57 protein-coding genes and 5 pseudogenes (1 of these 62 only partly in view) are annotated in these 56,547 nt (G+C 52.3%); 13 read left to right on the top strand and 49 right to left on the bottom strand.

Features of this window, described 5'->3' with window-relative positions; genetic code table 11:
• From KGB28_RS01420 to KGB28_RS01405, 4 genes are all read right to left on the bottom strand, one after another.
• Positions 1-566, bottom strand: partial view of an AMP-binding protein gene (locus KGB28_RS01420; RefSeq protein ID WP_223441475.1) — the start only. The gene continues 1,087 nt to the left of window position 1, outside the view; the window shows 566 of its 1,653 coding nt (coding positions 1-566); its start codon is at positions 564-566; its stop codon lies beyond the left edge, outside the window.
• Entirely contained in the window at positions 563-1,309 is a 747-nt protein-coding gene (locus KGB28_RS01415; RefSeq protein ID WP_223441473.1) for a nitroreductase, read from the bottom strand. Before KGB28_RS01415 ends, KGB28_RS01420 begins: the two co-directional genes overlap by 4 nt.
• 45 nt (positions 1,310-1,354) lie before the next feature.
• The gene (locus KGB28_RS01410; RefSeq protein WP_223441472.1) at positions 1,355-2,698 is read right to left on the bottom strand and encodes an MFS transporter; all 1,344 of its coding nucleotides are present in this window, start codon (positions 2,696-2,698) and stop codon (positions 1,355-1,357) included.
• 339 nt (positions 2,699-3,037) lie between these two features.
• Positions 3,038-4,063, bottom strand: a complete 1,026-nt coding sequence (locus KGB28_RS01405; RefSeq protein ID WP_223441470.1) for an AraC family transcriptional regulator — start codon at positions 4,061-4,063, stop codon at positions 3,038-3,040.
• 390 nt (positions 4,064-4,453) lie between these two features.
• On the opposite strand from KGB28_RS01405, the gene KGB28_RS01400 reads away from it, so the two are divergent.
• From KGB28_RS01400 to KGB28_RS01385, 4 genes are all read left to right on the top strand, one after another.
• Entirely contained in the window at positions 4,454-5,221 is a 768-nt protein-coding gene (locus tag KGB28_RS01400; protein ID WP_223441468.1) for a 3-hydroxyacyl-CoA dehydrogenase, read from the top strand.
• Positions 5,222-5,280: 59 nt separating this feature from the next.
• Positions 5,281-6,471 (top strand): acetyl-CoA C-acyltransferase, encoded by a 1,191-nt coding sequence (locus KGB28_RS01395; RefSeq protein ID WP_223441467.1) that lies wholly within the window; start codon positions 5,281-5,283, stop codon positions 6,469-6,471.
• Between the two features lie 70 nt (positions 6,472-6,541).
• Positions 6,542-7,219 carry a MaoC/PaaZ C-terminal domain-containing protein gene (locus tag KGB28_RS01390; RefSeq protein ID WP_223441464.1) on the top strand — a complete coding sequence of 226 codons (678 nt, stop codon included), beginning with the start codon at positions 6,542-6,544 and terminating at the stop codon, positions 7,217-7,219.
• Positions 7,220-7,479: 260 nt separating this feature from the next.
• Positions 7,480-7,689 carry a hypothetical protein gene (locus tag KGB28_RS01385; RefSeq protein WP_075948110.1) on the top strand — a complete coding sequence of 70 codons (210 nt, stop codon included), beginning with the start codon at positions 7,480-7,482 and terminating at the stop codon, positions 7,687-7,689.
• Positions 7,690-7,907: 218 nt separating this feature from the next.
• Here the strand turns inward: KGB28_RS01385 and KGB28_RS01380 are convergent, their stop codons facing one another.
• A complete protein-coding gene (locus KGB28_RS01380) occupies positions 7,908-8,279 on the bottom strand; it encodes a PaaI family thioesterase (protein ID WP_223441665.1) in 372 nt (123 codons plus the stop codon).
• 82 nt (positions 8,280-8,361) lie between these two features.
• Here KGB28_RS01380 and KGB28_RS01375 point away from each other — a divergent pair.
• Both KGB28_RS01375 and KGB28_RS01370 read left to right on the top strand, forming a co-directional pair.
• Positions 8,362-8,703: pseudogene (locus KGB28_RS01375) on the top strand (LysR substrate-binding domain-containing protein); the annotation flags it as partial.
• Positions 8,704-8,855: 152 nt separating this feature from the next.
• Positions 8,856-9,644 carry an SDR family oxidoreductase gene (locus KGB28_RS01370; protein WP_223441461.1) on the top strand — a complete coding sequence of 263 codons (789 nt, stop codon included), beginning with the start codon at positions 8,856-8,858 and terminating at the stop codon, positions 9,642-9,644.
• Between the two features lie 62 nt (positions 9,645-9,706).
• Here KGB28_RS01370 and KGB28_RS01365 read toward each other — a convergent pair whose 3' ends face one another.
• Together KGB28_RS01365 and KGB28_RS01360 are read right to left on the bottom strand one after the other, a co-directional pair.
• Entirely contained in the window at positions 9,707-9,895 is a 189-nt protein-coding gene (locus tag KGB28_RS01365; RefSeq protein WP_223441458.1) for a hypothetical protein, read from the bottom strand.
• A gap of 109 nt (positions 9,896-10,004) precedes the next feature.
• The gene (locus KGB28_RS01360) at positions 10,005-10,574 is read right to left on the bottom strand and encodes a gamma carbonic anhydrase family protein (protein ID WP_223441455.1); all 570 of its coding nucleotides are present in this window, start codon (positions 10,572-10,574) and stop codon (positions 10,005-10,007) included.
• Between the two features lie 466 nt (positions 10,575-11,040).
• On the opposite strand from KGB28_RS01360, the gene KGB28_RS01355 reads away from it, so the two are divergent.
• Positions 11,041-12,024, top strand: a complete 984-nt coding sequence (locus tag KGB28_RS01355; RefSeq protein ID WP_223441452.1) for a GntR family transcriptional regulator — start codon at positions 11,041-11,043, stop codon at positions 12,022-12,024.
• 66 nt (positions 12,025-12,090) lie between these two features.
• Here the strand turns inward: KGB28_RS01355 and KGB28_RS01350 are convergent, their stop codons facing one another.
• From KGB28_RS01350 to KGB28_RS01315, 8 genes are all read right to left on the bottom strand, one after another.
• The gene (locus tag KGB28_RS01350; RefSeq protein ID WP_223441449.1) at positions 12,091-13,617 is read right to left on the bottom strand and encodes a UxaA family hydrolase; all 1,527 of its coding nucleotides are present in this window, start codon (positions 13,615-13,617) and stop codon (positions 12,091-12,093) included.
• On the bottom strand, positions 13,614-14,981 hold the full coding sequence (locus tag KGB28_RS01345; protein ID WP_223441446.1) for an MFS transporter: 1,368 nt from the start codon (positions 14,979-14,981) through the stop codon (positions 13,614-13,616). Before KGB28_RS01345 ends, KGB28_RS01350 begins: the two co-directional genes overlap by 4 nt.
• Positions 14,982-15,090: 109 nt before the next feature.
• The gene (locus KGB28_RS01340; RefSeq protein WP_223441443.1) at positions 15,091-16,017 is read right to left on the bottom strand and encodes a 3-keto-5-aminohexanoate cleavage protein; all 927 of its coding nucleotides are present in this window, start codon (positions 16,015-16,017) and stop codon (positions 15,091-15,093) included.
• Between the two features lie 50 nt (positions 16,018-16,067).
• Positions 16,068-17,030, bottom strand: a complete 963-nt coding sequence (locus tag KGB28_RS01335; protein ID WP_223441440.1) for a 3-hydroxyacyl-CoA dehydrogenase — start codon at positions 17,028-17,030, stop codon at positions 16,068-16,070.
• A 392-nt stretch (positions 17,031-17,422) separates the two neighbouring features.
• A complete protein-coding gene (locus tag KGB28_RS01330) occupies positions 17,423-18,643 on the bottom strand; it encodes an alpha/beta fold hydrolase (RefSeq protein WP_223441439.1) in 1,221 nt (406 codons plus the stop codon).
• A gap of 65 nt (positions 18,644-18,708) precedes the next feature.
• Positions 18,709-20,097, bottom strand: a complete 1,389-nt coding sequence (locus KGB28_RS01325) for an MFS transporter (RefSeq protein WP_223441436.1) — start codon at positions 20,095-20,097, stop codon at positions 18,709-18,711.
• Between the two features lie 393 nt (positions 20,098-20,490).
• Positions 20,491-21,417, bottom strand: a complete 927-nt coding sequence (locus KGB28_RS01320; protein ID WP_223441433.1) for a LysR family transcriptional regulator — start codon at positions 21,415-21,417, stop codon at positions 20,491-20,493.
• Between the two features lie 83 nt (positions 21,418-21,500).
• Entirely contained in the window at positions 21,501-22,037 is a 537-nt protein-coding gene (locus tag KGB28_RS01315; protein WP_095054741.1) for a 2,4'-dihydroxyacetophenone dioxygenase family protein, read from the bottom strand.
• Between the two features lie 354 nt (positions 22,038-22,391).
• Between KGB28_RS01315 and KGB28_RS01310 the strand changes: the two genes are divergently transcribed.
• Positions 22,392-23,396 (top strand): LLM class oxidoreductase, encoded by a 1,005-nt coding sequence (locus KGB28_RS01310; protein WP_223441430.1) that lies wholly within the window; start codon positions 22,392-22,394, stop codon positions 23,394-23,396.
• A gap of 125 nt (positions 23,397-23,521) precedes the next feature.
• Positions 23,522-24,340, top strand: coding sequence for a nuclear transport factor 2 family protein (locus tag KGB28_RS01305; protein ID WP_223441428.1), 819 nt, complete (start codon positions 23,522-23,524; stop codon positions 24,338-24,340).
• Between the two features lie 33 nt (positions 24,341-24,373).
• Here KGB28_RS01305 and KGB28_RS01300 read toward each other — a convergent pair whose 3' ends face one another.
• From KGB28_RS01300 to KGB28_RS01280, 5 genes are all read right to left on the bottom strand, one after another.
• Entirely contained in the window at positions 24,374-25,390 is a 1,017-nt protein-coding gene (locus KGB28_RS01300; protein ID WP_223441425.1) for a substrate-binding domain-containing protein, read from the bottom strand.
• 163 nt (positions 25,391-25,553) lie between these two features.
• Positions 25,554-26,516: a cyclase family protein gene (locus tag KGB28_RS01295; RefSeq protein WP_223441408.1), complete on the bottom strand. Its 963-nt coding sequence runs from the start codon at positions 26,514-26,516 to the stop codon at positions 25,554-25,556.
• A 60-nt stretch (positions 26,517-26,576) separates the two neighbouring features.
• Positions 26,577-27,668, bottom strand: a complete 1,092-nt coding sequence (locus KGB28_RS01290) for a glycerol dehydrogenase (protein ID WP_223441405.1) — start codon at positions 27,666-27,668, stop codon at positions 26,577-26,579.
• Positions 27,669-27,744: 76 nt separating this feature from the next.
• On the bottom strand, positions 27,745-28,515 hold the full coding sequence (locus tag KGB28_RS01285; protein ID WP_223441402.1) for an SDR family oxidoreductase: 771 nt from the start codon (positions 28,513-28,515) through the stop codon (positions 27,745-27,747).
• A 676-nt stretch (positions 28,516-29,191) separates the two neighbouring features.
• Positions 29,192-30,130 carry a LysR family transcriptional regulator gene (locus KGB28_RS01280; protein WP_223441400.1) on the bottom strand — a complete coding sequence of 313 codons (939 nt, stop codon included), beginning with the start codon at positions 30,128-30,130 and terminating at the stop codon, positions 29,192-29,194.
• Between the two features lie 122 nt (positions 30,131-30,252).
• Here KGB28_RS01280 and KGB28_RS01275 point away from each other — a divergent pair, with 122 nt between their 5' ends.
• Entirely contained in the window at positions 30,253-31,179 is a 927-nt protein-coding gene (locus tag KGB28_RS01275) for an alpha/beta hydrolase (RefSeq protein ID WP_033698818.1), read from the top strand.
• Between the two features lie 169 nt (positions 31,180-31,348).
• Here the strand turns inward: KGB28_RS01275 and KGB28_RS01270 are convergent.
• From KGB28_RS01270 to KGB28_RS01225, 10 genes and pseudogenes are all read right to left on the bottom strand, one after another.
• A pseudogene (locus KGB28_RS01270) lies at positions 31,349-31,441 on the bottom strand (transcriptional regulator); the annotation flags it as partial.
• 171 nt (positions 31,442-31,612) lie between these two features.
• Complete coding sequence (locus tag KGB28_RS01265) at positions 31,613-32,353, bottom strand: NADPH-dependent F420 reductase (protein WP_223441664.1); 741 nt, start codon at positions 32,351-32,353, stop codon at positions 31,613-31,615.
• A gap of 127 nt (positions 32,354-32,480) precedes the next feature.
• Positions 32,481-33,278 (bottom strand): nitroreductase, encoded by a 798-nt coding sequence (locus tag KGB28_RS01260; RefSeq protein ID WP_223441398.1) that lies wholly within the window; start codon positions 33,276-33,278, stop codon positions 32,481-32,483.
• The gene (locus KGB28_RS01255) at positions 33,229-33,660 is read right to left on the bottom strand and encodes a MarR family winged helix-turn-helix transcriptional regulator (protein WP_223441396.1); all 432 of its coding nucleotides are present in this window, start codon (positions 33,658-33,660) and stop codon (positions 33,229-33,231) included. Before KGB28_RS01255 ends, KGB28_RS01260 begins: the two co-directional genes overlap by 50 nt.
• Before the next feature lie 400 nt (positions 33,661-34,060).
• Positions 34,061-34,462: pseudogene (locus KGB28_RS01250) on the bottom strand (SDR family NAD(P)-dependent oxidoreductase); the annotation flags it as partial.
• Positions 34,463-34,480: 18 nt separating this feature from the next.
• A complete protein-coding gene (locus KGB28_RS01245) occupies positions 34,481-34,666 on the bottom strand; it encodes a tautomerase family protein (RefSeq protein WP_223441393.1) in 186 nt (61 codons plus the stop codon).
• A gap of 70 nt (positions 34,667-34,736) precedes the next feature.
• On the bottom strand, positions 34,737-35,711 hold the full coding sequence (locus KGB28_RS01240) for a 2-hydroxyacid dehydrogenase (RefSeq protein ID WP_223441391.1): 975 nt from the start codon (positions 35,709-35,711) through the stop codon (positions 34,737-34,739).
• A 26-nt stretch (positions 35,712-35,737) separates the two neighbouring features.
• Positions 35,738-36,610 carry an oxaloacetate decarboxylase gene (locus KGB28_RS01235; protein WP_223441388.1) on the bottom strand — a complete coding sequence of 291 codons (873 nt, stop codon included), beginning with the start codon at positions 36,608-36,610 and terminating at the stop codon, positions 35,738-35,740.
• Between the two features lie 123 nt (positions 36,611-36,733).
• Positions 36,734-38,041: a C4-dicarboxylate transporter DctA gene (gene dctA, locus KGB28_RS01230; RefSeq protein WP_223441385.1), complete on the bottom strand. Its 1,308-nt coding sequence runs from the start codon at positions 38,039-38,041 to the stop codon at positions 36,734-36,736.
• Positions 38,042-38,143: 102 nt separating this feature from the next.
• Positions 38,144-39,313 (bottom strand): mandelate racemase/muconate lactonizing enzyme family protein, encoded by a 1,170-nt coding sequence (locus tag KGB28_RS01225; RefSeq protein WP_223441382.1) that lies wholly within the window; start codon positions 39,311-39,313, stop codon positions 38,144-38,146.
• Positions 39,314-39,412: 99 nt separating this feature from the next.
• Between KGB28_RS01225 and KGB28_RS01220 the strand changes: the two genes are divergently transcribed.
• Positions 39,413-40,291 (top strand): LysR family transcriptional regulator, encoded by an 879-nt coding sequence (locus KGB28_RS01220; RefSeq protein WP_223441379.1) that lies wholly within the window; start codon positions 39,413-39,415, stop codon positions 40,289-40,291.
• Positions 40,292-40,343: 52 nt separating this feature from the next.
• Here the strand turns inward: KGB28_RS01220 and KGB28_RS01215 are convergent, their stop codons facing one another.
• The 4 genes from KGB28_RS01215 to KGB28_RS01200 form a co-directional block, all read right to left on the bottom strand.
• Positions 40,344-40,709 carry a histone-like nucleoid-structuring protein, MvaT/MvaU family gene (locus KGB28_RS01215; protein WP_223441377.1) on the bottom strand — a complete coding sequence of 122 codons (366 nt, stop codon included), beginning with the start codon at positions 40,707-40,709 and terminating at the stop codon, positions 40,344-40,346.
• Positions 40,710-40,990: 281 nt separating this feature from the next.
• On the bottom strand, positions 40,991-41,236 hold the full coding sequence (locus KGB28_RS01210) for a type II toxin-antitoxin system PrlF family antitoxin (protein ID WP_223441374.1): 246 nt from the start codon (positions 41,234-41,236) through the stop codon (positions 40,991-40,993).
• A 246-nt stretch (positions 41,237-41,482) separates the two neighbouring features.
• A complete protein-coding gene (locus tag KGB28_RS01205) occupies positions 41,483-41,980 on the bottom strand; it encodes a 3'-5' exoribonuclease (protein WP_223441372.1) in 498 nt (165 codons plus the stop codon).
• A gap of 152 nt (positions 41,981-42,132) precedes the next feature.
• Entirely contained in the window at positions 42,133-42,432 is a 300-nt protein-coding gene (locus KGB28_RS01200) for a hypothetical protein (RefSeq protein ID WP_223441369.1), read from the bottom strand.
• 198 nt (positions 42,433-42,630) lie between these two features.
• Between KGB28_RS01200 and KGB28_RS01195 the strand changes: the two genes are divergently transcribed.
• The gene (locus KGB28_RS01195; RefSeq protein ID WP_223441366.1) at positions 42,631-42,930 is read left to right on the top strand and encodes a hypothetical protein; all 300 of its coding nucleotides are present in this window, start codon (positions 42,631-42,633) and stop codon (positions 42,928-42,930) included.
• Positions 42,931-43,291: 361 nt separating this feature from the next.
• Here KGB28_RS01195 and KGB28_RS01190 read toward each other — a convergent pair whose 3' ends face one another.
• The 5 genes and pseudogenes from KGB28_RS01190 to gvpC form a co-directional block, all read right to left on the bottom strand.
• A complete protein-coding gene (locus KGB28_RS01190) occupies positions 43,292-43,648 on the bottom strand; it encodes a hypothetical protein (protein ID WP_223441363.1) in 357 nt (118 codons plus the stop codon).
• A 49-nt stretch (positions 43,649-43,697) separates the two neighbouring features.
• Entirely contained in the window at positions 43,698-44,099 is a 402-nt protein-coding gene (locus tag KGB28_RS01185) for a DUF6957 family protein (RefSeq protein ID WP_223441361.1), read from the bottom strand.
• A 112-nt stretch (positions 44,100-44,211) separates the two neighbouring features.
• Positions 44,212-44,940 carry a metallophosphoesterase gene (locus KGB28_RS01180; RefSeq protein ID WP_223441359.1) on the bottom strand — a complete coding sequence of 243 codons (729 nt, stop codon included), beginning with the start codon at positions 44,938-44,940 and terminating at the stop codon, positions 44,212-44,214.
• Between the two features lie 17 nt (positions 44,941-44,957).
• Entirely contained in the window at positions 44,958-45,446 is a 489-nt protein-coding gene (locus KGB28_RS01175) for a hypothetical protein (protein ID WP_223441357.1), read from the bottom strand.
• Positions 45,447-45,517: 71 nt separating this feature from the next.
• A pseudogene (gvpC, locus tag KGB28_RS31755) lies at positions 45,518-45,574 on the bottom strand (gas vesicle protein GvpC); the annotation flags it as partial.
• A gap of 190 nt (positions 45,575-45,764) precedes the next feature.
• Between gvpC and KGB28_RS01170 the strand changes: the two are divergent.
• A complete protein-coding gene (locus tag KGB28_RS01170) occupies positions 45,765-46,232 on the top strand; it encodes a helix-turn-helix domain-containing protein (RefSeq protein WP_223441355.1) in 468 nt (155 codons plus the stop codon).
• 411 nt (positions 46,233-46,643) lie between these two features.
• Here KGB28_RS01170 and KGB28_RS01165 read toward each other — a convergent pair whose 3' ends face one another.
• The 10 genes and pseudogenes from KGB28_RS01165 to ctlX all read right to left on the bottom strand — a co-directional run bounded on the left by KGB28_RS01165 (position 46,644) and on the right by ctlX (position 56,354).
• Positions 46,644-46,883, bottom strand: a complete 240-nt coding sequence (locus tag KGB28_RS01165; protein WP_223441352.1) for a hypothetical protein — start codon at positions 46,881-46,883, stop codon at positions 46,644-46,646.
• A gap of 30 nt (positions 46,884-46,913) precedes the next feature.
• Positions 46,914-47,510, bottom strand: a complete 597-nt coding sequence (locus KGB28_RS01160; RefSeq protein WP_223441349.1) for a hypothetical protein — start codon at positions 47,508-47,510, stop codon at positions 46,914-46,916.
• Positions 47,504-48,571, bottom strand: a complete 1,068-nt coding sequence (locus KGB28_RS01155; RefSeq protein ID WP_223441347.1) for a hypothetical protein — start codon at positions 48,569-48,571, stop codon at positions 47,504-47,506. Before KGB28_RS01155 ends, KGB28_RS01160 begins: the two co-directional genes overlap by 7 nt.
• Entirely contained in the window at positions 48,543-49,361 is an 819-nt protein-coding gene (locus tag KGB28_RS01150) for a hypothetical protein (protein WP_223441345.1), read from the bottom strand. The genes KGB28_RS01155 and KGB28_RS01150 overlap by 29 nt, the downstream gene beginning before the upstream one ends.
• Positions 49,352-50,302 carry a TniB family NTP-binding protein gene (locus tag KGB28_RS01145; RefSeq protein WP_223441343.1) on the bottom strand — a complete coding sequence of 317 codons (951 nt, stop codon included), beginning with the start codon at positions 50,300-50,302 and terminating at the stop codon, positions 49,352-49,354. The genes KGB28_RS01150 and KGB28_RS01145 overlap by 10 nt, the downstream gene beginning before the upstream one ends.
• Before the next feature lie 197 nt (positions 50,303-50,499).
• On the bottom strand, positions 50,500-52,347 hold the full coding sequence (locus tag KGB28_RS31595; RefSeq protein ID WP_223441342.1) for a Mu transposase C-terminal domain-containing protein: 1,848 nt from the start codon (positions 52,345-52,347) through the stop codon (positions 50,500-50,502).
• Between the two features lie 683 nt (positions 52,348-53,030).
• On the bottom strand, positions 53,031-53,648 hold the full coding sequence (locus tag KGB28_RS01135) for a dTMP kinase (protein WP_151213488.1): 618 nt from the start codon (positions 53,646-53,648) through the stop codon (positions 53,031-53,033).
• A gap of 157 nt (positions 53,649-53,805) precedes the next feature.
• A pseudogene (locus KGB28_RS01130) lies at positions 53,806-54,186 on the bottom strand (FAD-dependent monooxygenase); the annotation flags it as partial.
• Between the two features lie 198 nt (positions 54,187-54,384).
• A complete protein-coding gene (gene astA, locus KGB28_RS01125) occupies positions 54,385-55,419 on the bottom strand; it encodes an arginine N-succinyltransferase (RefSeq protein WP_223441339.1) in 1,035 nt (344 codons plus the stop codon).
• Positions 55,416-56,354: a citrulline utilization hydrolase CtlX gene (gene ctlX / locus KGB28_RS01120; protein WP_223441338.1), complete on the bottom strand. Its 939-nt coding sequence runs from the start codon at positions 56,352-56,354 to the stop codon at positions 55,416-55,418. Before ctlX ends, astA begins: the two co-directional genes overlap by 4 nt.
• Positions 56,355-56,547 lie beyond the last annotated feature (193 nt).

Below are 56,547 nucleotides of genomic sequence, written 5' to 3'. Positions count from 1 at the left end.
TTGAGCGCTATCGGCTGCCACTCGTCACTGGGCCATACGCCCTCGAAATCAGGACTACCGCTGCCAATGAAGGTTTCGTAATCGATGTCTCCAATGCTTTTGCAAATGGGCGCCAGGTGATCATTGATGTCGATGACCATAGGGCGGTGCTCAAGGAGTCCAAGAGCGGCATCAGCCAGTGCAGCAAACTCTCGATCCACCAAGAGGAGCTTGCATTCCCCATGACGAAGTATGAATGCCACTCCTTCAGCATCCAGGCGGTAGTTAACTGTATTCAGTACCGCGCCGCAGAGGGGTATCCCAAAATGCGCCTCGAGCATGGCAGGGGTATTGGGGGACAGAATTGAAACGGTGTCTCCCGAACCCATGCCTTTTTCGGAAAGTGCTGAGGCTAGGCGATAGCACCGTTCGCGAGTTTCACTCCAGGTTCTGTGTAGTTCACCATGAACTACAGCTATCCGATCCGGGTGCACAAGTGCTGCGCGATCTAGAAAACCAAGTGGAGTCAGGGGCAAATAGTTTGCCTTGCAGTGATCAAGCCCATTCTCATAAGCACCAGGTTTCATGGTGTTGTCTCCTTATTATTGTGATGAAAAGTGGAAAACGCGCTCACCGGCTCCCGATCAGTAACCAAGGTGTTCTCAATACTGGTCTCGTCGGCGTATCCAAGACTCATTCCGCAAACCAGCATTTGATCAGAGGGGATCGCAAGGGCTTCCGAAATAACGTGGTGATATTTTAAAAAGGCTGCTTGTGGGCAGGTGTGCAACTTCCTCCCGCGCGCGGCCACCATCACGGCCTGCAGAAACATCCCGTAGTCGAGGAGACTCCCCTCCTTAAGCACTCGATCAATGGTAAAAATCAAGCCGACCGGAGCATCAAAGAAATGGTAATTGCGACCGTGTTGCGCATGCATCCGCTGCTTGTCACCCTTTGCAATTCCCAGCAGTCCATAGAGTTCCCAACCTACTTTCCTTCTCCGATCCACGTATGGCGAAGTCCATTCGCGTGGGTAATATTCGTATGCGTCTTCAAGGTTGTTGCTTAGTGACGGATTGTTGTCAATTTCCGCGATGGCGCATGAAAGATGAGTCTTTGCTTCTCCAGTGACAACATGGACGCGCCAAGGCTGCATGTTCACTCCCGTTGCGCAGAATCGAGCGATATCAAGGATCGATTCAATTTCTTCGCGTGGCACAGGAGTGGGCAAAAAAGCCCGAATGCTGCGTCGTGAAGCTATCGCCCAATCAACCGTTTGGCTAAGCAGTTCAGACGATACTGGCGGTTGGGATAAGCGATTCATTTTCATGCGTTAGAGTCCACGGATTCAGTTACAGGCGGATGCATCATGGTATTAGCTAGACAGGGCTGGGGCCTTTCTGACTTGAGTAGAGTCTGCGTGCGACTGATTGATCATGGTGACCGCGACAGCGCCAATAAGGCCAGCAAGGCTGATGGCCATGAAGTTTTTCTCAAGCGGAAGGTTTAATGACACCAACCAGCCGATGAGAACAGGTGCGACGATAGCGCCAATTCTTCCCACACCAGATGCGAAGCCCACGCCGGTTGAACGAATCGATGACGGGTAGAAATCCCCAGCGTACGCATATGCCAACAGCTGGGTACCAAGAGTCGATGCCCCGACAATGAACACCACTGGAAAAAGCAAAGTCGTTGAGCGCGTATAACCCAAAATTGTTAGAGCAATTGCTCCTACGATGTAGAAGCAGACCAGTACGTGTTTGATGTTTAGCTTGTCACTCAACCATCCACCGCCAATTGCACCGGCGATGGCCCCCACATTGAAAACAATCACAAAGTTCAACGCGGAGCCAAGACTGAATCCAGCCATCGCCATAAGCTTGGTCAACCAGGAATTAAGGGCGTACACCATGAAGAGGCCGGTCATGAACGCAGCCCAAATCATTACGGTGCTAAAGCCTCGACCATCCTTGAACAAGTTACGAACTGGCGCTTCCTGTTTATCCAATACTGTGGCGTTTCCGGTCATCACAGTGTTTTCGTCGATTTTGAGAGTAGGATCTATCTTGCGAGCAATAGCCCGTAGTTCATCTTGACGTCCGGTTTTAAGCAGGTAGCCTATGGACTCAGGCATGGTCTTTAGGATCATAGGGATCAGAAGCACTGGCAGCAGCGCCACATAAAACACCCACTGCCATCCATGACTCTCAATGAGTTGCTTGCCAGTTAGCGCAACCAAAATACCGCCCACGGAGTACCCCGCGAAAACGAGGGTCACCAGGCGAGTACGGAGTTTCAGTGGTGAAAACTCACCCATCTGAGCAGTGCAAATCGGCAGTACGCCGCCGATGCCAAGGCCCGCGATGAAGCGAGAAATGCTGAAGCTAATCGGGTCACTGGTGAGACCAGCCCCAGCAGTGAAAATACTGAACAAGGCCACACAGATTGCGATCATCTTGGGACGCCCAATACGGTCAGCTAGCGTTCCAAGAAAAATCGCTCCGAGCATCGTTCCGAAGAGCGCAGAACCAGCCATGATGCCGGCGCTGGTTGGATCAATGTTCATGTCTTTCATGATCGCCGGAAGGGCTGCACCGACTACAGCGAGGTCATAGCCATCGATTATCAGAATGAGGACACACCAAAATAAAATGAGCCCATGGAAGCGGTTGAACTTCGATTCAACCGCGAGTGCATAAAGGTTTACCGGCTGCATATCGCGTCTCCTTCGATCTTGTTTTTGTTTGTGAAGTGCTAGGCACCCGGTCTTGGAGGCATATCGAGGGGGAGAACGCACCGGTTGAAGACTCGGTGGTCTGCTTGAGATGCGACACTTGGGCTACCTGCGTCGCATCGTAGGAGTTGGGCTTGCTGCGGCCTATGCCCTACGACATCGTTCTGCTTGACCGATTTGGACACCCATAGCTGGCCAGAAACGACCAATGTGATTTTGGGGAGGAGATGTCCATCGGCATTTTGGCGGGTGAAACGAGTTGCAGATCTCAGTACGTAATCTGGCGGGGGAAGTAGTTCTCTTGTTCCGGAAGACAGGCTTTTAACTTTCGCCTGGTTCTTCAGCATTGGAGCGGCGATAAGCGCCAGGGCTCACTCCCGTCCACTTCTTGAAGGCACGGTGAAATGCACTGCTTTCTTGGAAGCCTGTGAGAGCAGCTACTTCGGTTACTGTCATATTTGGCTGGCACAGCAGGTTGATCGCCATGTCGCGGCGCAGATTGTCTTTCAAACGTTGATAGCTAACCCCCTCGGCTTGGAGCCTTCGCTGAAGCGTCGAATATGACATGCGGAGCACTTTTGCCACCTTATCTAGCTCTGGCCATTCCTCCGGATTCAGGCATCTCAATCTCATTCGGATCTGGGCGCTGATGCTGTCCTCGTTACGATATTTTACCAGCAGATTAGCAGGCGACTCTTTCAAAAACGTCGATAGGCTGGCCTTGTTTTGCACGACCTTGAGGCTTAGAAAAATACGGTCAAAACGAATCATCGTAACTGGAGCGCCAAACTGAATTTCTTCGCAAAAGCGCATGCGATAGTCGCTATCGTCGAGCGGTCGATTCGATCTAAAGCAGAGTTCTTTTATCGGAATGCGTCTGTTACCCAGCCAGCAGAGCAATCCATGTACCAAGATCAGCCATGTTCCGTAGCTAAAGAGGCGGCGCTCAATTCCTTTGTCATGGATAACGATGACGGCGGAGTCGTCTTCAAGCCTCAGCTCACCGTGAATGTCGTCCAATACGAGGCGTAGAAATTTCAGAATCCGCCGCAACGCTTGCTCTAACGACTCGCAGTCAATCGAAGACTGGCACATTAATCGGAAGCTACCTCGTCGCATTGGATGGCTATCGATTCCGAAAAACTCATCGTCGAGTAGATCTGAAAGAGCGACCCACAGGCGAGAAAATGCAGCAGCCGAAACCCTGGCTTGGGGAGAAGTGAGGAGCTCCGGATCTATACGTGCTTGCTGCAATGCGATGGATGTGTCCAGTTGGCGTCGCAATGCGCCATCGAGGGCTTCATGCACCAATCCAATTGAAGTAGTTCCCTTGTCCTGGATGAGCACGCTTATTCCTCTCCACAGTTGGTTTCTGACTTGATGTTGATCTTCAAATCTCTTCGGCAGTTCTGCTTTGAGCAACCTGAGAGCCTCAACTGTTTATCTATGTTCCAGCTTCCCAGCATTGCATGTTAACCCGAAGGTTTTGTTATTAGGGAGCGCGTTTGCAACCCCTCCTTCCAGCCCTCGATGCCTGGCCTCGATTGTCCAAAGCATTCAACCAAACTGAGGCGTTTGAGCATTGTCGAGGCCACTGACCACTGACACTATCCGCTTAAGAATCTCCGGCGTGGCTTACACCTGAAGTAAACCGGCGGCCGTCAGCGATCTGACCTTTGGGCCTTTTATATGTCAAGTGACCGCGTATGCGGCACTGCCAATTTGTGAGGAAACATCATGCGCATCGAAAACTCAGTCTTCCTAATTACTGGCGCAGGTTCTGGACTCGGGCTGGCTTCGGCGCGCGAGTTGGTGGGCCGAGGTGCAAACGTGGTGCTGGTTGATGTGAACGAAGCCGCTGGTGTAGCTCGCGCTGACGAGCTAGGAAAACGTGCGATTTTCGTGCGCGCAGACATCACCAGTGAAATTGATTGCCGTACAGCAATTGCCTCTGCAGTAGGCGTCTTTGGCGCGTTGCATGGGGTGATTAACTGCGCGGGTGTTGCACCAGCCGAACGGGTTTTAGGCCGTAATGGCGCACATGGGCTTGAGAGTTTTCGCCGAACTATCGAAATCAATTTGATCGGTAGCTTCAACATGGTTCGCCTTGCTGCTGAGGCTATGGCGGGAGGAGAGCCCGATGAAGAAGGTGAGCGCGGCGTAGTCATAAATACGGCCTCTGTCGCAGCTTTTGACGGTCAGACGGGCCAAGCCGCTTACGCCGCGTCCAAAGGTGGAGTTGCTGCCATGACATTGCCATTGGCACGCGACCTAGCTCGTTCAGGCATCCGTGTTATGTGCATTGCACCCGGAATATTTGAGACCCCGATGATGGCGGGTATGCCTCAGGACGTGCAGGCATCATTGGCAGCCAATGTGCCGTTCCCTCCACGGCTGGGACGGCCCTCCGAGTACGCGGCGTTGGCAGCGCACATCATCGAAAACTCCATGCTCAATGGTGAGGTGATTCGTTTGGATGGTGCTTTGAGAATGGCCGCGAAATAGATCGAGCTAAAAGTCTGTAATCGGGCACAAGCCCCCCAACATGAACAGAGGATTCAGTTATGAGCCATACCGACCCTATCGTCATTGTCAGTGCTGCCCGAACTCCGTTAGGAGGCTTTCTTGGGAACTTCAAGGAAGTCACCGCCGCGCAGCTGGGTGCGGTTGCAATTCGTGCCGCCGTGGAACGAGCCAGCCTGCAGCCCAGTGACATTAGCGAGGTCATCATGGGATGCGTGCTACAAGCTGGGCAAGGCCAGGCTCCGGCTCGCCAAGCTGCCCTGTTGGCGAATCTTCCGGAGCAAGTGGTGTGCTCAACAGTCAACAAGATGTGCGGCTCTGGCATGAAAGCGCTGATGTTCGGCCACGACCTTCTCCATGCCGGGAGCGCGGAGGTGGTGGTTGCCGGAGGTATGGAAAGCATGTCAAACGCTCCCTACCTGTTGGAGCGAGCTCGCTCAGGCTATCGAATGGGCCACAGCAAGATCATTGATCATATGTTTCTCGATGGGTTGGAAGATGCCTACGAGAAAGGCCGGCTCATGGGCACATACGCCGAAGACTGTGCTCAGAGCTATGGATTCACTCGAGACCAGCAGGATGAGTTTGCGATCAGCTCGTTGACCCGAGCTCAGAAGGCAATCACCGAAGGGCGTTTCCAGGACGAGATTGTCCCTGTGCTGGCTTCGTCTGGCCGTGAGACGGTTTCGATTGAAAGCGATGAACAGCCGGGTAAGGCCCGGATCGACAAAATTCCTACGTTGAAACCTGCGTTTCGCGAAGGGGGGACGGTGACTGCGGCGAACTCCAGTTCTATTTCGGATGGCTCAGCTGCCCTCGTGCTGATGCGCTTGTCTGAAGCCGAGCGTAGAGGCCTTACACCGTTGGCCCGGATAGCAGGTCATGCATCCTACGCGCACGCTCCCGGCCTCTTTGCCTCCGCTCCGGTCGGTGCGATTAAACGCTTGCTAGAGCGAACCAACTGGTCAATGCAGGATGTTGATCTCTTTGAGATCAATGAGGCCTTTGCCGTGGTGCCCATGGTTGTTATCCGAGACTTGAACGTCGGACATGAGCAATTAAATGTCCACGGTGGGGCATGCGCTTTGGGGCACCCGATTGGTGCGTCAGGCGCGCGTGTTGTTGTTACGTTGGTAAATGCCTTGAGGCAGAACACGCTAAAGCGTGGCATCGCTTCTGTGTGCATTGGTGGCGGCGAGTCGACCGCGATTGCTATCGAACTCCTCTCATAGAGGAGCGTTGACTGGCTGTAATAAGTCTCCCGCTGCACCTCGGAAATCTTTTTGCGCAAAGGATTTGTCTGTGAACTACCGGCCCCCAATAGTTGATCAAGTGGACGGGGTTGGCTTGATCACGCTTAACCGCTCAGACGCGCTGAATGCGATCAACACAATGCCTGACGGGAGTGAGCATTTGTGGAGAAACGCGCAGTTAAATTTTGAGCGGCAGTGTCGCGAGTTAACGCTGCAAAATCGAGGAAATACCGTGGCAGAGAAAGAGCTGTTTTGGGAAGACTTCACCCCAGGTAGAATTTGGACAGCCAAGCAATCTGCTCCTATCGCAACGGAACAAATTATCGATTTTGCTGCCGAGTACGATCCTCTCGATATACATATTGATCCTGACCTTGCCCGTTCGAGTCCGCTTGGGGTGCACTGCGCCAGCGGGGTACAAACCTTCGGTTTCTCACAACGGTTGATGTGTGATGCCTTACTGCTTCAAACAAACATCATTGCGGGTGGGAAGATCGATGGTTTTAGGATGGTCGCTCCAGTAGTACCTGGAGACACTCTCAAGCTCTCAGCTCAAGTCGTTCGATCACTCATACACGCAGGAAACCATGAACGAGGGTGGGTTGTGTTTAAAGTCGACGTTGCTACGACGGCGGGAAAAACCGTGCTTGTTTATGAGGTGACGGTATTGATACTGCGCAGGGGCGGTCAGGGTGGGTCTGTACCTGGAAGCGTTGGCCAGTATTGATACTCCTGTGGCCCTCTTTTGGCCAGAAGCGCACGGATGGTTGCGCCAGCTAGGCGTTACTCAAGAGACCCAGGAGATGCTTGATCTCTGCGCCGAGAAGAACAACCGCCTCTCTCGAATGAGATAAAAGAAGCCCTTCCCGGGCCTTTGTTTGTACTCGCACCAAAAATCACTTGGTCAGCCAAGACTCAACGATGGTGGAGCCGTTCACGACGTCCTAGACCTTTTGCTACGCTGACCTCTTCCATGGAGGAATCACAATGTCGAACGCAGACCTGCTCCCTTCCCTACTCTTCAAGATCAATCAGAATCAACTGGCTCTCGAAGCTGCGATTATGGAGCTGACGTTGTGGGTCGAGCAGCGCGGATCAGCGGAGGTCGCCGGCAATGTTCGTGGTGCTTTGGACACAATCAGCAAGAACGAAGAGTTCATAAACATGACGCTTGCGGTGCTCATGACGCCGGAGTGATCAAACGATCTGGGTAACGACGAACAACAGACTACTCACTTCGATTCCTGTAGGGGTCGTCCTTGTTATGGCGGCCACGGCACTCGACCAACCCATCAGTGCGATCACGGCTTCGTAATGTCATTTCGTCCGGCAAGCACACTGTTCGGGCTGACATCGGCGATCAAGAGGCAGATCAGAGCTGGATCAATGTCTAAGCGCAAAGCAAAACTCGAAGGTTACTTTCGCTTGAACGCCCCCTGTGCAGTCGCCAACAGCTCGCCTTGGTCAGAAACCAATGTGCCCTGAACGAAATAGAGGTTCCGGCCACTGCAGGTTATCTGTCCCTTGGCGATTACAGTTCCTTCTCGAGCGGCGCTGAGGTAAGAAATATTCAGCGTAACAGTCACCCCATGAGACTCTTCCTCGTGCTCGCCCGAGTACAGCCCAGCATAACCACAAGCTGCGTCCAACAACGTTGCGGTCAATCCTCCGTGTAGCATTCCTTGACGGTTGAGGTGTTGGGGCTGAATGGGCATGTGAAATGCAGCTTCATCTTTAGCCCATCGAACCAACTCAATACCAAGACTTTGCAAAAAAGGATTGTTCATCTCCACAGCTTTTCTCCACGCTTAAATTCAAATCTCGCCCACAACCCATTTGAAGGTCGACCTCCGGTTTTACCACCGAGGTCTGACGGCTGCTTTCGTTGACAGCCCGTTAGGCCATCCTGACCTTGATGGGCTAGAGGTGTTCACGGAGCAAATGGTGATCATCGCCCCCAACGCCCATCCCCCAATAACCCGGGCGAGTCAGGTCGCCGGCGTGTCGATTTACGCTTTCCGGTCAAACTGCTCGTACCGGCGCCACTTCGAAAATTGGTTTGCGGAGGACGATTCAAAACTGCCTGGCAGGACTGTGGAAATGGAGTCCTATCATGGAATGCTGGCATGCGTCACAGCGGGCGCGGGAATAGCCCTGATGCCTCGAAGCATGTTGGAGGCAATGCCAGGTAGTAATAACGTTGAGGTTTACGCCCAGCACAATCACGCCACCTTTTACCTCGAGCCAAATCCCGTCTTGACAAAAAAACTGTGATCACATATCACTACATAAGAATTCCTAGTCATTGCATGGATCGACTGAGGAAAGACGTCCGACACAAAAATAAGACAGGATATATAGCTATGAACGTTGTGAAACGACTTACCCCCTACTCCGGATTGAAGGTTTTGATTTCCGGCGGAGCAGCAGGCATCGGAGAGGTAATTGCCGCTGCCTATCTCGAGATCGGGGCGAAAGTGCATGTTTGTGATGTCAGCGAGCGGGCTGTCTCAGCATTTCGTGAACGCTACCCTGAGGCGCAAGCTACGCTAGCCGATGTTTCTGATTCCGATGAGGTTAAGCGTGTCTTTGAGATACAACGAGAGTGGGCGAATGGGCTGGATGTTCTGATAAACAATGCTGGCATCGCGGGGCCAACGGCCGGGATAGAAAGGATCAGTGATGTCGAATGGGAACAGACGATAGACATAAACCTCAATGCACAGTACCGCTTCGCCCATCATGCAATTCCCCTGTTGGTTGAGTCAGAACATGCTCACATCATTCACATCTCATCCGTCGCAGGGCGCTTAGGTTATGCTTGGCGGACTCCTTACGCGGCGACCAAATGGGCAATTGTAGGGCTGATGAAGTCATTGGCAGCCGAGTTGGGCGAGAAGGACATTCGAGTCAACACACTTCTACCGGGTATCGTCGAAGGCCCTCGCCAGGATCGTGTTATCAGTGATCGCGCCAAGCAATTAGGAATCTCTGAGCCTGAGATGCTCCAACAAACGTTGAAGAAAATCTCATTACGCCGGATGACTCCACCCGAGGATGTGGCAGCAATGGCCTTATTTCTCTGCTCTCCCGCCGCTCACAATGTGACAGGCCAAGCGATCAGCATCGACGGCAATGTCGAGTATCTCTGATCAAGTTTCGTGATAGATCTACAACGGCTCGCCAACAGTCTTGCTGGCGAGCCGTTTTTTATTTAGCGTGTGCATCGGGAATGGCAAATTGCTTTCGTACCCAAACTGAACCACAACGCCGGATCCCACCCGATTAACCAGTTCGATAAGCCAGTACGTGCCCGAGCCCAAGAACAACGCAGTACCCGTGACATTAGGGTGGCAATGAGAGCTTCTGGAATTCCACAAAGACCAAATCCACCTACTGCCACGTGATGTCGTTATGGATAATCACGTCAAGAGCCACTTCGGGGAAGCGTAGTTTTGTTGCTCAATCCGCTCCTTGAGCTGAAAAATGTCTGGCACTTCGCGCCGTGTTGTTTATCCGCGCGCACCATGAAGGCTGCGGACTTCGATCGTTAACGAATCGCTGGCGTCTTCTGTAAGCTCTGTCAAAAAACGACTTGCATTAACAACGTACCCCTGTGCGTTGGCGCGTAGTCCTGCTTGCTGCTCTTCATTGAGTACGCGAACCACCTTGGCAGGCGAGCCCAGCACTAATGACCCATCTGGGATAACCATTTTTTCTGTAACGAGAGCTTTAGCGCCAATGAGGCAGTTCGTGCCAATTCGAGCACCGTTGAGTACGACCGCCTGAATACCAATCAGGCTGCCATCACCGACTTCACATCCATGAAGCATGGCTTGATGACCGATGGTGACATCCTTCCCCAAGGTCAATGGAAACCCCGGATCCGTATGAAGGATGGCACCGTCCTGGACATTCGATCCCTGACCAATCGTGATCAACTCGTTATCTCCGCGAATTACAGCACCGAACCACACACTGGAATCTTCCTCCAGGCGCACCCGACCTATGACAGAAGCTGTAGGTGCCACCCAACTCTTTGGGTGAGCGTCAACTTTTAGGTCTTCCAAGCGGTATTTCATTGCTGATCACTCCTTTCAACTGTGTGGATGAAACGCTTACCCGTTATATCGGAGCCGGTAGATTTATGAGCAGCTGCGAGGTTTTTAGGTGCTAGGTCTTTTTCAGCTCCAGGCATGTCCTGCTGCACGAACCTTTGCTGCTCCAAATAGACAGCCGGTAGACAGCTGCATTTGAGGCTGGGCTCTGCCTGGTGCACACCCCAGCCTGGAGACCATTGGGATAGTTCTCCTAGATAGCAATCGTGCAAGTACGTTACGCATCGGAGTGAGGTGTCGAGCGAGCGCATTCTTCGAAGAAAATTTCGAAGCAATGTGGCAATAGGACTTAACGGGCGGGGCCCGCGCAAGTGAATCCCCGGTTGTCGTAGTGCGCTCATGACCGTTCTCCAGTCTTATTTTTATGTAGATCGATGCTAGTCGGCTTTCAAACTTAGTCCGCGCTATTAGTGATATGTGATCACGGCTCATGATCGTGCGCAAGATTCTTTTCGACGGTATGGAGAAAGGCCGACCAAGCTATTACATGCTGCTCCGTACTCACCCACCCGAAAAAACGACGCAAACCGATCTCGCTGTCGAAAACATGAAGGCTTCGGGACTCCTGGTGCAATGTGAGTGTTCTGATGCCCAAATTCGGTCTGTTACGGATTTTCTAGCGCTCTCTAAAACTGTGATCACATATGTCTTATTTTTCTATACCGGCCGGGTGAATCTGCCTATAATTCTCGCCATGAACATATCCACACTTGTAACGCCCTCGATCCATCAGACCCTCAGTGCAGACGTTTACTCCCAGCTGCGTGATCTGCTGATAAGTGGACGTGTGATGCCCGGGGAGAAGCTTTCACTCAGATCCATTGCGGATGCTTTTGGCGTTAGCGTTATGCCTGTTCGCGAAGCGGTACACAGGTTGGTCGCTGAGCAGGCGCTTGAAATGGCGGCAAATCGATATATTCGCGTTCCTGTACTAACGGTCAGCCAGTTCCGCGAAATCACCAGTATTCGGTTGAATTTGGAAGGGCAGGCTGCGGCACGCGCTGCGGAACTGGTTGGCGCAGAGGCGCTGCGTGAAATAGAGGATATACACGAAGCATTTTGCAAAGAGTTTGCACAAAGCGCTCCCGATGAGTCACGACTCATCGCACTGAATAAAGAATTGCATTTCGCAATCTATAATCAGGCGGAAATGCCCATCCTGCTCCAGATCGTTGAGTCGCTGTGGTTAAGAATCGGGCCTATTCTCAATTATGATCTGCGATCAGGCAATGAACGCGTGGTACAGCGAGTACAAGCCAGTCATCACGCTGCGATGGTTGATGCTTTAAAGAAGCGCGACCCTGTTGCTGCTTGCGAGTCACTGCAGAGTGACATTAAAAGTGCCGCCGAATTTATCCTGAATACCGGGGCGCTGATCGTGGCCGATGCAATCAAGCCTGTCGAAACTGATTAACTTTACCGACAAGCTATAAAAACGAGGCGCTCTGGTATACAGGGCGCCTCTTTTTTTGCTCGTTTCTTACATCTGAGCGCCGATCATCCAGGGTACTGTTTCTTCGTTGCCAACGCCCAGCGCTTCGCTTTTAGATTTTTCTCCAGACGCCACGCGAATAAGCATGTCGAAGATTTCCTTGCCCTTGGTTTCAAGGGTGGCATCGCCATCCATGACGTCCCCGCAGTTGATATCCATGTCATCCTTCATCCGGGTGTACATTTTGGTGTTGGTCGCAAGCTTGATCGAAGGAGCAGGTTTGGCGCCAAAGCACGAGCCGCGTCCGGTGGTGAATGCAACGAGGTTCGCGCCGCTGGCGATTTGTCCTGTGGCGCCCATCGGGTCGTAGCCAGGTGCATCCATAAACACCAAGCCTCGGGCTGTAATTGGCTCGGCGTAACGGTAGACCCCCATGAGTGCTGAAGAGCCGCTTTTGGCAACTGCGCCTAGAGACTTTTCAAGAATGGTCGTCAGACCGCCAGCCTTGTTGCCAGGAGTGGGGTTGTTATCGATGCTGCCTTTTTCGCGGTCTGCGTAGCTTTCCCACCATTTGATAAGGTCGACGATACCCTGGCCCACCTCACGGGTTGCCGCACGGCGAGTGAGGAGGTGTTCAGCGCCGTAGATCTCGGGCGTTTCGCTCAGGATGGCCGTTCCGCCTTGCGCTACAAGCATATCGACAGCAACACCAAGGGCGGGGTTGGCCGTGATGCCTGAATACCCGTCCGAACCGCCGCACTGGAGCGCCACGGTGAGGTGTCTGGCCGAGACCGGCTCGCGCCGGCACTCGTTGGCAACCGGCAGCATCGATTCCACAGCGGCAATGGCGGCATCCGCTGCATTGCGGGTTCCGCCAACATCCTGGATAACCACGGGAGCGATAAGCTTGCCAGTCTCGATGCCCTGGGCCATGAACAGCGCACCCATCTGATTGGCTTCACAGCCAAGGCCGATGACCACCACCCCAGCGAAGTTGGCGTGCTTGATGAACCCACCAAGCGTGCGCCGCAGTTGGTTCACCCCCTCGCCATTGTGCTCAATGCAGCAACCGAAGCTGTGGGTGATCGGCACCACGCCGTCCACATTCGGATAAGCATCCAGTGCACCGTTTCGCGAGAAGTGTTCAACCACCATTTTGGTCACTGTCGCGGAGCAGTTCACTGTGCTCACGACACCGATGTAGTTTCGAGTAGCAACCCGACCGTCCGCTCGGACGAACCCCTGAAACGTGACGGGAGCGGCGGCAGGTGAGGCGATTTTGGCGTCCTCGCCGAACGCGTAGTCCCGCTCGAACGTCGCCATCTCAAGATTGTGCGTGTGCACGTAATCGCCTGGCTCAATGGCTTGCGTGGCAAAGCCGATAATTTGCCCGTAACGCAGAACAGCTTCGCCTGCGTTCACATGTGCAAGGGCAATCTTGTGCGCTGCGGGCACATCGGTGCGCACCACGATATTGCCGAATTCGCTGACCACCGTTCCTTGGGAGACAGGAGCGCGTGCGATTGCAACGTTGTCGTTGGGGTGGAGTTTAAGTGCCAGGGAGATGGTCTTCATTTCATCCTCGAATTTTCAGTAATGCACGGTGCCACGTGGGGCAATACGATGTTGTCCCGAGTTTTAGTGGTTGTTTCCTGTGCTTGACGCAACCTCAGGCTGAGGAATGCGGCGAGGGTCAAGAGAGCTGCAACAATGATGAGTCCGTTCTTGGTACTTCCTGTTGTCTGCTCTACGAAACCCAACAAGGAAGGGCCGAAGAAACCACCGGTAATTCCGAAGGTATTGACTAACGCAAGTCCCGCCGCCATACCGGCGCCCGCCAACCTTGAACTGGCGAAGAGGAAGATCACCGGCTGAACAACAAAGAACATCGACGCTGTCAGCGTAAATCCAATCAGTGCGATCAAGGGCGAGGTGTAAGCGGCGAGGGTCAAGCCGGCCGACATCAGGAGCAGGCCTCCAAACATGATCTTGCGGGATAACTTCGGCGTTGTTGCATATTTTGGAAGGAAGGCTGCGCCAAGTGCTGCAGCTATCCAGGGGATCGAATTCAACAGTCCTATTTGTACGGACGTCAAACCTCCGTAGGTACCAATGATGCCCGGCAAAAAGAAAATTACCGAATAGACACTGATCTGATGGAGGAAGTAAACCGCGATTGCGAGCCACAGTTGAGGGATTTTAAGAACGCCCTTGAAAGAATGGCCAACATTGCCGGACGCCATTTCTTCATCATGTTCTTTCTTCAGGTTTTGCTCTACCTCAGTGGCTTGCTCCCTGGACAGCCAACTTGCAGTTGATGGCCCGTCCGGAAGCTTGCGCCAGATGACGACGGAGAAGAGTACCGCCGGAATGCCTTCTATGAAGAATAGCCATTGCCAGCCGTGCCACCCCAGGATTCCGTCCATCTGCAGCAACAGCCCACCAACAGGGCCGCTGATGATGTTTGCCAGACACACTCCGATGAGGAAATAGCCGCTGGCTCGTGCTCTTTGCTCCCGACCAAACCAATAGGTCAGATAGAGCATTACGCCCGGGAATAGTCCCGCTTCAGCGGCCCCCAGTAGTGCACGGGCGATGTAGAACGTCGTCTCATCGGTGATGAAGGCCATGCCTGCGGACAATAACCCCCAGGTGATCATGATCCTGGTTATCCAGAGTCGGGCACCGACCCGGTGCATGATCAGATTGCTGGGTACTTCCATGAGTGCATAGCTGAGGAAGAAGAGTCCTGCACCAAACCCGTAGGCGGCAGCGGAAATACCCAAGTCGACTGCCATGTGGGTTTTGGCAAGTGAAATGTTAGTTCTGTCCAGAAAGCTTATGACGTAAGCAAAGACCAACATAGGCATTAGCTTGCGAAACATTAAAGCGTTCAGCGACTGTCCCTTTTGTGTTTTTGTATGGGTCGTAGCTAACATGGTTCATGTTCTCCTCATGAGGATAAATTGCTAGGTCACTGGTGTTGTGCCGCGACCTTTAATTATCAAAATATCCTCTAGATAGACTTTAGGGGGTGAGTACCCGCGCTTAGAAGTTGACGTTATCGCCACCTTTGAGTTTCAGGATTTCCCTAGCGTCATCGGGTGTCGCAACTTCAAGAGAAAGACCTTCGATAATCTTACGCATGCGCAAGACTTGATCGGCGTTGCTTTTTGCCAATTGACCTGGGCCGTCCCAAAGCGAGTCTTCGAGACCTACACGCACGTGTCCTCCTAGGGTCGCTGATTGAGCGCCAATGCTCATCTGCTGCTTACCTGCAGGAAGAACCGACCATTGATAGTCATCCCCGAAAAGCCGATCAGCTGTGCGCCGCATATGTAGAACGTCCTCAGGGTGACCGCCGATACCGCCCAGGATGCCGAAAACCGACTGGATCAAAAATGGGGGTTTGATGAGGCCGCGATCAATGAAATGTGCAGCGGTATAGAGATGCCCAATGTCATAGCATTCGATTTCGAAACGGGTACCGTTTTCACTGCATGACTCAAGGATGTGAGCAATGTCGGTAAATGTGTTTTTGAAAATACGATCATGGCTGCCAGCGAGGTAAGGTTCCTCCCAGGCATGTTTGAACTCCTTAAACCGATTGAGCATTGGGTAAAGACCCATGTTCATCGTGCCCATATTTAGTGAGGCCACTTCCGGTTTGAATTGATGTGCCGGGCGAAGTCGATCCTCAAGAGACATTGTCGGTGCACCACCTGTCGTCAGGTTGATCACCACATCGCTAGCCTCTTTGATAGCAGGGAGGAATTGTTTGAACAGTTCAGGATCCTGAGAGGGGCTGCCATCAATTGGATTACGAGCATGTAGGTGAACAATTGAGGCGCCAGCCTCAGCAGCACCAATCGCCGCTTCGGCAATTTGGCCTGGCGTGACCGGCAGGTAACGGGACATGGACGGTGTGTGAATTGCGCCGGTAACCGCGCAAGTGATAATGACTTTACGAGCCATGGTGATCTCCTGGGTACTTTTATTTTGGTGTTCAGGATGAAGAAAAACTGTCAAGAATTTGGGGCTTGACGCTTATGAGCAGCGAGGGCCATCAGGCGGCGGTCACGCCAGGCGGAACGCAATGCAATTCCTTCGAGCTCAAGTTTTTGGCGACGCTCGTCATGTACTCGGGCAACTGCCGATTCCGACCAGTCAAAAGCATTTTCAGAACCGATCGTCTCGCGGTTTTGTTGGCCATAGCGCTTGGCATAGTCGGATACGCCGGCAGGGGCGTTGAGATCGATGGTTTCGAAGGGGCCCATAAACGACCATCGAAGGGCGAGTCCATCTTTCAGCACCCGATCAATATCCTCCGAGCTGGCCAGACCGTCCTCGTGCAATTTGAAGCATTCGTTCAGGACTGCGGCTTGAACTCGATTGAGCAAGAAGCCGTGTATCTCCCTCGACAGGACGACAGGGCTCTGTCCGGCTGCGGTGTAGATCTCATGCGCTCGAACCATGACCTCGGAGTTTGTCCACGGCGCAGGGCACAGTTCTACCAGCGGAACCAGGTAAGGCGGGTTGGTAGGGTGAGCAACTACGCAGCGACCCCGACCTGGCAGATCCCTGGTGAACTCAGAGGCCGGTAGCCATGAGGTTGAACTCGCAAGAATCGCGTCCTTGGGAGCCAGCGCATCCATTCGACTGAAGATGTCGATTTTTGCCTCCACCGTTTCCCGAACGTTTTCTTGCACTAGCACCACGTCACGTAGCGCTTCCGCCAAGTCGGGAACACACGTAATGCGCGCAAGTACGGTGAGGGGGGCGTCATTGAGAAGATCGAATTCTGCGAGCTCATTGAGTCTCGCTTCGATGTAGGCATGGCTGTTCTGCATCGTCTGCAGATCCATGTCGTGCAGACGTACCGGATGCCCCGCGCGAGCAAAAACGATCGCCCACGCTCTGCCAATCAGGCCAGCGCCAACGATTGCAACGGGGCCACGCTCAGTCGCAGAGGTAGTTGTACTTCGCATGATGTTCTCCAACTTTTGTATTTATGGTTAGGAGTGATCGTTCGAGCGAGGTTTTACATATTGCCGCCGCTCAGATGTACGCTCTGAAATTGATGCTATCCGGTGTGATCACAGATCACAAGGAAATTTTCGCGAGTGTCGGACAATCGGCCTCACGAGCAATGCGAGGTCGCTGAGGTAATAGTTGAGAGGGATCTAGGTGAAATTGAGCAGCGGCAGCTGAGTGCGCGCGTAGCGGTAGCGGCTAAGCAAAGAAAGCAAGAGCCTCAAGGGTTGGCGCAAGACCAAGTATCTTGCGCCCTGGTTGGCGAAGGTCTCTTTCGACCCTCGACCTGCAGGCTGAATGCACGCCAGAAAGCCCGCCTTCCAAGCGGGCCTTTCAATCATGTCTTTCAGCTTTTGCGACCGTGACCGGCTTCCTGAAGGAACGCGCGCACGGTGTCACAGAACTCCAGAGGGTTTTCCGTCATGGGATAATGTCCAGTGCCGGCAAGTACCGCGACTTTGCTCCCTGGGATGCGAGAGGCTGTTTCCTCGACCTTCTCTTGGAACACTAACCAATCTGCATCACCCCGCAAAAGCAAAACTGGGGCTTTGATCTTTCCTACTTGTTGCCGCTGATCAAAGTTTGCATAACCTGTCAGGTCACCTTTCATCACCTGCGGCGTGGTGCGCGAGATCTGCCACACCACCTCCCTAGCGCGATCTGGTGGAGTGCGATTGCCCGTCATCGAACGAGACCAGGCACCGATGATCTCTGGCCCATTCATGAGCAACATATCGAGGAAGAACTCGGAAACCGTTGGGGTGAAATCTGCCCCTTCGGCTGAGATGATCGCACTGTACGCATCGGGTCGACGTGCCCCCAATTCCAGCACCAGATTGCCGCCCATCGAGCATCCCATAATGGCGGGCCTCTCAAGTCCCAAGGCCTCCATCAGATGCTCGTTAAACTCCGCATGGCGAGTGAGGCTGTGGAATGGGCCTGATTCGGGTAGCTCTGACTTGCTGTGCCCAGGGGCGTCAATTGCAATGACGCGGAACTCATCTGAGAGACCGTCCAGTACGTGCCTGTACATTAGAGAATCTTGCGACGCCGCATGGAAACAAACGAGCGGACGCCCCTCCCCTGCCTCTTCGTAGTAAACGCGAATTCCATCCACGGTGATGTAGCGTCCGACCGTCTCTTTGCCCGACGGTTTCGGCCCGGGAGAATAGGAGACTGAAGGGGTTTTATCGGCTTTCCCTACACGCTTCATTGCGTCAAACGCGCGGGCCATCACATCAACGTACTGCCATGCGGCGACTACGTTGCCCTCAAGCTCAAGTTTGCCCAACCCTGGGGACAACGCTTCAAACCAGTCGATCTTTCCATCAAGAACGCGTTGCCACTCATCATCAGAACCAGACACGATGATATCCGCGCCCAAAGGGCTTCCTTCCGGATAAACCGCAACGACTTTACCGGCGAGAACCGCAAGCGTTGAAAAGCCTGTGCTGTGCTTGAATTGAATGCGCCCATCGAAATAGCGAGCAGCGGCAGTCCAATCAGCATCACCGTTTAACTCGTCGGCGAATTGGCTCAACCATTTGGCATCATTAATAAGGGTCATGACTTTCTCCTAGCTTTAGCTATCCCCAAGGGGATTTTCTTGTAAATGCAGGTGCAACAGGTTTGTTACAAACCCATGTTGCAAGATTGCTTCGAGACCAGCGCCTTGTCGTATTTAAGGAACCAGCCGGTAGTTTCACGTGTGAAGAAAATGGTGATGATGGCCGCTAGTACCATGAGGCCGGAGATAAAGTAGAGCGCGTAGTTGTAGCCAGCAGCCTGCTCAAAGCCACCACCAGCGCCGATGAACATCCCGATCACGAAAGGCCCGAAGCCACCGGCGTAAATACCGACGTTGACGATTGAGCCTGCAAGGCCAGTCGTGCCTTGCTTTGCAGAATCGAACGCAATGGCATACAGCAACGTGTAGGGCGCGTTCATTGCGAACCCAGCAAACAATTGAATCGCGATCAGCCAGGTCAGGCTGACTGATGAGTATTTGAAGAGGTACATGCCCACCGCAAGCCACGCGAAAACAAGCACAAGGCAAAGTTTTCGGCCAGCTCGGTCTGAAATCCATCCCCAAACGATCTGGCCGATGCCGCCGGTGATGGTGAAGAGCACCGAGTAAGCAGCAGCCTCCGCGAAGTTGTAATGAGCAACAAAGGCCAGATACTGAGGCAGCCAGAAGCTGATGCCGAAGTAGCCCACAATCGCAAACATCGAGATCAATGCAATGGTGCTGATGTTTGGATTTTTCATCGCCGATTTGAAAGCGCCTTTGGGTACTTCAACAACGCCTTGGGCCGCTTCCAACGCCGGAGGCGTTTCGCCTACAGCTTGAGCGTGTTCAACAAATGACTCGTATCGCTTCTTCGTACTGAACCACCAGTAGATCGAGAAGATGATGATCATCGGCACGGGAAATAGCAGAAAGGCCAAGCGCCAGTTTTCTGGGCCGTAAGCATTAAGCAGTGCACTGATCGCCAGGCCGCCGATCAATGTGCCCCAAGGATATCCAGTGTGATGAAGCCCCAATGCGAAGCCACGTCGCTCTTTCGACCACCACTCGGACAACGAGGTAACTTCGATGGCTTCACCGGCACCGCCAAATGCGTGAGACATCACCTGAAGTGCGACGAGCACTCCCAGCGATCCGGTCAAGAAATTCAGACCTGTCAGAAAGGTGAAAAGGGTGTAGGCGACTACGATCGGCAGATGGCGATATTTTCGCATCCATCCTTGGCCACCTTTATCAGCCCAAATCATGCAAGGCACTGCTATCAACGACGTCGCGATCGTGATGAAGGCAGCAAGCAATCCGGTCAGCTCTGCGCTTGTTTTGAACTCGCTGGTGATGGAAGGTAAGACCATGAAAAACATCTGGCGGGAGTTGGCATCCATGGCATAGACGAGCCATAGAAGAGCCATCGCTCCCCATGAGGCTACACCTGCCCCTTTCGGCACGCGCTGAATCGCAGGTAATGCTTCGATTTTGTCTTGAGCAAATCCCATGGGGATATCTCCGGGTGTTTATTTTTATTCTCCGGCTGAGGATTCGTGTTTTGCACACTTGCGACCCCAGCATCTGAGATGAATCAGCACTTGTTGTACTGCTCACCATGGGCAGAGGTTATGACTCAACTTCAGGGTTGAATATAGCTAGCAGATCACACCTGCTGTGAACGGTAGGAACAGGTCAGTGGCACAAAATGAGAGGAGCCCCACCGAAGCAGTCGTCTAGGAAATTTCGGGGAACTAGGTTTCAAACTGAGATTGATCTGTCGAGTACAGGGCAGGCGACGAAGTTACCGGCGAGTAGGATCAAGGGCTCACTGGGCCTAGGGGCCAACGTTGCGGGTTGGCGCGTGGGTAGAATGAAAATTAGCGGAGGTGCCGTAGTGGCTATCAAGACGCTTCGGGTAGTCCTCTCACGATCTTCCATGGATGATCAATCCATTTTTGCTGGAAAAATTCGATAAACACTCTGATGCGAGGGCTCAGATGTTTACGGTCTGAGTAGAGGAGGTAAATCGGCTCCAGGATCTCCGCTTTATACTCGTCGAGCAGGAGTACTAAAGAGCCTTCCTGGATGTCTTTTCCAATGTGAAAATCTGCAAGACGGACTATGCCCGCTCCTGATTTGGCCATGTCTCTTAGCAGCTCGCCTTGAGTAAACGAACCCCTAGGTTTCACAGGGGTCGTAACGCCCAGACCATCCTGGATAAACGCCCATTTGTTCCAGGGGCTGACGAAACTGAATACAAAGCAGCGATGGTTCATCAGGTCTTTCGGCTGCAGCGGTGTTCCATACTTTTCGAGGTAATCAGGCGAAGCACATAACAACCATTCACATTCGCCGATTTTCTTTGCAATTCTGGATGAGCTCGGAAGAATCCCACTGTGAATTGCTATGTCCAATCCTTGCTCGAACTGGTCAACGAACTGGGCGCCTAACTGAATCTCGACATCAAGACCGGGATAAGTGTCGAGGAATTCTGGCAACCAAGGCACGATTTGCTGCTTTGCAAAAGAGGTCATCGTGTGGATGCGTAGCGTGCCACTGACCCTTGAAGGAAGCCCTTCTGCCAGAGAGTCAGCCTCACTCATCGCTTCAACCACAGCTTTCGCACTGCGCAGGTAAGCAGCTCCCTCCTCCGTCAGAGTGAGGACTCGGGAACCCCTCTGGAAAAGCCGAACCCGAAGCCGATCTTCTAGCCGCGCTATCAATTTGCTGATGGCCGACGGAGTCATCTCGTGCGCCCTGGCGGCGGCAGAAAAACTTCCGCATTCCGTCGACCAGATGAAAGCTAGCATTTGAGAGTATTGATCCATATTGGCACGCTCCTTACCCAACTGAGTTCACTTGTTTATTTACACAAAAAAACGCGCCGTAGCGCGTTTTTTTTGCCACAAAATCAGCGGATAAATTGCTCGATATAATCGTCCGGCAAACCCAGCGTCTTGTAATGGCTGCGGGCAGCTTCCAGCTTGGTGAAAACGTCTTCATAGCCAACCGCGACACCCTGTGGGTCGACGTAAGTGTAGCCACCCTGAACGTGGAACCAGGTGATCATTTCTTCGACGTCTTCAGGAACGAACAGAGTGTGAGTCTCTCCTGGCGGCTCGAACGCGAAGGAGCCTTCGTCAGCGACCCAGTCATGTTCGAGGTAGTACCAGCGCCCCTTCAACACGATCGCATGCACTGCACCCGTATGGCGGTGGCGTGATAACACCCCGCTCTGCCGCACTCGTAGCAGGTTTATATAGTAGCCACCGCTAACGCTCAGAAGCAGTGGTTTGAAAGAAACTGACTTGGTGACAGGCACCCAGAGATTGTCGTCTTCGAGCCAAGTGGTCATTACGCCTGGATGCACCATGTCTGGAGACATGAAAGGCACCTGTGGCAATGCGTAAGGAATAGCGAGTTCATCAGGTTTAACGGGCGTATTCATTATGGATTTCTCTCAACGTGTGACTGGCGAGCGAGCCAGGATTTCAATCGCTGAGTGAGATTAGGTGATGCTCTCGCGCAGGAGAATACTCAGAAATTCACACCATCTGTGACTACTCGTCACAGCGCGTTTGGCTCATCCCACAGCAAGCAACGACGCAGCCCAAGCTCCTGCTGCGAACGGTTCAAGTCACCGTCCCCATCAAATATTTCAATTAGCGGTTAGCGTCCATTAGCGGATTGCGTCCCCAACAGAGGGGACACATTTTCCCTAATACCTTCACTACCATGCAGACCTGTTCATCTGAAAGCCGCTTATACAGTAGTAATCGGCTTGGAATAACGAGGTTTAGCAATGCCTTCTCTCAGCCCGTCCCTTGAGCTCAGTCCCGAGCTTGCAGCTCACCCGGCCTATTCGCGAGTGTTCCAGCCCGAAGGCCTCACCTTCGGATACATCATGCCCCTGGAAGGCTACCCAAACTCACCGTTCCCTACCTTGCAGGATCATCAGCGTCTTGCTCGAATCGCGGATGAAGCTGGTTTTACAAGTCTATGGATGAGGGACGTGCCCTTCTACGATCCAAGCTTTGGTGATACCGGGCAGATGATCGACCCCTTCGTCTACCTTGGATATCTGGCCGCCGTAACTAAACAAATTGCTTTAGGAACGACAGGAATCGTTCTTCCACTACGCGAGCCGTTGATCGTTGCTAAACAGTCCGTGTCGGTTGACCAGCTCACCGGTGGACGATTCTTGCTGGGGCTCTCAAGTGGAGATCGCCCCATCGAATACCCTGCCTTCGGCATTGATTTCGAAGCGAGAGAAGAGCGATACAGGGAAGGCTTTCAGCTCATACGCACAGTGACGGAGAACAGTTTCCCCACTGCATCGACTCGACTTTTCGGTCAATTGGAAGGCCTTCTGGACATGGTGCCAAAGCCTGTCGGCCCTCGTCTCCCCATGATAGTGGTGGGCAGAGCCCGCCAAACACTTGAGTGGATAGCGAACAATGCCGATGCCTGGATATGGCATCTGAGTGACTTTGGTCGACTCCCAGCTTTGATTCAGGAGTTCCGATCAGCCAATCAGAGCGGTGTGTTCAAACCATATGGTTACGCTACCTTTTTTGATCTGGCAAAAGACCCCTCCACACCGTTGGAGCGCGGCTACAACGGCATCAGGATTGGACGCAACGCTCTGATCGAGCTCTGGAAGCGGCAGCAGGATGAAGGTGTTTCGCACGTTGCCTTAAACATAAAACCCCTACAGCGTCCGGCAGCGGAAGTATTGGAGGAGATGGCTGAATATGTCTTGCCTCACTTTCCAGTTGGCCAAAGCGCCTCAAAGGTGAGCCTGTGAGCAAATCAACAGATAGAGCAGTTATCCAACATCTAATAGACGCCTTTCTCAGCGCATGGGAAAGCGGGAGCTGGGACTCTGCTGAGGGCCTGTTATGTGGAAACTGCCAACTGAAAACGAGCCACATGTCATCCCATGAAGGTGGACGCAAAATAGTCGAAGCGTTCCAGCAGGATCGAGCGAAGGCTGATGCATTGTCATTGAAGGCAACCAATCGCTACGTTGGAGGAACAGAATCCAACGGAGCATTCAGCTTTTACGTCTATGGCCAAATGAACAAAGCCACAAAATCCAAAGGGCTTGGATTTGGCATGACCGTAACCGGCTCGCTCAAAAAAATAGCAAGTTCCTGGCAATTTGAAAGGGTGCTGATTGCATTGAACTGGGTGACCGGCGACCACTCACTAGCGACTCACTGGAAACTTCCGCCAGGCGATGACGGTTGGAGAATAGGTGATCCAGCCCCAACCATTGTCAGCGAAATAGACTCGCCGTGGATGGCTTTCCCACAGTCAACGCCTGCGGTAAGTGCATACGAATGTATTGCGGAAACCTATGCTCGTTACTCATGGGCTCTGGATCAAGCAGACATGCATTTGCTTGCGAACTGCTTTGCGGCGGATGCAGCAGGTGATTTCCAACCCATGGGTATTATCGAAGGCCGGCACGCAATCATCGGCTCATTCAAAGAGTTCCGCCGCCCCTGGCCGTGGATGCAACATTTTGCCGACGTCCTGGAGATCCAAGTCGACGAGGAACAGGGTGTAGCAGAAATGCTAGTTGGACGAATTATCCCCGGCAACTCACATGCGCAAGACGGCACCCCACTGTACGGTGCCCACTACCGGATGCGCTTGAGGCGCAAATACGAAGGGTTCTGGCAACTGACCTGGAGCGAATACCGGCCCGGCTGGTTCAGCTCAAACGAGGCTCCAAAGCTCTAAAGCGCAATCACTAGAGCCACGGCTCATGCGTTCCTAACGCCGTGGCGCTGTACTTTCCCGAACAACGAGTTCGATTTGAATGCGCTCACGGCGGGCCAACGGGCGCCCTTCGATTAAAGCCACAATATTGTTGGCACTGCTAATGCCAATTTTTGAGGTCGGCACCCTGACAGTGGTGAGTGCAGGAACGCATGCGGCAGCGAATTCGATATCGTCGAATCCGCTGATAGACAGGTCTTTAGGCACATCGATTCCCATGGTGCGGGCCTCTGCCAAAGCCCCGATACATGTCACGTCTGTGCTGCAGACAATGGCCGTAGGTCTGGGATTCAGCTCCATCGCAATCCGCAGTCCCGCGCGGCCTCCCTCAATCGTGAATGGTTGCTCCACGACTCGTTCATTTGAAAGATCAATACCGGATTCGAGTAACTGGCTGGTTATTCCTTTCAACCGATATTTCGCACGCTCATTATGCGAGACCACGCCACTGATCATGGCGATGCTTTTATGACCAAGGCTAAGCAAGTGCTTGGCAATTAACCTGCCACCTTCCTCATTGCTGAACCCAACGCAGTGATGATCATGCGCACCGTCAAGCGACCACATGAGGATAAATGGGCATTGCGCAGCGGTCAGTGACTCATAGATTTCCGGACTGTGTTCGGTACCCACCAGCAGAAGCCCCTCAACACCTCGTTCAATCATATTTCTCACGTTGACCAGTTCCTGCGCTTGGTCGTACTCGTGAGAGGAAATAATCAGGTGATACCCCAGCTCTGTGAGTCTGAGCTGCAAGGCTTGCACTGCTTCTGCGAAGGCCGGATTGTTAAAGGTAGGAAAAACAGCACCGATACTGTGCGTGCGTCTCGACGCCAAAGCGCGCGCGGCGCCATCCCGCACGTAACCGAGCTCAAGAACAGCCGCTTTAACTTTGGCAAGCGTCGCAGGTTTTACCAGGTGGGGCACAGCCAACGCCCTGGATGCACTGCCCATCGACACCCCTGCCAAATCAGCCACATCCTTGAGTTTCGGTTTCTCGATTTTTTTCATTGAAGAGTTAGCATCCTAGGTCTAGGCGTCTTAGACAGGACTGTCAGAAACGGCCCTCGGTTTGCGCACAGGATAATAAGCTAACAGCGACATGTTCGGGAGGCGTTTGAATCCAGACCAAAATCTGAAGGGGAACATAGCTATGCTCCCCCTGCTACTACACCTACTTGATTACGATTGGATTCACCGGCGCGCCGGTTCCACCGACAACCTTCAGAGGAGCGGCGGTGTAAAGGAACGTCCACTGATGGTCTGCAGCGCAGTCGTCCGCCAAAGGATCGAGCAGAGCGATTTCGGTCAGCGTGATCCCAAGATTTCTCATGAGCGCGTTATGAAGCGGCAACGCAACCCCTGAGACCGGATCGACCGTCACTTCGTTAGCGATGGTGTCGGTGACAATGTTCGGAATCTCCATCTCTTGAAACCAGCTCACCAACTCCGGGCTATAGGTCAGTCCGGGCTCAATGAAATCTTTGTAAAACTCCTCTGGGTCACGCTTGTAAAACGAGCCGATCCACCCAGTGCGGATGATTAGAATGTCACGCTTGTTGATGGTGACGCCTTGGGCCCGCGCAGCAGCCATCAGGTCTTCATGGTTGAACGTTTCGCCAGCATCCAGCACTTCCTTGCCACGGTGGCGAGCCATGTCGATCAGGATGCCTCGGCCAACAATGCCTTTTTCACCCAGGGAAGCAACGCTTGCCTTGGCTAGCGAACCAATAGTGGTATCAGCGCTGTAGCCATTCCAGATCTGATCGTCGTACCAAACATGCCCAAGCGCATCGTACTGAGTTGACCCTTGAAGATGAAAGAACATCACATCGTCAGCGAACTCGTATGAGCCCGGAAAATGTGGGCCTTTGCCGCAGTTGTAGTGACCTCGATCCATGATATTCATGCGCTTTGACTGAGAACGCCCAGGCCAGACCGGGTCACCAGCAGGATCGGCCATCCGAACCTGCAAAGTAAATGTCTTGCCTTGCTTGACCTCTTTGACCCCTTGGAGCACTTCGACACCCGTCAGGTAATTGAGTGAACCGACCTCATCATCCGGCCCCCACTTACCCCAGTTTTTAGGCGAGTCTTTGAGCAAGTCATGCACGTGAGGAACGTTTTTGTCTGTCATTTTGTGAGCCTCTTTTATTTTTGGATTAGCTGTACTGCGCTTAACGGGTAAGTGTTCGTTTCAAAATTGTTGACCCAGCGCGTTAGCGCGAGCGAGTCCTCTTATCAATCGTTCTGCGGTCAGTGCGGGCGCCATATTTTTTGCGTACGCCGCCCCCAGCGTCGCCTCGACAACGATGTTCAGCTCCTGTGCAGTAAAGGGTGACGCTTGGCCGAGGCCAGCCAAGGTGACTGGGAGATTTACGTCATTCAGCAGCTGAGCGACCTCTAGAATCTCGGCATCTGGCCGTTCTTCGACGGACATCTGCACCAGCGTTCCGAAAGCAACCAGTTCACCATGCAGCATGGATGTGATCGCAGGTATTGCCGTAAGACCTCGCACAAGCGCGTGAGCTAGCGACAGACCGCCACTTTCGAACCCAACACCACTGATAAGAACGGTTCCTTCAACAACCCGCTCTACATCAGCATTAACTTCGTGCCGAATCACCGCTTGATAAGCGCTGTATCCGTAGCTCATGAGCGTCGTAAACACAGCCTCGGTTAGCAGCAATGCTGTGTTCAACGCGGGAGTACCAAATGAGTTATTGCCTCCAGCAGACTGACATTGCTGCGCCTCAAATTTTTTACTGATGGCATCACCGATACCTGCGGCAAAAAATCTTGCAGGCGCACGGACGATGACTTCGGTGTCAACGACCACTGCGGAAGGGTTCATATTCAGGTACTCGACACCTACGACCTTGTGCGCTTCGTCGTAGAGCACAATCAATCGGCTGGTCGGGGCATCGCTCGACGCGATCGTCGGGCACACGACGATCGGAACGTTAAGCTGGGCGGCCATCCCTTTAGCCGTGTCGATTGTCTTACCACCGCCCAACGCGATAATGGTGTCTGGCTTGTAATCTGCTGATCGCTCACAGAGCGAGGCAATTGCCGCCCGGGTGCACTCACCAGGAAAAACGATACTGCTCGCTTCAATGCCATGCTCGGTCAAAGCACTCCCGACTTCAGGCCACAGATGCGTCGAAACGAACTCGTCGCACAAAACCAGCGGTCGTGCTCGCCCCATATCCGAGAGAATTCTGCCGAGCTGCTTTAACGCTCCTGGCCCCTGCTCATATCGGCCAGGAAATCCCATTGTTCGAACCATGCCGCCACCTGCTAATCAAAAAATTTGCTGTGATAAATCGTCGCGCTGTACTTGAGCTTCATTTGTTGAAACCACATCAGCGCATCAACCAGCCACCCGCCACGTCAACGACCTGGCCCGTAATGAAATCGCTCTCGTTTGAAGTCAAAAAGCATGTTGCTTTGGCTACCTCTAGCGGCGTTCCAAGGCGACGCAACGGAGTCTCGTCAACGACCGACTGGTTTGCTTCGGCGGAAACGCTCTTCAGTAGGGGTGTTTCAATTCGTCCAGGCGCTAGTGCATTGGCAGTGATGCCATGAGGCCCAAGTTCGCCAGCGAGGTGGCGGGTAAAACCAATGATTGCGGCTTTGGTGGCGCTGTAATGGGCCGCGACGATAGGCAAGTAAGCGCTGCCGGCGACGGAGGACATGTTCACAATCCTCCCGAAGCGGCGCTCGACCATCCCAGGAACAAGAGCCCTCGCTAGATTGAATGAGCCGGTGAGGTTGATGCCAACGACCCAATCCCATTCCTGAGGATCCATTTCCCAAATTGCAGCTGGTACGCCCTTGTGTTTGGGTGACACCCCTGCATTGTTGATCAAGGTGTCGATTGGGCCGAGCTGCTCGCTAAGCTCAACACAGGCTCGACTGCATTGTGCGAAATCTGAGACGTCAGCTTTAGCCCAGGCCACAACATGGCCGGCATCAATGAGTTGCCGGGCCAGCTCGGAAACTGTTTTTTCGTCAAAATCTACCAGCGCAACCCGTGCTCCCTCCTGACAGTACAGCCGAGCGATTGCGGCACCGATGCCTCCCCCCGCCCCGGTAACGAGAACTGTGCGTCCTGAATGTCGAAGATTTGTCATGCAAAACTTCCCACGCTGAAAAACGAGAAACACGGTGCGGCGATGTTCCGACACGTCCGCTGGCGGATTGGCTGACCCAAAATTTCGGGCCCATATGAGCGGGTGGATTTTGAAGACCTGGGTGGCGCAAACAGTGCGCCAGTACCGGAGAGGTCGGTGACTTTAGATAAGAGTGTGGCGAGGGCAGCCCGCGTGCTCGACCGAGCGCAGGCTAATGATGCAGTGACCATCATGATCTCCAGACTTGCCGAGTAAAATGGCAAATATGAATCGTTTCACAGCCATAGCCGGAAAGCCTTAGCCATAAAAATAGCTAACTTGCTAACGATTCTGCTTTTTGTATTTATTCTCAAAAGAGATATTTATGAAGCGCTTCATTTTTATTCTGATATTTGGCAACTGTCAAGCATCTGCACGGTCACTCCTGCCTAACGAGGCGGCCAGCAGCTCGTACAAACTGAGCTGTAGTGAATGCCTCCGCAGTCATGAGCAGCTGCGCCAATCATATTTAGGATGTGGGAAACACCGGTGCACTAGGCCTCTGAGCCGCTGGCTCCTTTGGCAGATGCACAGAATACGGACGCAGTGCCCAACGCCAGGAAGTCGAAGACAGAGTGAGATGAATATGCGACACATAAGCTAGGCATCGACCAGCCGCCTACGTCTCGCTCACGGGTCAGGCAGAACGAATGCCTTCCGCCGAATGCTGTTCCCATGGTGGACAAGGAGACCAAGCCTCCACAAGCTTATCGATGAAAAGTCGAATTTTTGGAGAGAGGTGCCGCTTGCTGGGGTAGATCACTCGAATAGGCTCTGCAGCCTCTGCATACCCTGCGAGCAATTGAACGAGCTTGCCGCTCCGCAAATTTTCGTTAACCACGTAGGAAGGCAGAGTCGCGATACCCAAGCCAGCGACAGCTGACTGGTGCAATGACTCAGCACTGTCCATCTGTAGCCTTCCACCATGAGTAACAGACAAAGAACGACCGTTCACTCGAAAATTCCAGGGAAGCAGTCTCCCGCCGCTCACGAAATGCAGGCACTGATGCTCGGATAAATCTTCAGGCGTTTTAGGCTGGGCATGCTCAGCCAGATACTGGGGTGAAGCGCAGGTAATCATTTGCTGGTAGGCCACAGTGCGCGTGAGCAACCGAGAGTCTTCCTTGGGAGGCCCGATGCGCATGGCCAAATCAAATCCTTCATCGATCAGATCGACCAGCCTGTCGGAAAAGGTGATATCCACGCTCAAGGAAGGCCAATCCTTGAGACAGCACTCAATGTGCTGAAGGACATGAAGTCTACCCAACGCAACCGGCAGGCTCATCCGCAGTCGTCCACTGGGTGTCGAACGACGAAACGCAAGGGCATCCTCCACGTCGTCCAGATCCTGAAGAACGCCCACACAGCGCTCATAAAGAACCTGGCCGTCATCCGTCATGCTCAAGCTACGCGTGGTGCGATTGAGTAGACGAACCTGTAAACGAGCCTCGAGCCTGACTATCGACTTCCCCACCGCAGAGCGCGTGAGGCCAAGTTGCTTTGCCGCCGCAGTGAAGCTTCCAGCGTTTACCGAGCTTACAAACGCGGCGATATCGTTCAGGTTGTGGAGTTCCATACGGCCTCTGGGGTCTCAACGTTCGGGCGGCTTAGCACCTGTTATGGGGAACCCTATTCCCCAATACTAAGCATAGTATCTCAATTAGCTAATCCACTGCCCAACGATCAATTGAGGTCATTATGAACACTAAAGTACAAGCAGCCGTCCAAACCTGGGCCAACAGCCTTAGCGATCTGGTACCCGTTCTTAAGGGAATTGATACCACCACAAAAATGAGCGACATCCGCGACTCCTACGCAAAAATGCTCGCGCAAAATCCAGCGCCTGCTGGCGTCAAATTCGAAGCGGTCGATATGGGCGGCGTACCGGGCACACTGGTCACTCCCGACGAGATCAAAACCGACGCAGTCGTGATGTACATACACGGCGGGGCGTACATTGTTGGCCGTCCAGACGGCTACCACGGCATCGGCGGTAACTACGCAAAAATGCTCGGCGCTCGTGTGTACATGCCGGACTACCGCCTTGCCCCTGAGCATAAGTTCCCAGCTTCCATTGACGACACATTGCGCGCCTACGAGTGGTTGCTTGAGCAGAAAATCCCAGCTAACAAGATTGCATTCTCTGGCGAGTCAGCTGGCGGCGCGATGGTTGTCAGCGTGATGGTTGCGGCAAAATCCAAAGGACTTCCATTGCCTGCGGTTGGCTCCTCCATTTCGCCATGGGCAAACCTTGAACATACCGGCGCTTCCATGAGCAATCGTGAAGGTCTGGATCCTCTGAACTCAAAGCCTGTGCTGGATATCCTGGCCAGAGCGTTCTTGGGCGACACACTGGCCAATCATCCTCTAGCCTCTCCTGTGTTCGCGGACGTCACTGGTCTTCCGCCAATTTTGGTGCAGATCGGCGAGAACGAGTTGATGTTGAGTGACGCGATGCGTCTTGCAACTCACTTGGCTGATAACCGCGTTCGCGTCAACCTGGAAGTATGGCCTGCGATGTTCCACGCCTGGCACTTCTACGCCACCATGCTGCCAGAAGGTCAGCAGGCAATGGAGAGTTCCGTGCGCTTCATTGAGACGGGTCTAGCCGACGCCAACCGCTGAGTCGAAATTCAGACTGCAGGAGTTTTCCATCTCCCGCAGCTCTGACGCTTATTGATCGAATAGCCAGACCGATGCAGGCCCAAAGACACAGTGAGAAGGTCTGACCTAGCTTAATCAGTTTTAAATAGCAGAAAGGCCCCTAGGGGCCCTTTTTGTACTCAAACCAAAATCACTTGGTCAGCCAGGACTCCACGGTGTCGGAGCCGTGCTCTGCTTTCCATTCTTTCAGCGTTTTGTGATTGCCGCCTTTGGTTTCAACGACAGCGTGACGTGGCCGTGGCCGCGATACAGGAAAGGATAGGAAATTCGCAGTCTCATCCAGACGCTGAGTTTGTTACCCGTCTGCACCGTACCCTTTTTATGTAAACAGCTGAGCTTAGCGACGTAATCAAGCAGGTGGGAGTCTAGATACGGATCCCACCTAATCCGGTAGTCAGGCCGTTATGGCGCGATTCGTGGCAACAATTTGCTCATGTGTAAACTGACTGCCGGGAGCCATAAACTTGGCGATCAGTGCGTCGCGGTTTTGAGGCGCCCGTGCCTTGTCTGCCGCGTCCAGGGCCAATTTTAGCTCCGGCAATGTCAGCTCGGTGCAGTAGGCTGGTGTTCCTGGTTGCTGACGCCACGAATCTTCAAGGTTACCAGCGGCAAGCGCGATAAAGCCCGTATCCTCAACAAGATCCTGCGCGATTGCCTCAGCATTGGTGTCATCCCCGGCTACAGGTAAGGCGATGCGTGCTGAAGACCCGACTGGTTGCCTATTGTCGGCAAGAGTCGCTGCGAGGACGGCGTTCCAAGCCTTAATGACAGGACGGCCAATCTGCTCGCTTACCCAAACGCTCTCAGGCTTACCGTCGTCAACTTCTTTGATCGCCCCGTCGCGTCCCGGATAGTAATTGGACGTGTCAATGACAACGATTTTCTCGGGGACATTACTCAACGTATGTTTGAGATCCGGGTATTTTGCGAAGGGGATCGAGAGGATCACAACGTCTACCTCGGAAACAGCATCTTCCTTGGTTACCGCGTGTACGCCGATTTCATTGGCAAGACTCTGAATACTCTGAGGGCCTTTCGAGTTTGCCAGTTTGACTTCATGGCCGCACGCAGCGAGCTTACGGGCAAGGGTAGCCCCAATGTTGCCAGCGCCGATAATTCCGATTTTCACTTCAATAACCTCCTCACCTACAACCAATATTCAAGTCACTGCTTGGCTAGGTGTGCGAATGAATTAAGCGTGTCGCCAACCCCAAGATCTGAGGTGTGCACGCGTGTCGCTTGACTCAGAAAAATACGACTCTTTAAGAATGAAAGGTCACGCTGTCGGTAATCGGCACACGATCCATATGCATGCGGTTGCCTGGGGCACTCTCGTCCGGGTAGCCAAATGACATTCCAAACAGCATTTTCATTTCTTCAGATATGTCTAGCACCTCTCGGATCGTATCTGCATAGAAACCAAGCGAGGTTTGCGGAATGCCGCCTAACCCTCGGGCAGCAAGCGACAGTAGGAAGGTCTGCCCATACATGCCAACGTCGCCAGCAGTTCGAACATTGTCACCGAATACAGGCATGAATAAAAAAACAGCCTGGGGAGCGTTGAAAAAGGACAAGTTCAAAGCCGCCGCTCGCCGCCGCCCCTCCTTGTCTTCGCGCATAACGTTCATAGCCTCATAGTAGGCTTTGCCCTGTGCATTCTTACGATCCCCATAGGGGCCGTAAAAAGCACCCATATCGAACGAAAAGTCTGGGGTGAATTCGCCTGCAGTATTTTTCGCGTGGAGAATTTGCGAAAGCTCTTTCAATTTCTGGCCACGGACAACATGAACATCCCACGGCTGGGTGTTGCAGTTGGAGGGAGCGCACTGGGCATCCTTCAACACCTCCTGAATGGTCTGATCGGGCACAGGGGTGTCTAAAAATCCACGAAAAGACCGACGCGTACGGGCCGTCTTTTGAAATTGTAGGGTTTCATCCATCGCTGTATCAGCATCGAATCTAGCCATTGAAATGGTCATGATTTCCTCTTTGTGCAAATGTGAAAAATGTTCAGTCGGTTGCCGGATGACCGAGCGCATCGAGTGTTTGCCGAAGCTCATCGATACCCCGCTCATCAAGCTGGCAAGCTGACTTAATTTTGCTAGTGATTCCCCGAATGTCAGCTTCCAACATGCGGCTATTAGGCGTTAGGTCGATCATCACGCGACGCTCGTCGGCCGGATCCCGTGTGCGGCTGACGAGTTCGGCAGCCTCAAGCCTTTTCAGCAATGGCGTTATGGTTCCAGCGTCCATCGCAAGCCGGGTTCCGAGGGCACCCACAGTAATTGGCGAGCCGTTTAGAAGCTCCAGGATGACCAGGTACTGCGGGAAGGTTAGGCCCAACGGCTCCAGATAAGGTTTGTGCAATCGCACCACCCGATTTGCCGCCGCATAGAGTGAAAAAGACAGCTGGGTACCCACCCGCTTCCGGTTCGAAGTCATTTCATAGCTCACTATTATATAGTGCACTATATATTCTAGAAGGAGAGTTCTGCTGTCAACCGACGCCTTCTGCCCTCGACGAATGGCTCGCCTGGCTAAGTAGACTATGCCTTACAGTCCCTATGATTTGAGGCGGACGTCGGGTCATGCGGTAGCGAATGACCAATTCCACTTGCCAGCTGCGTCAGCCAGCGTTTCAGGCTGTAACAGAGTGCTCTGCTGGTAGCTAAACCTTCGGGCGCGAGATTGCGCACCGCATTCATCCAGGAGCTCCAATTGGGTGATCAGGTTTGCCCGCCTTTTCCCAATATGAATCGGAGCAAGAAGAAACTGTGCCTCCAGGTAGGCAGATACAATCTGCCTGCTTGGACGGCATAAGGTGATACCCACATGGTTAACTTCATTCTGCCGGTGGTTTGTATCCCGCAAGCATTTTCAACACCTCATCTGAACCGCTCGCTTCAGCGAACCGTAATGGCTTGGTGCGCTCGACTACGAGTTCGGGTGGGGTCGGAGAAATCTCGCGCAGTTCGAAGATTTCATCCAAAAACTCTTCCAAGGGCATCGCGTGCTCGTCATTTTCCTGCCCAAGCAAAGAGGTACGTACCCCCGGCGGCGCAAGCTCGATAACCTCGACTGTCGAGGCTTCTAGCTGAACTCGAAGACTTTGAGTGAACGAGTGAACCGCCGCTTTGGTTGCGCTGTAGGTCGGTGTGGCAGGCAGCGGTACGAATGCCAGAGCCGAGCTGACATTCATAATCGTTGCACTGGGTTGCTTGATCAGTTGGGGAGTGAATGCGTATTCCACGGTGCTTCCAGCTCATCGATCACAGAAACGAATGCCACCCTTCGCTTTTAAATGGACTGGCGCCTCGACGATTTGCACGGTCACGATTTCTGCAGGTATTTCGTAGCTTGCTACCACAGCTTCGGTGATCTTTTTCAGAAGCAGGTGGTGCTGCTCTGCAGTCTTGCCTGCGGCGGCATAGACAATGACTTGCGGCATATCGGTATCCTAATTCATTGAGATAAGTGGGCCTGTTTACCAACCGCACAGGAGGAGAATGGGTTAATTCTTATTGGCGTAACGCTTGCGAATTCACGAGGTCACGCGGCCATTGGCCCTCAAGTCCCATCAATAAATTTTCCAGGGCTCGCTGTGCCATTGCGTTGCGCGTCTCGTTTGTTGCTGAGCCAATATGGGGAACGGTGACGACATTCTTCAACTTGAACAGCCTGGAGTCCGGCAAGGGCTCCTTCACGTAAACATCCAATCCCGCTGCCCGTATTGCCTTTGCTTCAAGGGCTTTTATCAGTGCCTCTTCATCAACCACCTGGCCCCGAGAAACGTTGATCAAAATGCCTTCAGGTTTCATCTGAGCCAACTCGGAATTGCTGATGAGGTTCCTGGTATTGGGAGTCAATGGAACGACCGGGCACACAAAATCGGATTCGCCCAAAAGTGTTTCTTGCGTGACAAACCTTGCGCCGAGCTCTTGCTCAAGCTTGGGCTTGCGGGTTTTTCCACTGTACAAAATATCCATACCGAAACCGAACCTACCTCTACGGGCGATGGCCTCTCCAATTTTGCCTAAACCGATAATGCCCAAGGTCTTTCCATGCACATCGCATCCGAAGTGGGATGCATCGATGGTCTTTGTCCAATTTCCGTCTTTCGTCCAGGCATCCAGCTCAGGGATACGCCGTGCCGTAGCTAGGATCAGGGCGAAAGCCAGATCAGCCGTGGTTTCGTTCAGCACATCCGGCGTATTGGTCAGCATGATCCCTCGGCTATTGAGATAGCTAAGGTCATAATTGTCATATCCCACCGAAATGCTGGAGATGATCTCAAGATTTGTAGCCGACGCCAGCTCAACTTCGCCTAGTCGACGATTCCCGCCGATCAGTCCATGAGCGCGGGGAAGAGCTGCTTCGAACTGAGCATCCATGTCACCAAGCTCGGGGCTCATGATGACGATGTCGTACTTATCTGCGTAAGGTTCAAGCATGCTGGGTGAGACACGGCTGAAGGCCAAGATTGTCTTTTTCATGACGCTTTATTCCACCTGGCTCAAGCTCAATTTGGGCCGTTATCTGACTTCAAATAGGTTTTTGCCCATTCGCGGTAATTGTCCGAAAGTGTGTATTTTGAAAGCAGCTCAGGGAGCGAAAGCTCGCGCCCCTCGGTGTCGCTTTGTTCGCGCAACGCCTCGTAACTCGCTTTGATCGCGGCCAAAAATGGGGCATGCCCATTGACCACTATCCGTACATTAGCGGTGCTGAGTTTCTCAACATCGCTCAGTGCGGGATTACCGTAGTTGATGAGCATGATCGGAACGGTGAGATGCGCTGTGAGAGCCTCCAGGTGCTGGAAGTCCTTTACTCCAACAAGGCAAATTGCGTCTGCTCCAGCCTTCTGATAGGCCGTAGTCCGAGCAATCGAATCTTCCACGGTGGTAACTGCCACATTCGTCCTGGCGATGATGCTCAGTGCATCATCTGAGCGTGCAAATCGTGCAGCATAGATCTTGCTCGCGCCCTCCTCCATATTGATCAGCACGTTCGATTGCTCGTCGTACTTGGCGGGTAGGTGCGTGTCCTCCAGTGTCAGCGCAGCAACACCAGCCTTTTGTAATTCTGTGACTGTTCGCATCACATTGAGCGCGTTTCCGAATCCATGGTCAGCGTCCCCAATGATTGGGATTTGGCTGGCGCGGCCAACCCTGGAAACTTGCTCTGCATATTCGTCGAGCGTGAGTAACGAGATATCTGGAGCACCAAGCACTTGAAGCGAGGCGACCGATCCACCCTGGATAGCGACCTCAAATCCAAGGTCAGAAGCCATTCGAACAGAGATCGGATCGAACACGGATGCGGCAAATTTACAGACGGTTCCATGAAGCAAATCACCGAACGCCTTACGTAATTCATGATGAGATCGCTCAATCATTTTTTCGGCTCCATCACATTTCAACTGAGTACATCGCTTGAATCGTCCTGCAAGGACGAGACAGCAAATTAGCTACCGGTCATTACGCCTGTTCGATGCGCAATGGCCGGTAAGCGATGCTGGTTACTTTTGTGCTAACAACGCTTTACGCTCTGCCTTCTCGCTTTTCATTGCGGCAATTTCACGCTCGCAAGCCTCGACATCGAACGAGTTGTCCCACTTGGCAATGGCGATGGTGCCGATACCGTTGCCGATCAGGTTGGTCACGGCTCGTGCTTCGTTCAGGAACCGGTCGATACCCAACAGCAGGACAAGGCCGACCAGCGGAATCGAGTGAATGGTTGTGAGCGTTGCCGCCAGGGTTATGAACCCGGCACCCGCCACACCAGCCGAGCCTTTCGAGGTCAGCAGGAAGACACCCAACAGAATCATCTGATCCATAAACGTCAGTGGCGTATTGGTTGCCTGTGCGATAAAAATCGCCGCCATGGTGAGGTAAATGCAGGTGCCATCCGCATTGAAGGCATATCCAGTTGGTAGCACCATGCCCACAACTGACTTCTTGCAGCCCAGCTTTTCAAGTTTCACCATCATTCGCGGAAGCACGGCTTCGGTTGAGCAGGTGCCAAGCGTGATGAGAATTTCATCTTTGAAATAACGAAGAAATTGCATAAGCGGCATGCCCGACCATCTAGCAACGGTACCCAGCACTACCACAATGAAAATCAAGGTCGTGATGTAGAGCGCGACCAGCAACTGGCCGAGTGACAGCAAGGTACCAATCCCGTACTTGCCAATAGTGAAAGCCATACCGGCCCCGGCACCAATCGGAGCCAAACGCATGACCATTGCCACGATCTTGAACAGCCCTTGCAGAAACAGGTCGATGGTATTGATCAGCGGTTTGCTGGTTTCGCCCATTTGAACGAGGGCAACGCCCATCAAAACCGAAATCAAGATGACCTGAAGCATGACGCCATTCGAGAATGCGCCAATGAAGGTACTCGGGATTATGTTGAGAAAGAAATCGATTGTTCCGCCCTGCTCACTGGCGGCTTGGCTGTACTTGGCGATAGCGCTGGCATCAAGCGTGGTAGCGTTGATATTCATCCCAGCGCCTGGCTTTACGATATTGACCACAATAAGGCCGATGACCAGCGCAATGGTTGAAAGGATTTCAAAGTAGAGCAGTGCTTTGACGCCGATCCGCCCGACTTCCTTGATGCTGCCCATTTTGGCGATACCAACGACGACGGTACCGAAAATAATAGGCGCCAACAGCATTTTGATGAGTTTGATAAAGCCATCCGCAAAAGGTTGGAGCTTGGCTCCGAATTGCGGTTCAAAGTGACCAATTGCTGCACCGATGACGATACCGATCAGCACCTGCACATACAGCTGGCTGTACCAGCGGGACTTGGAGATTTCCACGGGAGCACCTCATTTTATTTTTGTGATGGGCGTGTGGCGTGGCGTCAGTGAGTGACGCCTAATAACGGTGGCCTCCTGCAAGAGGCCGCCGTTCGAGGGCTATCAGCCTTCGCCCAGCTCGCGCATTACTGCGTACAAAGCAGACTTGGCTTCGAAGCCGACACCTGGGATATCCGGCAGACCTACATAGCCGTTTTCCACACGAATCCCGTCAGCGAACCCGCCGAAAGGCTGGAACACATCCGGGTACGATTCGTTACCGCCCAGGTGTAGACCCGCTGCGATGTTCAGGGACATCTGGTGACCACCATGCGGAACTACGCGGCGGGAAGACCAACCCATTTCTTCCATCACCTTCAGGGTGCGCATGTACTCCACGAGTCCGTAAGACAGGGCGCAGTCGAACTGGAGGTAATCGCGATCTGGGCGCATACCACCGTGGCGTAGCAGGTTCCGGGCATCCTGATGGGAGAACAGGTTTTCACCGGTAGCCATGGGCAGCTCATAGTGGTTTGCAAGCTCAGCCTGCAGTGCATAGTCCAGCGGATCGCCAACTTCTTCGTACCAGAAGAGGTTGTACTTTTTGATGGCCTCCGCGTACGCAATACCGGTCTTCAGATCGAAGCGGCCATTGGCATCGACCGCCAGGCGACGACCATCACCTACCACTTCAAGTACCGCTTCGATACGACGGATATCTTCGTCCAGTGGCACCGCACCAATCTTCATCTTCACGACGTCGTAGCCACGATCCAGATAGCTCTGCATTTCTGCTTTGAGCTTGGTCTGGTCTTTTCCTGGGTAGTAATAGCCACCCGCCGCATAGACCCAAACCTTGTCATCTGCCACGCCGCCACGGTAACGGTCGGCCAGCAGGCGATACAGGGGCTTGCCTTCAATCTTCGCAACGGCATCCCACACAGCCATATCAATGGTGCCGACTGCGACTGAGCGCTCGCCGTGGCCACCTGGCTTTTCGTTGGTCATCAGGGTTTTCCAGATGGCGAACGGATCGAGGTTGTTGTTCTCATGATCGACGAGAGTATCTGGGTCAGCTTCCGTGATACGCGCCAGGAAGCGATCACGCATCAGTGCGCCTTGGCCATAGCGACCGTTGGAGTTGAAACCGTAGCCGATGACAGGTTTACCATCGCGAATCACATCCGTGACGACAGCGACCACCGAACAGGTCATTTTGGAGAAATCGATGTAGGCGTTGGCAATTGGCGAGGCAATGGAAACAGTTTTTTCACGGATGTCTACGATACGCATGACGGGTTCCTCTTGTTGTTGGTGGCCCCACGTTATGCTTTGCGATGACACCCGCCCAATGCTATTAATGCCGCACCCTATGCACAGGAGGCATGGCCCTTGGAACTCGTTTGGCTTGAGGATTTTTCAGCCCTTGCGGAGTACGGCAGCTTTGTTCGCGCGGCTGAAGCGCGGCACGTTACTCAGCCTGCATTCAGCCGCAGAGTCCGCTCTCTAGAGAATTGGATGGGGGTACAGCTGTTCGTTCGCACCCCTCAAGGGGCGACCCTGACCGAAGCTGGGAGGCAAATTTTGCCAAGTGCTCAGGAGGCAGCCAGGCGCTTGTACAGGATGCGCAACGAAGCTCAAGAGGTGGCGGGAATGGCCGCTAAATCGCTGCACTTCGCTGCGACTCACTCCCTGTCGTTTACCTTTTTTCCAAGGTGGCTTCGAAGCGCAGAAAACGGTGCCCCAATCGAGGCTGTACAGCTGCACTCAGATAGCATGGCTGTCTGTGAGCAGATGCTGATACATGGCCAGGTTCAGTTTCTGCTTTGCCACCGCCACCCCGATGTTCCACCATTGCTGGCCCCTGATCAGTTCATCGGCAAGAAGGTTGGCGAGGACGCTCTCGTTCCTCTGGCGAGCGCTTCCGCCAACTTCGGCAATTCCCCAGCGGCATTGCCCTACCTCGCTTATACCCATGAGTCAGGACTGGGGCGTATCGTCGCTCACCGACTGAATGGCAAGGAAGATTACCTTCACCTCAAACCACTTTTCAGTAGCCACCTCGCGGCGGTGCTGATGTCTATGGCCCTGGAAAGCAAAGGCGTGGCATGGTTGCCCAAGAGCCTCACCGAGCAAGAAATAATGGATGGGCGCTTAGTCAGAGCACTAGACGAAAGCTGGGATATCCCTCTGGAAATTCACCTGACCCGTCCAGCAGCGCCACTCAGTACATCTGCCGAAGAATTCTGGGCAAGGGTGGGCAGCGACTGATAACGCATCCAAAAAAAAAGGCCCCGAAGGGCCCCTTGTACTCAAACCAAACTCACTTGGTCAGCCAGGACTCAACCGTCGCAGAGCCATGCTCAGCTTTCCATTCCTTCAGCGTCTTGTGATTGCCGCCTTTGGTTTCTACCACTTCGCCGGTGTGAGGGTTTTTATAGACCTTCACTTGGCGTGGTTTACGGCTGCCGGCTTTGGACTCGACGGTTGGAGCGCGACGGCGGGACTGCGGATCAAGCAAGTTGATCACGTTAGGCAGGCTGTAGCCGTACTCAGCCAGCAATGCGCGCAGCTTGGTTTCAAATTCGATTTCTTTCTTCAGGCCAGCATCGCCTTTCAGCGCCTCGAGAGCCTGGAGCTGTTCGGCAAGGTGCTTTTCCAGTTGGCGAAATTCTGCGAGCTTGGACATGGTCGTTCTCTAGGTAGTTAGTCGCCTAACAATACACCAAAATCTGTAAATCGGATTAAGGCTCAGCGCTTCCGATGTACCGAAATGTCACTGCTGCTCACCCTTTAAAGAAAATTGCGACTTTGTTCCCAATGGGATCGCGCAGATATGTTCCCTACTGCCTTTTGGACAACGAGAGACGCACAAAACCATTCGGAGTCGCCAGCCGCGTTGAGTATAGAAATCATGGGTAAGGATCAGGGGAGCCCCGCATCTGGCGAGTCTAGGTTCGCGGCCCTGATTTACTCGTCTTCCGCTGAGAGCGGTGAATTGAGTTCAACATCTACCTGACCGACTAGCGCAGAGATGCGAGCGACCAGATTCATCTCCACAGGCAGCATTCGCTCTGGATGCGCGTCCATGTCCGCCGCCAGAAGCTCGAGAGTTCGGGATACGGAGAGATGAGCTTTCATCGGTTCAGCCGCCGGCGAGGTCTTGCTCTGAAGATGGTTCGCGGACGTGATGTGGGGGATACGAAGGTCATTCATGACCCAACCTTATCTGCAGTCCGAGGTTGCAGCAACTGCGGGACTGTTCTGCCCATTTTGCTGACGACGTGTTGCTTCGATGATTAGACAGCGGCTTTTTTGAACTGAGAAATTATGGCTCAGCAATAATTATGGCTGAGCCATAATTTGGAATAATCCAGTCTTGCCACTTCCCCACCGTTGGTGAAACTCGAATCACCTGCAGCACACCGTCCAAAGCTGATCGGCCTGCGTCGTGATGCGCCTCTATGGTGACAAAACAAATCGGGATGCCAAGACCTTGAAAAGCTCTGCAAGCGCTCGTGCGTCTAGCAACGCATGATGGGGTAGATCACACAGCTCTACCTGTTCAAGAGCTACCGCATTCACCTGATTGAAGAGGCTTGTAAGGTTGGTCGGTTGACTCACAACCTGGACTGGCCAGGGCTGATGATCTGCGCAAGCGAGATCACAGAAAAACCTCCAATCCCAATGTGGCGCATCGGAACACACTTCAAGCTCCTCGTCGAAGCTGCCTAGAAAGCTTCGAAGAGAGGCTCGGGCTTCGACAAGCGACTGGCCATATTGCAAAGAATCGAGCTGCGGTAAAACGTTTTGGATGACGAAGTCACTACAGTCGTCGAGCGAATAGGTATTAGTCAACTCAACGTAAAACTCTTCGCCAGACTGCGATACCAGCGCTAGAGATATCAGCTTCGAGTACTGATTGAGCTGGGTGAATTCGCAATCTAGGAATATCTTCAACGCCCTTTCCTTTTCAACGAATTGTTAGCGTGGCCTGTCATTGGAGCCGTGTTCATTCCACTATTTACAGTACCGATGGATTTTCGAGGAGCGTAACTACCAGGTCGGCCGAGTAAGTGAGTCGCTGCATTTGTGATTGGACGTGGGGTTTGTCAGTCGTCTCCCCAGGGATCGAATTTGTCCCCATACCTGGCGTGTAGGGCGCGATTACGTTCGATCCGCCTGATCCACGGATCGTAGTCCTCAGGCAACGCTGCGAGCTTAGCGCTGATGATCATTTGCACGGCTTCGTCACGCAGTAACCTGCTAGTCAGCTCGCGGTATTCGCCACGTGTAACCACACCATAAACGGCGTGATTGTCTTTAACGTAGAGGTCGGTCATTCCTACCCGCATATGGCCATATTTTTGTACGTCATCGGGGTAGATGTCCTCTAGGCTGAGGTATCCCATATTGAACTCCAGGCTAAGAATGTACTCGCTGAATAGCTCTGCCTGTGCGCTACACAATGTTCAAAGACGCCACCGAAAACGTGCACCATCATTGCAATCGTTCCTTCGCGCCAGCGCCTACAAAAGCCAGCCAACAGCAGGTGATTTAGTGTGCGCATGATAGCCTCGACTCAGACATCATTGTTCTGAGACTCCACCTTGAGCACTACCAGCGTACCCAACGACTTCAACACACTGATCAACGCACCAAAATTTTCGGAAGACCCTATCGGTCGGCGTCAAATGAAGCGGTGGCAGCTCATCGCTGAAGACATCTACAAAAGCACATCCAAAGAGGCGTTGCTCGAAGCAAGGGGCAGAGCCGAAGGCTACATCTACGGCCTTGTGGACGCTGGGCATTTGTCGACCAGAGACACCGACCGCGACTATCTCATTTTGAGCATCGTCCAACGGCGGCGTGAGTTTTTACAGAAACTGCTGAACGAGTACGGTTACTGAGCCAAGGCGATCTGTGAATCCGTCTGACGTAAAAATGAGCATCACAGGATAGAGGCAGTTTGAAGCGCTCCGCACGGGTAACTCGGAGCGCTGCTGATTAAAACCGTAAGAAGCCTAGCAAGCGATTTTTCAGAGGTCTGACGGAGCTCGAGAAATGAGTTTGGCCTGAATCGACTCCCATTCCACCATTGAAATGAGCACCGCAGTTCTGCGCTGCCCATCGATGAAAACTGGTTTACGAGTCGTGATCACCTGGTCGAGCAACTCGTCAAAATGGGCTATTGCCCGAGCAACTGACCGTCGTTCATCTGCCATGTGCCAGGCCCTATCTCGAGATAAAAAGTGGATTTCTCACCACCATTCAGAAACGGTCGGCGGACTCGAGAAGCTTGAGAAAGCTTGCTCTGCCAAGGCCTCGCTTGAAGCTAGCTATGACGTAATTACCGTCCTGAGTTTCGAGCAGCCAAAACCGCCCTTCTTTCCTCGCTGACTGAATTTTACCTGTCCGAAGAATAGAACCATCTGCTCTATGGTAGGCATCGTCCTTCTCAGAGTGATCGAATGACACCCCGACGCAGGTGTCATCTGCAATAAAAGCGTCGCTGATGAATGCCGTGACAGGCACCGTGTATTTGCGAAGGCTTGCTCGCACCAAACGGCGCAGCTGAAATTCGCTGACATCTTTACTATGAAATTCCAGCTCAATTACTTCAGGCATCCAACTCAAGCTCCAAAACGACCATGAATAAACCGTCGGCAAACATCGCTCACCCTGCCTTCATTGAAAAAGCGGCACCAATGCTAGCCTCTTTTCTCAGTCCTGGCCCAAGGAGGAGATAGACAGTTTTTTTGGTTTCAAACATGTAAGGGCTGGAAGAGATACCGAAATTACTGCGCACCCACATCGAAGGCTGGAAGCGATTTTGACTGTCGAGGACAATTTCGTGGGCGAAAAGCGTCGCGGGAAGTAGACCCAGCCCGGTGAGTTTGTCTTTCTCAGTAGGTGTCACAGTAAGGTCGATCAGGATCCACTGCTTCACAACACAGAATGCTTTGCCTGGGAAGGCGTCTGCGGCGAATTCAATTAGCTCGTCTTGGGTGCCGCGCCAGCCAGCAACCTCCTCGCCAGCGCCGTAAAGGAGCTGGGAAATCTCTTCTAACGTAACCATGTGAATTTCTCGATCGATGTAGGTTTAGATCGTACAAATGGAATTCATCCCAGCGCCACAACGTAGGGAAAAAAATTCAGATTGCTAAGGTTTATCGCTGAATCGCAGCTCATCAAATCTCGAGCAAAAAATCCTGATCGAAACCGGTGTCTTCAGTCGGATATCCGCGAGGATTTGACACAACTCGGCATCCTCCTTTAACGAAATCCGCAGCGATGTGGGTATGTCCATAAATCCAAAGATCGGCCTTCTCCAGAAGCTCAGACCAATTGTTTGCGTACGCAGCAATGAGGTGCGCAGGAAAAGCCTCACTCACGTAATCGGACGTAGGGGCATGGTGCGTGACGACAACAGTTTTACCGGCGAAGGGCTTGTCCAGTTCTCCAGTAAGCCAGGCGTACGCCGCCTTTGATTTAGTGATCAAGTCATCAGGACGCAAACGTCGGAAATTTTCATCGGTTCTGATCACGGTGAAATCGTTCATCCAGTCCCAAGCAATACGTTTCGCAGCAACGACATCTCCGGTCGACGAGTAGTCTGTCCACGCTGTCGTGACTAAAAACCTAGTTTGATTGAGGATCAAGGCCTCGTTTTCGAGGACGTGAACATGTGACGCTGCCGCCTCCCTCATCTTCCGCAGCGTGTGATCAATGTGGCCGCCGTAGTACTCATGGTTTCCGCAGACGTAAATCACCGGGCACTGGAATGTGTCATTTGCCCAAACCACGCCGCGCGATTTGATATCAATGTCACCAGCGAGAATGACTACGTCAGCGTCGCTTGGGACGGGATCGAATCGAGCGAACCCCAGGTGCAGATCTGAGTAGATTTGGAGCTTCATAGCATGTTCGCCTCAGACTATTCCGGAATTTTAGGCATCAGTACTGTGGGATATTCCGGAACCATCGATGCGTTACGCTTGGGGTCTTCGTAGATGGTTTTCACTTCCGTGAGCAGACTCGTGCCGCTCGTACTATCAATAGACGTGCTGTAAACCGCTCCACTCTCGACTTTGTGAAGCAACACATACTCCCCGCTATGGTCGTAACCAGCGGTCAACTCAATCAATGTCTCCATACGATCTAAAGAAGTGGCGTTCATCCAGGGCGGTGTTATGACCTGTACGACTTCAACCGAACTGGTCTTGCTATCCGCGAGGATTTCGACCAAGACAGAGGCGCTAGTCGATATCAGTTTCTCAATGCGGTGCCCTGATCCTTCGCAGATCCGGCGAACGATTTGATACCAAGGATCCATCGATTGCCGCTCAAGCATTCGCCAAGCCGATCGCCCGTGTCCAAAAAGCCCAGGAAAACGAAATGAGTAAGACTCATCTGAGATAAACATTTTTGATACTCGTCTGTGGTACGCACGTGCGGCAACCCGCTTGATTTTTCGCTTCCATGCCCATTTAGTGATCAGCTCGCTGATTCCATGACCGACAGAAATTCCTGCGTTTGCTGGATTAGATCGCGTCAATACATCGAATACGTTTACGATCCATCGAACTCGATTGGGTCAATGCGAGGCTCCATAGGACGCCTGGACACAGATCCAACGGCAGCTCACCAGGCTTTCAATCGGCGTCATCCAGAATAATAACATCAATCGACGTTTATCTAAACACTTCGAGTGTGGCCCTATCCTCGCTTTTTAGGGACGATCATGTCGCTCAAGAAAGAGATTGCCGCAACGATACGGGTAGTTCGGTCGGTGCGCGGGCTGGCATACGAAGACTTGGCGCCTGTCACCGCGCGCACGAACATCAGTGCGCTCGAACGTGGGAAGGTCAACATCACCGTTGATAAATTGATCGAGCTATCCACGCCCCTGAAGCTTGACCCTGTGGCCCTTCTAGCCATCAGCATCTCGTTGAGCAATGGTGAGCTCCCCGAAGCGGCTTTGGAACGGGCCCGTGTCGAGCTGGAGATTTTCCGATCAGAAGGAGGTTTGGATATTCTTGCAACGCAGATCGTTGACGACACGCTTGTGCAGCGCTCACGAGGGAAGCCGGAAGGCTCCAAAAATGCTCAGGCTATTAAGGAGCTCAAGGAGGCAGGGTTTAGTCGAAAAGACGTTATGGAAAAGCTCGGGCTATCCAGGTCTACGGTGTATGGGCACTGGAAGGCTTAGAAAGAAACCTACCCGCATACCCCTTTTCCCGGGGTATGCCACGGGCCGCAGCATGCCAAGCATATCAAGCCTAGGTTTTGCACGAAAAGCGATGTCGCAAATAGCGCATGGCACCAGCTAATGAAACTATCGCGACAAAGCGTTTCGCGAGCTTGTCGAAGCGGGTGACGATTCGATAGCTCTTCTTAAATCACCCAAACAACTCGATCGCGACTCGCAATGACGAACCCCGAGGCGCACTTGGGTCGCTCGCGAGATTAGTTTGCAGATATGCATATCTAGAGTGGATTGGTGATCCGCAGCCAAATTTCTGATACGGGCCCATTTTAGAGATCACGACGCAAACCAGGAGCATTTCAATCAGTTGTCGCAATCATTGAGCTCAAGGATTTAAGTCCTCGTACAATGTAGTTACCACTCGCTCGTTAATGGTTGCTGGTTCGCATGCCTCACTTCCCGTATGCCTTCACCATCGATACCAACTTTTTGCAGTTCGCGGTGGGCGTGGTTGTAGTTGAGGAACCCGGATATTCTAGCTGCAATGTTTAATGCTTCGCAATGACTAACGTTTTGCTCTCGCTTTATCACTCTTGCTTTACTCTTGATACCATTGATGGTGAAAGCAGGGCTAGAGATGGAGTATTTAGTCATATCGTGGCCTCTCTAAAAATATATCGTCGGTTAGGATTGCGGTGCACTGATACAAAAAATAGCCGGCTTTCTCTCCAACAGTGCATTGACGCGCTGGACTGCCAATTCGACTATGTCGTTCACAACATCTGGCGCGATTACGGTCGGCTTGCAAATTCGACAGAGTACGTTTTGTGGCCAGTCATAAATACAATGAATCACAAACGACTCAAGCATCTTAAAATCCAGTAGATTCAAGCGCGACACTCTACTTCTAGCAATCAATTTAGACGAAGGTAAAAACGCTTCGTTTGCATCCTTGTCATTTATGTTTTTATTAAGCGCTGGCATGAAGCACTTACTTGCCTTGAGGTTATGAGATCGAAGTAGCTTTATTGTATCCAAGGGGGGCAAACGTTTATCGGTAACACACCAAATCCCATGCTTAACAAAAATAAGATCATCTATGGTTTCTGTTACTGTCGCATCGTAACCGAGTGCATAGTGGAGAATGCGACCAGTTACACTGTCAATAGCAAAAAATACAAAGCAGCTTTTCCGCCTTCCTGTCTGGATGTCGAGAACCTGAAATTTTGGTGTAAAACAACACGATGATATATAGCGAAGTTTACGATCTGTTTTTAACACTCTAGCCCACCTTTAAGCATGCTCACAGATAAATCTATCGTACTAAATAGTTTTAGCATGGACTTTGCTTGAGATGCTCCAACGCTCCTATTAAGGTTTACCCAAATCAGCTCAGGAGATGTAGGTAGAAAATGGCAGTGAGCAATACGTGCTCGCTCAGCTTCCGCATCGTTGATCCAATCTAACATGAGACCAATGAGGTAAAATGACCGCCCCCGCGCGGCGGATGTCGAGCGACGAACGGTATGATAAAAATCCATTATATTGTTAAATCTATTTATACGCCCCTCATCAAACCCCTGAACAGTAATATCCTTCGTGTCGTCGAAGCAAAACCTCAAGCTAGGCAAAAATGTTATGCGCATTAAGGTTGTTACGAATGACAACATATCATGGCGTACATCAGAGTCCTTACATTCTTTCAATAGCTTCTGTAGACGCTTTTGCACACGCAAGCCTAGAGCCAGCACATGTCGATTTTCCTCGTCGATGCGCTCTTGTCGAAGCTGCTCTCTATGCTGCTCCCAGTGTTGTTGAAACAATTTTCGACCGAAATCTATTCGCTCAAACAAAAGGTCGTTTCCATCTCGAAGTAAACTGCAGTGGCGTATGCAGTAAGGTTGCAACAGATATCTCCAGCACTTTAAATATATAGGGAATCCTGTAGCAGCTATCGCCTCTTCCATGCACCTATAGCAATAGCCACGTCTGTAAGCGACGGGGATTATTGGGGCATCAGGGGCCGCGAACACACGCTTTAACCAACTCTCTGATAAAGCATATGCCTTAACGAAAGCCTGGACTTCCTCACCACCCAAGCAAAAATCTAAATCGTCACAAGGTTTATGGGTGAAAGAACCGGAAGGTTGATAAGGCGTTTTTAACGCGTCAAGCTTCTCATCTCGCTCGTACTCCCAATGAGTAGTCAGCTTATCGTAGAATTTCGAGCTGCTCAGTGCGTATAAGACAGGTAGGGGTAACAGTTCTCGCACACGAAACATCCATGAAGACAGTGCCTCACCTGGGTATGGTTTAGGAATAACAGATTTGGAGTAGCTCAAGCTCATAGTCTTTCAACGCCCATTTGTCGCGATCAGGTACGATAACCCCGGCGCTGCCCAGAAGGTTTTCTACATAGCAGATACGCAATGCTGTTTGAACTAGATGGAGTCGCATTCCGCAATCGACTACTGTCTGCCCCCAGTTTGACGGAGTCGGAATTTTCATGTTTACTTGTTGATTACAGACCCCCCATTCACGAATAGCCATGCTATTTAAATCATTAAAATCTAGGTTATCCGCAAGATTGTAGACCTGCCAGTTGGTTAGGCAATGCTTATGGAAATTACGCACAAGTCGAGTATTGCGCGTGGAAAAAATCACAGATAGTGCATGTGCTCCTTTCCCAATCACCTGAAAAAACTCGAATACCTCCGTTAAATCTCGCTCCCGCTCGATATAAATATCCAGATCATCAATGACTAAAGTCTGCCGCCCCGTAGCTGAAGCAAAGATTGGAAGGTAAGCAGGTATGACGCCTGCTTTTCTAGTTCCTTCTAAGTGAAAATCTTCGCAGATATGATCGACGATGTTAGTTTCGCCCACGAAAACATTACCACTGAGCAGCAAAACTTGAGCGGAATGACACTTCACGACGTGCGATAGCAAAGTCGATATCCCGCATCCTGGCTCTCCCGTAATCATTGTAATCGCGCCCTTTATCCTAGATTGAACAATGGACTGAAGCTGGTTGTATATCGCACGATAAGAAGGCGTCATATATTGGAAGCCACTTTCGGCTTCCAATACCAATCGCCCCATCTGAAGTGCGCGGCGTTTGTTTATGCCCACAGTTTCTGCACGTCCACTTCGTCTAACCCCTGGAGACCGTAGCCAAGATCGCTCATGATTTCCTCAATATTCATGATGTGGTCGAGTGTGATTCTCTCTGTACCGTCAGCGATTGCAGCCCAAGCGGCTGCCTGCAACATCTTTACGATGTTGTCAGTGATTCCCAGCGCCTTCTCCATGATAGTTAGCAAAAGCCTTTGATCGCGATAGTCCGTAGGTTTTTTCAGCGGCAGGCGGTGAATATAGCTGAATACAAAATTTCTAAAAGAGTCTCCATTTATCCATGATTCCAACTGATGTACTGAATAGCGGCGCGCTAATTGCGGGTCTTCTCGTAAATGGCGTGCGGCATCGGGGACGCCAAACGCGAATACAGACAAACCATAAGTCTCTCCCGATAGGTTTTTCATCAGAGAAAGGTTTACGCGTCTTTGAAATGGTGACAGAGTGAAAGCGTCATGCACCTCATCGATCACAATAGCCTTGATGTTCTGTGATTTGATAATGTATTGAAGTTCTGGTGTGATCTTCCTGCTTTGACGCGCACGACGAGACACGTCAAGTCCCATTTTGTCGAAAATCAGCTCTTTGAGATTGTAGCTATCAGCATTCTGGTGCATGGTGACGAAGATAATCTTCTGTGAAGACATGGCGTTGCGACGCTGTAATGCGGCGATTGCACTCGTTTTCCCGAGACCTCCAGCTCCTAAACAAAGCAAACATGGAGCAACAGTCTTACCCTTCATTGACATCATTAGATCAATTTTTTTAAACAGGCGTTCTGCCGAAGGATGAGGCACCCAAAAATCAGTCTGGCACGCCTCTGCCCTTTCAGGATCAGAAAGACCGAATAAATGATGACGACTTGAATGCACGTGTTGGTACTGATCTGCTTTTATTTGTCCAGCTTGCCCTACAGTTATTTGTTCGTACTGACTCACAGTTACTCATCCTATTTACATTTGTATTAATTTTGCTCTACTCGGTTACGCTATGATAAGGTTATTGAAATCCGAGCGAGACCGCGAAACCCAGTAAGATTTCGGAAAAATAGTTAGCGTTCGCAAATATTAGTAATCACTCAAAATTAAAGTGATAGCCTATGCCAGAATAATTATTTGTTACCAACCTAAATCGATTAATAAATCATAGGAGCTTGATCATAGTCAATCTCCTTCGTTGTATACCAATCCTCCCGCATAACAAACGAATCAGAATTTTGTGCACGAGTGGCTTTGCTCGTGATACGTTTATTATTTTTATTGTGACGTGTTGCAGTGCGATTTGGAACTGATCGAGTACCAAGGTGTTCTGCCTGGTCAATCAACGCGTTTACTTCTGACTCTTTAGGTATAACAGTAGTGCCCTTGGAGTTTTTTTTGTAATCTTTGACTGCTGCCGCTTCACGTGCTTTGTCCTTTTTGCTTTTGGCAGTTAGTCGAGCCTCCTCATTCTCAATATCTTGAGCTAACGCAATTGAAGCCGTTCCGTCCTTAGTTAGTGTTCCATCCCTTTCGCCCTTCTGCTGGCGCTGCGCACGATAGATTTCATAGTTAGAACTCCGTTTGAACGGATTTCGATGACACGGAATTTTTACATACTTGCCGTCACTATCAAGGTCAACCAAGATGGAGCTGACATCATAGGGGTCATATTTGACCAACACGGAATCTCGAATTTTCTGTTGTAAAATTGGAGCATAATAAAACCGGTTGTGCATTTCTATTCCACCATTTCGAATCACCTTCATTTTCTCTGGATAGAGTACGTATCTAAAGTTTTCATGCCTCGCCTCCTCAATTTGCTTTGGTGGCGCGTGCTGGGCGTAGTATTTTTTCCATTTATCAGCCGGACTCATCCTAATACCGCTGTGCTTGCGCTCATGATAAGAGTGAATCGCACATACCATAAACTTTCGAAGGCCGGGTAGGGTAAATACGGCTTTTCCCTCGCTATCTTCATCCCCCCGTTGCAAAGTATTGGAATAGGTCGTACCCCTTAAAAAATGCACTTTCGAAGTCATCATCGTTCCGATCAGGCGCTCGATGTGTCCACCTTGGTGTTTCTTGCCTACATCACGATGCTCCATGGTTACGCCAAAAGTTTTTAGATTCACCTTGACTAAATCGGAGCGAAACTCTGCTGCATTGTCGGCATGGATCACACTTGGAACGCCATGCATCGGCCAGAGTCTTGGATCCAGCCCTAATGAGGCAAGGAAGCCAGCTTTTGGGAGCACGCAATTTTCGATGAGCATCGCTACTGATATTGCACTCGGTGGTAGCAAGGTAAGATAAAACCCCAAGACCACTCTTGTATGAATACAGATTGCTAAGCTAATCCAGGGACGCCCTAGAATAATGGTACGGTCATCCTCATCGACCACTATCAGATCCATACGTGTATGGTCGATCTGTACCCACTCGAGCGGGCGGGTCGTATCTTTGTACCCAGGACGGGCTTCGTAGATATCATCCGCAGTAGCTTTGCCAAGCTTCATCTTGGCCAAAACTCGTTTCCCTAATGCTTGAAGCCTTTTGCGTACCAAATGATAACTAGGCCGTGGAAGCATTTGTCCATCTGCAAGAGTGCAGACCTGCTCCCAAACTTTCTCGATAGTTGCTGCTTTCCCCGTATAGTGCAGGAGGCTCTCGATGATGATTGCCTCCATATTGGGTTCAAACACTGGCAAACTCGCTTTAGGGCCTGGTTTCTTTGCTACAACGACTCCCAGATCCCCCTTGTTCGCCTGTACTCGCCTCGCTATCTTATAAAAACCAGATAGCGTAATTCCAAGTGCTTCTGCCGCAGTGAAAGCATCCATCTGTTTAGTTAGGTATGCTTCCACCGTCGGGATTCGTTCGGATCCAACAAGCTGTCTCTCTATATCTTTTTGCGAGCTATTTACATTAAGGAGCGTATTGTCTTGCTCCAATCCAATTTTTTTGGATTTGCCAGTCTCGTTCCTTCTAAATTTTTTTGCCACTTACATTACTGCCTCTTAACGAAAGCTTCCGGATACAAAGCTTCGATAGTAGATGGCTGGCTTTAACTATCACTTCATGTTTTTAAAGAGCGGTGTTACCAACAGCCCAGCTAGTCTTACTTCCTGAAACTGCGAGGTCAACAATGTTAAAATGACATCACTTTGCACTTTTCATTATCGAATATTACACCCAAAACAATTACGAATATTGCCGGAAAACAATATACATAAATTGCAGCCATTGATTTATAACAACTTTTTTTACTCAGCTGCAGCTTTACCATCGTCAACAATTAGAGTATATTGACGATCGCACACTATTCCATATAGCTTATTATTACTAGAACTAATCTAGATTGTTCTTTTCTATGAATTCATATCATGTGAAATTGCAAAATATTTTGATTTTTAGTTTGCTGGAGCTGTTTTTTTTGCGCATTGAGGGAGGAGCCTTTCCACTATGCGTCGGACAAGGTGCGTGCGGGAAATGAGGACAAAAACCTACTGGTTTTTTGAGATAACGTGGACAAAAACCGATTTTTTGTGTCCGCAATAGAGTTTGATAACTTAAATACCTATTAAAAACAATGATTTAGGATTTTGTCCGCAATTCGCAACGCTCACATTTCCTCTTGGCATGCATCTCCAGCAATCGACGTCAAGGCCGGCGCAGCGAGCTTCGCCTACGGGTACCGAAGGACTCTATAGATCTCAGAAATCACCTGCATCGTTGCGTCTTCGATCGTTCCTTCGTTACGGCATAAAACCCAGCCGTGATCTGCAATTGCTTGCTCGAACGCCTTTGTACAAGCGACATGTTCTTCCAGCTTATGGATCACAGTACTGCCCAACCCACGTCCTCGTGCCGCAGCCCTTGCCCACGAAATATCAGGGGCGGTGACAACCCCGACATGCAGGTCTGGCACTCGCACGTTTCGATCAATGTTCAATTGTAGAATCTCTGCAAACGGGACTATCCGGCGAAACGCGGCATCAGACGGGTACCAGCGATCGATCAAGATGATGCTGTCTGGTGGCTGTTTAGTCAGCACGTTCCGGGAAATCCATGTACGGCTATCAGCAAAGCGCTCACAAACCCTCAACTCCAAATCCCGGGTGGGATTTCTGACGAGCTTATTAACGAGGGTCATTGTTTCACCCCTATAGGGATCGCTTTTTTTCTCGCAAAGTCGGATCACCTTTTTGTTGTCTGCCCTCAGTAATTTCGTCACGGCTTCCAACAGTGTGGTTTTGCCGGCTCCCTTGGGCCCATCTAGAGAAACAAACAGCGGACGATTCATTCTTCACATAACGATTGAGATACGATTTTTTTGCCCGGTTCGTTCGCTGGAAACGCTTGGCGCGACTACGCGAATCGAGTGTTGGGACCACATGAACAGACATTGATGAACACTCTAACTTGGTTTCTGACTAACGGGTCTCAAAAGAGCAATCATGTTGGCTGTCGATCATCCCGCGGTAGGCGCAGGTACCACTGAAACGCGGTGCCACCAGGGGCTGGCCAAGACCGTTGAGGACATGATCACGAATTGAAGACTTGATACCGTCCGCGGCGATCAACAGGTCGCAGCGATGCTCAGTGCCATCGGTGAACCGTACGCGAGCCTGTCCGGCATCCTGCTCCACGCTGACGGCGCGCTTACCGAACTGGGCGATCCCTTCGGGCAACTGACTGGCCAGAGCATCGAGGAAGTCAGCACGGTGTACCGATGACTGCCCTACCCCTTCGGCCAGGCTTGCGCCCAGATAACCGGCATCTTCACCACGACGCCATTCGAACCAGATGTCCTGCCACGGATCCTGCGTCTGGTCGGCAATCCAAGTGCACCTGTATTTGACCGTGGAGCCCACGGTGCTAGAGGCTTGGGACGACTCATGAACGTTCAACATCGCCCACAAGTTAAATCACGTAATCGCAGCCGGCGGCAGCTCCGTTCACCGTGCTCACCTCTAAAAATGAGATGAATGCGGACCCGCAGGAGCTGCCGCCGGCTGCGATCTTTTTCTGCCGGTTATCTAAGCCGCTGATTGTTGCAAGGCAGGCACTGCCAGACTCACCGCCCGCACCGAAGCCCCCGCAATCAAGCCCAACGCCATGGCGACTTGAGCGTCGACAATCAGCGTACCGGCTGCAACTCGCGCCGCTGCCGCAGTGATCCGGCAATCGGCAAACTGACGGTTATGAATCAAGTAAGTCGCCGCGTGCTCCCCCGGTGTGCCAATGCTCAGTTGCAGCACCTGGCTATCGCGCACCGCACGAATATCCCCGGTGGCGCATTCGATCAGCGGACCACCGTCGAAAATGTCGATGTAGTCACGATGCTCGAAGCCTTCAGCCTTGAGCATACCCAGCGCCGGTTCGGTGTTTGGGTGAACCCTTCCGATGACCGTTCGTGCCCCCTCCGGCAACAGGCAGGTTGGCAGCGGAAACTTGGGCATCAGTTCCGCAATGAAGGTCTTGTTACCCAACCCTGTGAGGTAGTCGGCATCGGCAAAATCCATCTTGAAGAAGTGCCGTCCCAGGCCTTCCCAGAACGGTGAAACGCCCTCTTCATCCGAATAACCGCGCATTTCCGCGATGACCTTGTCACCGAAGCGATCGCGAAACTCCGCCAGAAACAGGAAGCGCGCCTTCGACAACAAACGACCATTCAAACCACTGCGGTGATCGGCGTGTAAAAACAGTGAACACAGCTCGGAATGGTCGGTCATGTCGTTGCCTAGAAACAACGTTGGCAACTGTTGATTGATACCCAGGTTTTTCGACGCTGCGACGAACAAGCCCAAGCGGTAGTTGTACCAGGGCTCCCGCAGGCCGACAGCACCCGCCAGGGCACAGATACCCACCGTTTTTTTGTGTTCGTTCTCCAGCACAAACAGGTAATCGGCATCGGCGCGCTCGGCTTCGCCGGCGAAGGTTTTGGCCGCCCATTCCAGGCGCTGGCGCAGTCGCGACGCATCAGCCGGCAAGGTGGTCAACCCGGTGCCGGCACTATGGGCCAAGGCCAGTAGAGCCGGCAGATCGTCAGGCGTTGCAGGGCGGACGATCATCGCACTTGTTCCTGGGTGGACGAATGCTTGGGCAGGAACACCTCGGCCAGCATGCAGCGCGCGCTGCCGCCACCGATGCGCTCGATGGTGTCGATGTTCACCGGCAACGGCGTGGTGTGAGCTTCGATCAAGCGACGCTGATTGGCGTCCAGCGATTGCCATGCTGTGCGCGACATCACCAGCAGCGGCTCGCCCGCTGCGTTGTGCACTTCGAGCATGTTGCCGGCAAAGGACTCCAGCTGCGCCCAATTCAAGGCGATGACCTGTTTACCGCTGGTTTCGAGTCGGTTACGCAGCGCCGCACTTTCGCCCGGATGGGGCACAGACGCCAGGCAGGCCACCGCCAGGCGGGTGCCGACACTCATCATGACGTTGGTGTGATAAATCGCTACGCCCTGGCGGTCCACCGCGTTGAACGCACACAGTTCATAGCCCAGATGGGTGACCAGCTGATCCAGTGCCCGGGCGTGGGTGCGGGTCGAGTACCCGGCGTAGCAGATCCGCTGTTGCCGATCCAGGACCATGCTGCCGGTGCCCTCCAGGAAAACCTCCTGCTCTTCGAGGCTGGACAGGTCCAGCAACTGCTCGACCCGGTATTCACCCAGCAACCCGTCGAGTACACCTTTGTCCCGCTCCAGGCGCCGGTTGTGGCCCTGCATCGGATACAGGACCAAGGTGCCATCCGGGTGGCTGCTCCACCAGTTGTTGGGGAAGATCGAGTCCGGGGTATGCGGCGCTTCGCGATCGTTGTGCACCAGGACTTCAACGTCGTGCCGACGCAACGCGTCAACATAGCCATCGAACTCGGCCAGGGCCTTGAGTTGTACGTCTTCGGCAACTGTTGCCGGACGCTGGAAACGGTTATTCGCCGCCGTGTCCTGATTGAAGGAGAAACGTGTCGGGCGAATCATTAATACCGTATTGGTGGTTTGCATGGGCACAGACTCAATGAGGGTCGAGAGAGGCTCATTGTCTGTTTCGAGGTGGGAAAAACCCGGTTGATAACGGCTTTTGCGCTGATGGAAACGGCTGAAGATTCTGACCCCTTCAGCCGATTCGGTGAACGACACAAATCAAATGTGGGAGCGGGCTTGCTCGCGAAGGCGGAGTGTCATCCAACATCAATGT

The sequence above is a fragment of the Pseudomonas sp. BF-R-19 genome (assembly GCF_019956445.1).
In the GTDB taxonomy this organism is placed as follows: domain Bacteria; phylum Pseudomonadota; class Gammaproteobacteria; order Pseudomonadales; family Pseudomonadaceae; genus Aquipseudomonas; species Aquipseudomonas fluorescens_BH.
Note: the sequence above shows the minus strand (reverse complement) of the source record. Positions and strands in the feature narration are given on the sequence as shown.

What these genes read in the sequence shown, in the direction of transcription:
- KGB28_RS01315 (WP_095054741.1), bottom strand. Translation starts at nt 22,037, where the DNA reads ATGAATACGCCCGTTAAACCTGATGAACTCGCTATTCCTTACGCATTG.
- KGB28_RS01385 (WP_075948110.1), top strand. Translation starts at nt 7,480, where the DNA reads ATGTCGAACGCAGACCTGCTCCCTTCCCTACTCTTCAAGATCAATCAG.
- KGB28_RS01355 (WP_223441452.1), top strand. Translation starts at nt 11,041, where the DNA reads ATGATCGTGCGCAAGATTCTTTTCGACGGTATGGAGAAAGGCCGACCA.
- KGB28_RS01165 (WP_223441352.1), bottom strand. Translation starts at nt 46,883, where the DNA reads ATGACTAAATACTCCATCTCTAGCCCTGCTTTCACCATCAATGGTATC.
- KGB28_RS01415 (WP_223441473.1), bottom strand. Translation starts at nt 1,309, where the DNA reads ATGAAAATGAATCGCTTATCCCAACCGCCAGTATCGTCTGAACTGCTT.
- KGB28_RS01190 (WP_223441363.1), bottom strand. Translation starts at nt 43,648, where the DNA reads ATGCCTGAAGTAATTGAGCTGGAATTTCATAGTAAAGATGTCAGCGAA.
- KGB28_RS01345 (WP_223441446.1), bottom strand. Translation starts at nt 14,981, where the DNA reads ATGTTAGCTACGACCCATACAAAAACACAAAAGGGACAGTCGCTGAAC.
- KGB28_RS01135 (WP_151213488.1), bottom strand. Translation starts at nt 53,648, where the DNA reads ATGAATCGTCCGCTGTTTGTTTCTCTAGATGGGCCCAAGGGAGCCGGC.
- KGB28_RS01335 (WP_223441440.1), bottom strand. Translation starts at nt 17,030, where the DNA reads ATGCGAAGTACAACTACCTCTGCGACTGAGCGTGGCCCCGTTGCAATC.
- KGB28_RS01260 (WP_223441398.1), bottom strand. Translation starts at nt 33,278, where the DNA reads ATGAGCTTCGGCAAACACTCGATGCGCTCGGTCATCCGGCAACCGACT.
- KGB28_RS01185 (WP_223441361.1), bottom strand. Translation starts at nt 44,099, where the DNA reads ATGGTTACGTTAGAAGAGATTTCCCAGCTCCTTTACGGCGCTGGCGAG.
- KGB28_RS01210 (WP_223441374.1), bottom strand. Translation starts at nt 41,236, where the DNA reads ATGAATGACCTTCGTATCCCCCACATCACGTCCGCGAACCATCTTCAG.
- KGB28_RS01370 (WP_223441461.1), top strand. Translation starts at nt 8,856, where the DNA reads ATGAACGTTGTGAAACGACTTACCCCCTACTCCGGATTGAAGGTTTTG.
- KGB28_RS01285 (WP_223441402.1), bottom strand. Translation starts at nt 28,515, where the DNA reads ATGACAAATCTTCGACATTCAGGACGCACAGTTCTCGTTACCGGGGCG.
- KGB28_RS01290 (WP_223441405.1), bottom strand. Translation starts at nt 27,668, where the DNA reads ATGGTTCGAACAATGGGATTTCCTGGCCGATATGAGCAGGGGCCAGGA.
- KGB28_RS01325 (WP_223441436.1), bottom strand. Translation starts at nt 20,097, where the DNA reads ATGGGATTTGCTCAAGACAAAATCGAAGCATTACCTGCGATTCAGCGC.
- KGB28_RS01310 (WP_223441430.1), top strand. Translation starts at nt 22,392, where the DNA reads ATGCCTTCTCTCAGCCCGTCCCTTGAGCTCAGTCCCGAGCTTGCAGCT.
- KGB28_RS01280 (WP_223441400.1), bottom strand. Translation starts at nt 30,130, where the DNA reads ATGGAACTCCACAACCTGAACGATATCGCCGCGTTTGTAAGCTCGGTA.
- KGB28_RS01400 (WP_223441468.1), top strand. Translation starts at nt 4,454, where the DNA reads ATGCGCATCGAAAACTCAGTCTTCCTAATTACTGGCGCAGGTTCTGGA.
- KGB28_RS01330 (WP_223441439.1), bottom strand. Translation starts at nt 18,643, where the DNA reads ATGACCCTTATTAATGATGCCAAATGGTTGAGCCAATTCGCCGACGAG.
- KGB28_RS01275 (WP_033698818.1), top strand. Translation starts at nt 30,253, where the DNA reads ATGAACACTAAAGTACAAGCAGCCGTCCAAACCTGGGCCAACAGCCTT.
- KGB28_RS01170 (WP_223441355.1), top strand. Translation starts at nt 45,765, where the DNA reads ATGTCGCTCAAGAAAGAGATTGCCGCAACGATACGGGTAGTTCGGTCG.
- KGB28_RS01245 (WP_223441393.1), bottom strand. Translation starts at nt 34,666, where the DNA reads ATGCCGCAAGTCATTGTCTATGCCGCCGCAGGCAAGACTGCAGAGCAG.
- KGB28_RS01320 (WP_223441433.1), bottom strand. Translation starts at nt 21,417, where the DNA reads ATGGATCAATACTCTCAAATGCTAGCTTTCATCTGGTCGACGGAATGC.
- KGB28_RS01180 (WP_223441359.1), bottom strand. Translation starts at nt 44,940, where the DNA reads ATGAAGCTCCAAATCTACTCAGATCTGCACCTGGGGTTCGCTCGATTC.
- KGB28_RS01200 (WP_223441369.1), bottom strand. Translation starts at nt 42,432, where the DNA reads ATGGGATACCTCAGCCTAGAGGACATCTACCCCGATGACGTACAAAAA.
- KGB28_RS01350 (WP_223441449.1), bottom strand. Translation starts at nt 13,617, where the DNA reads ATGAAGACCATCTCCCTGGCACTTAAACTCCACCCCAACGACAACGTT.
- KGB28_RS01240 (WP_223441391.1), bottom strand. Translation starts at nt 35,711, where the DNA reads ATGAAAAAGACAATCTTGGCCTTCAGCCGTGTCTCACCCAGCATGCTT.
- KGB28_RS01410 (WP_223441472.1), bottom strand. Translation starts at nt 2,698, where the DNA reads ATGCAGCCGGTAAACCTTTATGCACTCGCGGTTGAATCGAAGTTCAAC.
- KGB28_RS01295 (WP_223441408.1), bottom strand. Translation starts at nt 26,516, where the DNA reads ATGACAGACAAAAACGTTCCTCACGTGCATGACTTGCTCAAAGACTCG.
- KGB28_RS01255 (WP_223441396.1), bottom strand. Translation starts at nt 33,660, where the DNA reads ATGACTTCGAACCGGAAGCGGGTGGGTACCCAGCTGTCTTTTTCACTC.
- KGB28_RS01360 (WP_223441455.1), bottom strand. Translation starts at nt 10,574, where the DNA reads ATGAAATACCGCTTGGAAGACCTAAAAGTTGACGCTCACCCAAAGAGT.
- KGB28_RS01235 (WP_223441388.1), bottom strand. Translation starts at nt 36,610, where the DNA reads ATGATTGAGCGATCTCATCATGAATTACGTAAGGCGTTCGGTGATTTG.
- KGB28_RS01175 (WP_223441357.1), bottom strand. Translation starts at nt 45,446, where the DNA reads ATGTTTATCTCAGATGAGTCTTACTCATTTCGTTTTCCTGGGCTTTTT.
- KGB28_RS01305 (WP_223441428.1), top strand. Translation starts at nt 23,522, where the DNA reads ATGTCATCCCATGAAGGTGGACGCAAAATAGTCGAAGCGTTCCAGCAG.
- KGB28_RS01380 (WP_223441665.1), bottom strand. Translation starts at nt 8,279, where the DNA reads ATGAACAATCCTTTTTTGCAAAGTCTTGGTATTGAGTTGGTTCGATGG.
- KGB28_RS01225 (WP_223441382.1), bottom strand. Translation starts at nt 39,313, where the DNA reads ATGCGTATCGTAGACATCCGTGAAAAAACTGTTTCCATTGCCTCGCCA.
- KGB28_RS01395 (WP_223441467.1), top strand. Translation starts at nt 5,281, where the DNA reads ATGAGCCATACCGACCCTATCGTCATTGTCAGTGCTGCCCGAACTCCG.
- astA (WP_223441339.1), bottom strand. Translation starts at nt 55,419, where the DNA reads ATGATCGTCCGCCCTGCAACGCCTGACGATCTGCCGGCTCTACTGGCC.
- KGB28_RS01300 (WP_223441425.1), bottom strand. Translation starts at nt 25,390, where the DNA reads ATGAAAAAAATCGAGAAACCGAAACTCAAGGATGTGGCTGATTTGGCA.
- KGB28_RS01340 (WP_223441443.1), bottom strand. Translation starts at nt 16,017, where the DNA reads ATGGCTCGTAAAGTCATTATCACTTGCGCGGTTACCGGCGCAATTCAC.
- KGB28_RS01215 (WP_223441377.1), bottom strand. Translation starts at nt 40,709, where the DNA reads ATGTCCAAGCTCGCAGAATTTCGCCAACTGGAAAAGCACCTTGCCGAA.
- ctlX (WP_223441338.1), bottom strand. Translation starts at nt 56,354, where the DNA reads ATGCAAACCACCAATACGGTATTAATGATTCGCCCGACACGTTTCTCC.